Annotated in this window: 58 protein-coding genes (2 of these 58 cut by a window edge); 6 read left to right on the top strand and 52 right to left on the bottom strand. The window is 51.8% G+C overall.

Translation table 11 applies throughout. The annotated features are described in order from the left end of the window. The 10 genes from V3851_RS16720 to V3851_RS16675 form a co-directional block, all read right to left on the bottom strand. Window positions 1–121: the start of a baseplate J/gp47 family protein gene (locus V3851_RS16720; protein ID WP_331847692.1), read on the bottom strand. 950 nt of this gene lie to the left of the window's left edge; only the first 121 of its 1,071 coding nucleotides appear in the window; its start codon is at window positions 119–121; the stop codon falls past the left edge of the window. A gap of 1 nt (window position 122) precedes the next feature. Then, entirely contained in the window at window positions 123–536 is a 414-nt protein-coding gene (locus tag V3851_RS16715; protein WP_331847691.1) for a DUF2634 domain-containing protein, read from the bottom strand. Next, entirely contained in the window at window positions 536–985 is a 450-nt protein-coding gene (locus V3851_RS16710) for a DUF2577 family protein (protein ID WP_331847690.1), read from the bottom strand. Before V3851_RS16710 ends, V3851_RS16715 begins: the two co-directional genes overlap by 1 nt. Beyond that, on the bottom strand, window positions 985–1,998 hold the full coding sequence (locus tag V3851_RS16705; protein WP_331847689.1) for an XkdQ/YqbQ family protein: 1,014 nt from the start codon (window positions 1,996–1,998) through the stop codon (window positions 985–987). The genes V3851_RS16710 and V3851_RS16705 overlap by 1 nt, the downstream gene beginning before the upstream one ends. After that, window positions 1,995–2,654, bottom strand: coding sequence for a LysM peptidoglycan-binding domain-containing protein (locus tag V3851_RS16700; RefSeq protein ID WP_331847688.1), 660 nt, complete (start codon window positions 2,652–2,654; stop codon window positions 1,995–1,997). Before V3851_RS16700 ends, V3851_RS16705 begins: the two co-directional genes overlap by 4 nt. Continuing rightward, complete coding sequence (locus V3851_RS16695) at window positions 2,654–4,534, bottom strand: phage tail tape measure protein (RefSeq protein WP_331847687.1); 1,881 nt, start codon at window positions 4,532–4,534, stop codon at window positions 2,654–2,656. Before V3851_RS16695 ends, V3851_RS16700 begins: the two co-directional genes overlap by 1 nt. A 274-nt stretch (window positions 4,535–4,808) precedes the next feature. Then, window positions 4,809–5,207, bottom strand: coding sequence for a phage tail assembly chaperone (locus V3851_RS16690; RefSeq protein ID WP_331847686.1), 399 nt, complete (start codon window positions 5,205–5,207; stop codon window positions 4,809–4,811). 116 nt (window positions 5,208–5,323) lie between these two features. After that, window positions 5,324–5,758: a phage tail tube protein gene (locus tag V3851_RS16685; protein WP_331847685.1), complete on the bottom strand. Its 435-nt coding sequence runs from the start codon at window positions 5,756–5,758 to the stop codon at window positions 5,324–5,326. 39 nt (window positions 5,759–5,797) lie between these two features. Further along, window positions 5,798–6,850: a phage tail sheath subtilisin-like domain-containing protein gene (locus tag V3851_RS16680; RefSeq protein ID WP_331847684.1), complete on the bottom strand. Its 1,053-nt coding sequence runs from the start codon at window positions 6,848–6,850 to the stop codon at window positions 5,798–5,800. Further along, entirely contained in the window at window positions 6,850–7,314 is a 465-nt protein-coding gene (locus V3851_RS16675) for a hypothetical protein (RefSeq protein ID WP_331847683.1), read from the bottom strand. The genes V3851_RS16680 and V3851_RS16675 overlap by 1 nt, the downstream gene beginning before the upstream one ends. A gap of 211 nt (window positions 7,315–7,525) precedes the next feature. Here V3851_RS16675 and V3851_RS16670 point away from each other — a divergent pair, with 211 nt between their 5' ends. Beyond that, window positions 7,526–8,113, top strand: coding sequence for a response regulator transcription factor (locus tag V3851_RS16670; RefSeq protein ID WP_331847682.1), 588 nt, complete (start codon window positions 7,526–7,528; stop codon window positions 8,111–8,113). On the opposite strand, the gene V3851_RS16665 is transcribed toward V3851_RS16670, so the two are convergent. From V3851_RS16665 to V3851_RS16650, 4 genes are all read right to left on the bottom strand, one after another. After that, window positions 8,100–9,575, bottom strand: a complete 1,476-nt coding sequence (locus V3851_RS16665; protein ID WP_331847681.1) for a sensor histidine kinase — start codon at window positions 9,573–9,575, stop codon at window positions 8,100–8,102. The genes V3851_RS16670 and V3851_RS16665 overlap by 14 nt on opposite strands. A gap of 100 nt (window positions 9,576–9,675) precedes the next feature. Next, entirely contained in the window at window positions 9,676–11,022 is a 1,347-nt protein-coding gene (locus tag V3851_RS16660) for an MFS transporter (protein ID WP_331847680.1), read from the bottom strand. A gap of 72 nt (window positions 11,023–11,094) precedes the next feature. Beyond that, complete coding sequence (locus tag V3851_RS16655) at window positions 11,095–12,255, bottom strand: winged helix-turn-helix domain-containing protein (RefSeq protein WP_331847679.1); 1,161 nt, start codon at window positions 12,253–12,255, stop codon at window positions 11,095–11,097. 83 nt (window positions 12,256–12,338) lie between these two features. Then, window positions 12,339–12,533 (bottom strand): hypothetical protein, encoded by a 195-nt coding sequence (locus tag V3851_RS16650; protein WP_331847678.1) that lies wholly within the window; start codon window positions 12,531–12,533, stop codon window positions 12,339–12,341. A 153-nt stretch (window positions 12,534–12,686) separates the two neighbouring features. Here V3851_RS16650 and V3851_RS16645 point away from each other — a divergent pair, with 153 nt between their 5' ends. Continuing rightward, window positions 12,687–13,271: a Uma2 family endonuclease gene (locus V3851_RS16645; protein WP_331847677.1), complete on the top strand. Its 585-nt coding sequence runs from the start codon at window positions 12,687–12,689 to the stop codon at window positions 13,269–13,271. A 352-nt stretch (window positions 13,272–13,623) separates the two neighbouring features. Here V3851_RS16645 and V3851_RS16640 read toward each other — a convergent pair whose 3' ends face one another. From V3851_RS16640 to V3851_RS16510, 27 genes are all read right to left on the bottom strand, one after another. Beyond that, complete coding sequence (locus tag V3851_RS16640) at window positions 13,624–15,396, bottom strand: glycoside hydrolase family 13 protein (protein WP_331847676.1); 1,773 nt, start codon at window positions 15,394–15,396, stop codon at window positions 13,624–13,626. 158 nt (window positions 15,397–15,554) lie between these two features. After that, complete coding sequence (locus V3851_RS16635) at window positions 15,555–17,726, bottom strand: ATP-dependent helicase (protein WP_331847675.1); 2,172 nt, start codon at window positions 17,724–17,726, stop codon at window positions 15,555–15,557. A gap of 58 nt (window positions 17,727–17,784) precedes the next feature. Further along, window positions 17,785–18,114: a YnfA family protein gene (locus V3851_RS16630; protein WP_331847674.1), complete on the bottom strand. Its 330-nt coding sequence runs from the start codon at window positions 18,112–18,114 to the stop codon at window positions 17,785–17,787. A gap of 132 nt (window positions 18,115–18,246) precedes the next feature. Beyond that, the gene (locus V3851_RS16625) at window positions 18,247–18,420 is read right to left on the bottom strand and encodes a hypothetical protein (RefSeq protein ID WP_331847673.1); all 174 of its coding nucleotides are present in this window, start codon (window positions 18,418–18,420) and stop codon (window positions 18,247–18,249) included. Between the two features lie 71 nt (window positions 18,421–18,491). Beyond that, window positions 18,492–19,313 carry a class I SAM-dependent methyltransferase gene (locus V3851_RS16620; RefSeq protein ID WP_331847672.1) on the bottom strand — a complete coding sequence of 274 codons (822 nt, stop codon included), beginning with the start codon at window positions 19,311–19,313 and terminating at the stop codon, window positions 18,492–18,494. 19 nt (window positions 19,314–19,332) lie between these two features. Beyond that, window positions 19,333–20,256, bottom strand: coding sequence for a ketopantoate reductase family protein (locus V3851_RS16615; RefSeq protein ID WP_331847671.1), 924 nt, complete (start codon window positions 20,254–20,256; stop codon window positions 19,333–19,335). 185 nt (window positions 20,257–20,441) lie between these two features. Continuing rightward, window positions 20,442–21,647, bottom strand: a complete 1,206-nt coding sequence (gene rsiV / locus V3851_RS16610) for an anti-sigma-V factor RsiV (RefSeq protein ID WP_331847670.1) — start codon at window positions 21,645–21,647, stop codon at window positions 20,442–20,444. 200 nt (window positions 21,648–21,847) lie between these two features. Next, window positions 21,848–22,765, bottom strand: a complete 918-nt coding sequence (gene rbsB / locus V3851_RS16605; protein ID WP_331847669.1) for a ribose ABC transporter substrate-binding protein RbsB — start codon at window positions 22,763–22,765, stop codon at window positions 21,848–21,850. Window positions 22,766–22,779: 14 nt separating this feature from the next. Continuing rightward, complete coding sequence (rbsC, locus tag V3851_RS16600; RefSeq protein ID WP_331847668.1) at window positions 22,780–23,748, bottom strand: ribose ABC transporter permease RbsC; 969 nt, start codon at window positions 23,746–23,748, stop codon at window positions 22,780–22,782. Between the two features lies 1 nt (window position 23,749). Further along, window positions 23,750–25,231, bottom strand: coding sequence for a sugar ABC transporter ATP-binding protein (locus V3851_RS16595; protein ID WP_331847667.1), 1,482 nt, complete (start codon window positions 25,229–25,231; stop codon window positions 23,750–23,752). Window positions 25,232–25,249: 18 nt separating this feature from the next. After that, window positions 25,250–25,645, bottom strand: coding sequence for a D-ribose pyranase (gene rbsD, locus V3851_RS16590; RefSeq protein WP_331847666.1), 396 nt, complete (start codon window positions 25,643–25,645; stop codon window positions 25,250–25,252). A gap of 1 nt (window position 25,646) precedes the next feature. Continuing rightward, the gene (gene rbsK, locus V3851_RS16585; protein ID WP_331847665.1) at window positions 25,647–26,525 is read right to left on the bottom strand and encodes a ribokinase; all 879 of its coding nucleotides are present in this window, start codon (window positions 26,523–26,525) and stop codon (window positions 25,647–25,649) included. After that, the gene (locus tag V3851_RS16580; protein WP_331847664.1) at window positions 26,518–27,510 is read right to left on the bottom strand and encodes a LacI family DNA-binding transcriptional regulator; all 993 of its coding nucleotides are present in this window, start codon (window positions 27,508–27,510) and stop codon (window positions 26,518–26,520) included. The genes rbsK and V3851_RS16580 overlap by 8 nt, the downstream gene beginning before the upstream one ends. A gap of 364 nt (window positions 27,511–27,874) precedes the next feature. Next, complete coding sequence (locus V3851_RS16575) at window positions 27,875–28,255, bottom strand: MmcQ/YjbR family DNA-binding protein (protein ID WP_331847663.1); 381 nt, start codon at window positions 28,253–28,255, stop codon at window positions 27,875–27,877. 102 nt (window positions 28,256–28,357) lie between these two features. Next, window positions 28,358–28,573 (bottom strand): hypothetical protein, encoded by a 216-nt coding sequence (locus V3851_RS16570; protein WP_331847662.1) that lies wholly within the window; start codon window positions 28,571–28,573, stop codon window positions 28,358–28,360. Window positions 28,574–28,682: 109 nt separating this feature from the next. Further along, window positions 28,683–29,207, bottom strand: coding sequence for a YfiT family bacillithiol transferase (locus V3851_RS16565; RefSeq protein WP_331847661.1), 525 nt, complete (start codon window positions 29,205–29,207; stop codon window positions 28,683–28,685). Window positions 29,208–29,321: 114 nt separating this feature from the next. Then, window positions 29,322–30,509: an amidohydrolase gene (locus tag V3851_RS16560; RefSeq protein ID WP_331847660.1), complete on the bottom strand. Its 1,188-nt coding sequence runs from the start codon at window positions 30,507–30,509 to the stop codon at window positions 29,322–29,324. 76 nt (window positions 30,510–30,585) lie between these two features. Continuing rightward, on the bottom strand, window positions 30,586–31,797 hold the full coding sequence (locus V3851_RS16555) for a sugar efflux transporter (RefSeq protein ID WP_331847659.1): 1,212 nt from the start codon (window positions 31,795–31,797) through the stop codon (window positions 30,586–30,588). A 10-nt stretch (window positions 31,798–31,807) separates the two neighbouring features. Beyond that, window positions 31,808–32,950 (bottom strand): glycosyltransferase family 2 protein, encoded by a 1,143-nt coding sequence (locus tag V3851_RS16550; protein WP_331847658.1) that lies wholly within the window; start codon window positions 32,948–32,950, stop codon window positions 31,808–31,810. Next, window positions 32,947–34,563, bottom strand: a complete 1,617-nt coding sequence (locus V3851_RS16545) for a thiamine pyrophosphate-binding protein (protein WP_331847657.1) — start codon at window positions 34,561–34,563, stop codon at window positions 32,947–32,949. The genes V3851_RS16550 and V3851_RS16545 overlap by 4 nt, the downstream gene beginning before the upstream one ends. 11 nt (window positions 34,564–34,574) lie before the next feature. Then, window positions 34,575–35,954: an aldehyde dehydrogenase family protein gene (locus V3851_RS16540; protein ID WP_331847656.1), complete on the bottom strand. Its 1,380-nt coding sequence runs from the start codon at window positions 35,952–35,954 to the stop codon at window positions 34,575–34,577. Further along, window positions 35,951–37,255, bottom strand: a complete 1,305-nt coding sequence (locus V3851_RS16535; protein WP_331847655.1) for a DUF6271 family protein — start codon at window positions 37,253–37,255, stop codon at window positions 35,951–35,953. The genes V3851_RS16540 and V3851_RS16535 overlap by 4 nt, the downstream gene beginning before the upstream one ends. A gap of 2 nt (window positions 37,256–37,257) precedes the next feature. Beyond that, a complete protein-coding gene (locus tag V3851_RS16530; protein WP_331847654.1) occupies window positions 37,258–38,397 on the bottom strand; it encodes a U32 family peptidase in 1,140 nt (379 codons plus the stop codon). 24 nt (window positions 38,398–38,421) lie between these two features. After that, on the bottom strand, window positions 38,422–40,062 hold the full coding sequence (locus V3851_RS16525; protein ID WP_331847653.1) for a chorismate-binding protein: 1,641 nt from the start codon (window positions 40,060–40,062) through the stop codon (window positions 38,422–38,424). A 16-nt stretch (window positions 40,063–40,078) separates the two neighbouring features. Then, a complete protein-coding gene (locus V3851_RS16520) occupies window positions 40,079–40,651 on the bottom strand; it encodes an anthranilate synthase component II (RefSeq protein ID WP_331847652.1) in 573 nt (190 codons plus the stop codon). 308 nt (window positions 40,652–40,959) lie between these two features. Next, complete coding sequence (locus tag V3851_RS16515) at window positions 40,960–41,481, bottom strand: zinc ribbon domain-containing protein (RefSeq protein ID WP_331847651.1); 522 nt, start codon at window positions 41,479–41,481, stop codon at window positions 40,960–40,962. Between the two features lie 43 nt (window positions 41,482–41,524). After that, the gene (locus tag V3851_RS16510) at window positions 41,525–41,938 is read right to left on the bottom strand and encodes a hypothetical protein (RefSeq protein ID WP_331847650.1); all 414 of its coding nucleotides are present in this window, start codon (window positions 41,936–41,938) and stop codon (window positions 41,525–41,527) included. Between the two features lie 113 nt (window positions 41,939–42,051). Between V3851_RS16510 and V3851_RS16505 the strand changes: the two genes are divergently transcribed. From V3851_RS16505 to V3851_RS16490, 4 genes are all read left to right on the top strand, one after another. Then, window positions 42,052–42,261 carry a hypothetical protein gene (locus V3851_RS16505; RefSeq protein ID WP_331847649.1) on the top strand — a complete coding sequence of 70 codons (210 nt, stop codon included), beginning with the start codon at window positions 42,052–42,054 and terminating at the stop codon, window positions 42,259–42,261. A 78-nt stretch (window positions 42,262–42,339) separates the two neighbouring features. Next, the gene (locus V3851_RS16500) at window positions 42,340–42,717 is read left to right on the top strand and encodes a hypothetical protein (RefSeq protein ID WP_331847648.1); all 378 of its coding nucleotides are present in this window, start codon (window positions 42,340–42,342) and stop codon (window positions 42,715–42,717) included. After that, window positions 42,717–43,793 carry a radical SAM/SPASM domain-containing protein gene (locus V3851_RS16495; protein WP_331847647.1) on the top strand — a complete coding sequence of 359 codons (1,077 nt, stop codon included), beginning with the start codon at window positions 42,717–42,719 and terminating at the stop codon, window positions 43,791–43,793. The genes V3851_RS16500 and V3851_RS16495 overlap by 1 nt, the downstream gene beginning before the upstream one ends. 27 nt (window positions 43,794–43,820) lie before the next feature. Beyond that, on the top strand, window positions 43,821–44,933 hold the full coding sequence (locus tag V3851_RS16490) for a radical SAM protein (RefSeq protein ID WP_331847646.1): 1,113 nt from the start codon (window positions 43,821–43,823) through the stop codon (window positions 44,931–44,933). Between the two features lie 106 nt (window positions 44,934–45,039). Here the strand turns inward: V3851_RS16490 and V3851_RS16485 are convergent, their stop codons facing one another. From V3851_RS16485 to pdxA, 11 genes are all read right to left on the bottom strand, one after another. Then, window positions 45,040–46,155 (bottom strand): PRK06851 family protein, encoded by a 1,116-nt coding sequence (locus tag V3851_RS16485; RefSeq protein WP_331847645.1) that lies wholly within the window; start codon window positions 46,153–46,155, stop codon window positions 45,040–45,042. 243 nt (window positions 46,156–46,398) lie between these two features. Continuing rightward, the gene (gene gtfA, locus V3851_RS16480; protein ID WP_331847644.1) at window positions 46,399–47,868 is read right to left on the bottom strand and encodes a sucrose phosphorylase; all 1,470 of its coding nucleotides are present in this window, start codon (window positions 47,866–47,868) and stop codon (window positions 46,399–46,401) included. Window positions 47,869–47,881: 13 nt separating this feature from the next. Beyond that, window positions 47,882–48,838, bottom strand: a complete 957-nt coding sequence (locus tag V3851_RS16475) for a carbohydrate kinase family protein (protein WP_331847643.1) — start codon at window positions 48,836–48,838, stop codon at window positions 47,882–47,884. Window positions 48,839–48,976: 138 nt separating this feature from the next. Then, the gene (locus tag V3851_RS16470) at window positions 48,977–49,954 is read right to left on the bottom strand and encodes a LacI family DNA-binding transcriptional regulator (RefSeq protein ID WP_331847642.1); all 978 of its coding nucleotides are present in this window, start codon (window positions 49,952–49,954) and stop codon (window positions 48,977–48,979) included. A gap of 65 nt (window positions 49,955–50,019) precedes the next feature. After that, window positions 50,020–50,868: an AraC family transcriptional regulator gene (locus tag V3851_RS16465; RefSeq protein WP_331847641.1), complete on the bottom strand. Its 849-nt coding sequence runs from the start codon at window positions 50,866–50,868 to the stop codon at window positions 50,020–50,022. A gap of 121 nt (window positions 50,869–50,989) precedes the next feature. After that, window positions 50,990–52,117: a sialidase family protein gene (locus V3851_RS16460; RefSeq protein ID WP_331847640.1), complete on the bottom strand. Its 1,128-nt coding sequence runs from the start codon at window positions 52,115–52,117 to the stop codon at window positions 50,990–50,992. A 64-nt stretch (window positions 52,118–52,181) separates the two neighbouring features. Then, on the bottom strand, window positions 52,182–53,054 hold the full coding sequence (locus V3851_RS16455; RefSeq protein WP_331847639.1) for a carbohydrate ABC transporter permease: 873 nt from the start codon (window positions 53,052–53,054) through the stop codon (window positions 52,182–52,184). A 15-nt stretch (window positions 53,055–53,069) separates the two neighbouring features. Continuing rightward, window positions 53,070–54,029 carry an ABC transporter permease gene (locus V3851_RS16450; protein ID WP_331847638.1) on the bottom strand — a complete coding sequence of 320 codons (960 nt, stop codon included), beginning with the start codon at window positions 54,027–54,029 and terminating at the stop codon, window positions 53,070–53,072. A gap of 87 nt (window positions 54,030–54,116) precedes the next feature. Next, window positions 54,117–55,691 carry a type 2 periplasmic-binding domain-containing protein gene (locus V3851_RS16445; RefSeq protein ID WP_331847637.1) on the bottom strand — a complete coding sequence of 525 codons (1,575 nt, stop codon included), beginning with the start codon at window positions 55,689–55,691 and terminating at the stop codon, window positions 54,117–54,119. A 181-nt stretch (window positions 55,692–55,872) separates the two neighbouring features. Beyond that, window positions 55,873–56,763 (bottom strand): 4-hydroxy-tetrahydrodipicolinate synthase, encoded by an 891-nt coding sequence (dapA, locus tag V3851_RS16440; protein WP_331847636.1) that lies wholly within the window; start codon window positions 56,761–56,763, stop codon window positions 55,873–55,875. A 33-nt stretch (window positions 56,764–56,796) separates the two neighbouring features. Next, on the bottom strand, window positions 56,797–57,671 hold the 3' portion of the coding sequence (gene pdxA, locus V3851_RS16435; RefSeq protein ID WP_331847635.1) for a 4-hydroxythreonine-4-phosphate dehydrogenase PdxA. It continues 130 nt past the right edge of the window; the window shows 875 of its 1,005 coding nt (coding positions 131–1,005); its start codon lies off the right edge, out of view; the stop codon is at window positions 56,797–56,799.

The following is a 57,671-nucleotide window of genomic DNA, read 5'->3' as shown; positions in this document are numbered from 1 at the left end:
ACTCAATCGCGGCGGGCGAGAGCAAATCGTAGGTGACGGAGCCCTGCCGCGTATCAATCCCCTCCGGCGAGGCCTGCCGCATCCGCTCCAGGATGGCTTCTTTGGTCTGATTTTCGTACACGTTAAATACTCACCTCCTGTTCTATAACTCCCTCGGCCGTTAAAACCGTAAACGTAACGAACAGCCTGTCGTTCTCCCTGACGATCTGGAACTGTTCCACGGCTTGAATCCGGTCATCCTCCATAAGCGCTTCCTTGATGACTCGCTTAATCTCGCTGTGGAGCAATTGAGGCGATATGTCCTGGCCGAGCAAGCTTTCGATTTCACAGCCGTATTGACTGTTATATATGAGATACCGGTACCGCGCGGTTAAAACCGCCTTGCGAATGGATTGAACGATCGCGGCTTTGCCGTCGATCCTCTTCTCTTCGACTTGACCCGTTTCAAAATCGAGGAAATAGGTCCGCGAGGGGAGCGGGACCGGCTTCACTTCTACGAACCGCTCTTCCCTGTTTTGCAGTGGAGATAACGTCATCAATACATCACCGCCCGATCGAAAATAATGTAAGTTTGCCCCTGGTTGATGCCGGCAACGATGACGCGGTCGCCTTCCTTGAGTTCGTCGGTGAATTCAAGTTCGGTCTCTTTAGCCGTAAAGGTTGAGGAAGACATGCCGAAGGAAAAAAATTTGGTTATGCTTCCCTCTCCGGACGATATGGTCAATTCGGATGTTTGACTAATGGATTTTGAAGAAATCTCCGCCTTGCTGCTAGTCAAATTCACCGTCCGCGTATGCTTCGCCAACGACTGGGCCACGATCAGGTCATCAGCCTCCAGCTCCACATTCATGTGATCCACCTTGATCCTCAGTCCGGGCGGCGCGGCAGTTACCGTGGCCAGCTCGAAAGTAATGTCCGAATTGTATCCGATGGCCCGGATCAGCTGCACGAGCTGACTGGCACCGGAGCCTTCAATGCGCTCCATTACTTGGCCCCCTTCGCTTCCTTATATTCCATCTTCGGAATGTCGTCCGTCGCCGATAATGTCAACGACATCGTGTGGCTTCCGTTCTCGAAACGATGCTCGTCGGACGAAATGTAATACCCGCCGAGAATACCCGTTACCGCTTCCCTGACGTACACGCAAGAGCCGGAAACCACATCGGAAATGCCAAGACATTCGATCCGCGCCTCATCCTCGATGGTGGCCAAGTCTTTTAACAATTGCTTCGCCCTTTGCTCCATTTGGGAGCGTGTCATATCTTTATCCGGCTTCTCCAGATGCTGCATGATCCCAAATCGTTTGATCAGTTCACCGTCTTTGGCGGTAGCGGATATTTCCTTCTTTTCGCCATCTCCGCCAATGACCTTGGTCTGCGTCCGGGTCTCTTCGATCGACTGGGAGTAACTGGCGTCAAGCACATTGACTCCGTTCTCCAGTACCCATTTTCCTTTCTGCTCCTTCCGGGCCCGAAGCTCCAGCTTCCCTTCCCTTGAAGTGATCCAGAAATGCTGTCCGTTCTGCTTTTGGGTTTCGGTAAGCGCCGTCACCATCATTTCAAAAAGCGTTTTCTCGCGAAAAACGAGCTTCGGAATGACGTAACCGGTATCCTGAATTTCGCCTGTAGGAATAGAAAACTCGCTGCACAGCTTACTAACAATGGCGGAAGCGGATTGGCCGCGGAAAATTTTCGTATCCGTGCTCTTGGTCAAATAAATATTTTCGTCGTAAGCCGTCAAAGTCATTTGGCCCTTGGCGTTGATCTGGTCCGCGAACAATACGCCGCGAAACAGTTCCTGTTTCCCGTTCAGAATCAGCCTCAGCTCCGCACCTTTTTCGAATGTCATGAATAATTTACGAAGGTCTCGCGTGTTGGATATTTCCACGACAAGCTTGCGGGCCGCCTGCTTGATATCCCCGGACCAGTTCACCGATTTGACGATCGGATCCAGCTGCACGTTCTGTTTCGGATCCTTGTACGCGACGCTCCAGCTCATGACGGAATCACCAGCTTTTGACCCGGGACGATCCGGTTCGGATTTTTTCCGATGGTCTTTTCGTTGGCCGCATAAATCTCCTTCCACCTGTCACCGTTCCCGAGTGTACGCTGGGCGATTTTCCACAATGTGTCTCCGCGAACGACGATATAGAAAGCGGGCGGGACCTTGGCGTCGGGTCGATGTTCCCCCGTAATGACCATCATCTTGCCCGATCCGGAGGTTTCTACCTGGCGGAATATGACTTCCTTGTACTCCTTCAGTTCCAGATCGAAATAAACGTCGCCCGGACTTCCCGCACGCTCGCTGTATTGAAAGGACCGGATGGTGACCGGGGTTTCAATGGGGGTGCCGGTAATGGTCAGGCGGACGGGTTTTTTCGCTTCCTTCCACTGTTCAATCTTGTCTACCATCTCCCACGGCTCCGGAAAATCCTCGTATTCGCAGTAGCCGGGATGATAATCGCGCGGGAAAAAGGAAGAAAGCGAATACTCTTTCAGCACCGCCTCCCCGATCACCGTGTACTCGCCGAGCTCGGTAACCTGAACGTCATCGTAGCCGTGGGAGCTTTTGACCGAAATTTGCTCCGGATTGACAGGCAGCCGCAGCCATTCCTTCTCATCCATCGTTTTGAGCCAAAATTGCAGGGATGCCATTATGCCATCAGTCCTCCCGCCGCTTTAATCTCGCGGGCCAACGCGCGGGCGATCGCATCGATATCGGATTCCTGGCGGACGTGGAACGTATTGCCCGTAATCGAGATCGGACCTCCCGCACCGCCACCGCCACCTTGGGAGAATTCCCGGTTCTCGCTGGCGGTCATGATACGCTCGCCTTTATGAAGACGGGCTACCATACCGTCATAAGGGACATAGTCCATGCCGTGATATTTACTTGTCGGCGGGCCGCCGTTATTTGTCGCCTGATTCACGGCTTTGCCCTGCACTTGAACCGTGGCGGTCTTGTCGTCGTCGAAAAAGCTGAACAGGGAGGAGAGTTCCTCCGTCACCGCATTGACGTAGCCCATAATCTCATCCATATGGTACTTGAACAAATAGGCGATCCCCGCCACCGCGGCCCCGATCAGGACGGCGATCAGGATGATCGGCCAGAACGCGGCCAGCGTGGCAGCGGCGGAAGCAAGCATGGCCGGTCCGTATACGCCAAGCAGAAAGATGGTTACCGCGCCGAGGGCAGCCAGGGCGATATCCGCGTTTCTGGTTAAAATTTCAATGGCGGAAGCGATCGCCAGACCTACCGGAAGCAGCAGCTCTCCAACCGGTGCCAAAGCGATCGCAATCCGGTTTTGCAGCATATCCCACTTGTCGCCGAAGGTCTGCACCTGGCCTGCTTGAGTTTGAATCGCACCTCGGGCTTTTCCCATCGCATCGACCACTCCGGTTAATTCGACCTTACCTTGCCATAAGGCTTTTACCATATCACCGCTCACCCGTTCGCCAAAAAATGCGGCAGCCTTTTTAGCCGCTTCGGTTTCGGTGGCGGCCTCTTTGATTTGTTTCGCGATCGCCGCAAAACCGATGCCTTCCCCTCTCAAGTCCTTTTGCATCGCATCCTGCAGCGGTGTCAGCCCTTCATTCTGCCACTTGGCCATCAGGGCCATCGATTGCTCAAAATTGAGCCCCATCTGCTGCATCGGCACGCCGAACTGTCCCATATTTTTCAGCAGATCACCCATTCCCGCTCCGCTTTGCCTGCTGGCGGCAAAGAACTGGTCCATCATAAGGATTCCGTCGCCGGCCTCCTTTTTCCAGGCGAGCATGACCTTGGCGGCGGATTCGGCGGCTTCAGCGCTGTTTGCTCCGCTCAGGCGCGAAGCGTCGAGCACCGTTTTGGACATATTTTTGAGGCCGTCCCCCGTGAGCTTCGCCTTCCCGTTCAGCGTGCCCATCACTTTGGCGACTTCATCCAGCTTCTGAGGCACCTGACCGCCGAGCTCGCGCAGCGATTGAATCATACCCTCCATCTGTCCCGGCGCCGCCATGGAAGAGGCGCGAAGCGTACCGATAGCCGTGCTGAATTCCTTGGCCGCCTCCAGCGACGTATCCTTGAGCGAACCGAGGACACTGCCCGCTGAGCTTACTGCCGAAGACAACTGCTTCTTGCGGTTTTCCGACAATTGCTGAACCGGTTTGACGCCGGCCCTTTCCCGCAGCTTTTTAATGCCCCTCGGCGGCTTATTTTGGGACTTCCCGGTCATGCCGTATGCGGCATTGGCGAACGCGACCCGCTTCGGTCCGTCTCTCCAGTTCGCGATCTTGGCGCCGGCCGCCTTTGCACCGTCCCCGACATTCTGGCCGGCCCACTTCAAAGCCTTTTTGAAGCCGGTGCCTACCGTGGCCGCAGCGGCGGCGGCCTTCTCTCTCATATCGGCCAGCTTCCGGTTCATCATGCCGCTGGCGCTGCCGGCTTCCCACATCTTTTTGCTCATCATGGCGATCCCGCTCAAGTCATAAACCGTGACCGTCTGTTTCCGCAGCTCCGTCATCGCCTGGTTATACCGCTTCAGATTTTTCATGCTTTCTTTTGTCACAAGATCGATTTTATTCTTCTGATTGTAATAATTGCTCAGCTAGCCCACCTCCCTGTAAGGCTGAACCGCCTTTACCGCTTCATCCTGCGGGCCGATCTCTCCTGCTCTTTGCGCACCTTCTCCTCTTCTTCCAATTGCAGCATCATGGAGGCGTACATGAACCGTTTCACGTTCTCGTCCTTGTTGTACATCTCATCCGGAGAAATATGATGCCGCTGAAAAATAAGATGCAGCAGAAAAGCCTCTCCGCCCGCTTGGATCAGTTTTTTATTTCGTCTTCGTCGCTGTCAAAACCGCTGATATCCAAAATTTCCGCGGACAGCTTGGCGATCTCGCCGGCCAGCAGCAGACCGAGAATCGCCTCCGTCGGAGTCCCGTATTTGTCGATCAGCTCTCTCGCCGACCAATCGGGAATCAGGCAGGCTTTCTGAATGACCAATGCGCCGAATTGTTCTTCGTCGAGCACCTTTTCCCGTTTCGGGCCCTTGCCCGTAAAATGCGTGCATTGCTCCTGAATTTTATTGATCGTCTTCCCGTCCAGAGCCTGAATTTGAAAATCGACGCCCAGCCGCTTCATCGGAATATCCTTCGTCGGTTTATTGTCGGCGCTGAGCAGTGCCCGAAGCACGCTGCTTTGTCTGTTCTCCGCAATTGCCATTTATGAATCATCCCTTCGTACTTGGATTGTTTCGAGTTTTCCGGTGATTGAGAAGAAACAAGAACCCGGACTCTAAGCCGGAGGCCGAGTTCATGTCTGCTTCAGATAGCCGGGATTTATTCGGCGACGAGTTTATCCATCAGCTCATACCCGGTAAAGTTAAACGGGAGCTCCTCTTCCACGATGGAGCCGACTTCAAAATTCATCAGCGGAATTTTATCGAACGTCACGCCTTTAAGCCGCACCCGATAAGCCCCGTACGATTCCGGATCTTCCAGCTTCAGAATCAGCTCGGTCGCAAAGGTACCTTGAGTATCGTCGGCGATTTGGCCGATCAGCTCGACGAATTCGGAGGTCACTTTATAGCCGGTGATCGTCCCCGTTCCGCTAAGCCCGGTTACCTTATGCGCCGTCCAGCGCGTGCCGGACCGCTTGATCTCCTCCTTGGTGACCTCCACGCTCGCTTCCGCCGATTTAATGTTGGTCAGCCATCTTCCGTCGTAATACACATATCCGTAAGTCCCATTGATAACGCGGGTTGAATCCAGCACAAGAACCCCTCCTAATTAAAAATGATCGACCCGTCAAATCTATACCTTGATCGTCAGTAAAATCCGCTCCATGCTGTCGATTTCCGTGAAGCCGATCAGCAGGAACACCGTATCTCCTTCGGACTTATGATCCGGGTCGAGCGTAACGACGATGTCCGTCAGCACATTGTTCAGCTCAAGACGCTCCAGATAGGCTTTCACGGCGGAAATTAGCGCGGCTTGCCCGTCGGCGTTATTGTCGAGCTTCCCTATGTAGGACTCGGCGGCCGCCTTGGGAATATCGGTCGAGATTGCCTGGCGCGCCCGCATGGCGCGGATTTTCTTCTTGCTTGTCACAAGCCCCTGTTCCACCTTGACTTTCTCCCCGTCATGCACAAGCACTAGGGAGCCCTTTTGCAGCGCAATATTAATCTCGCTGTTCTTCAACCGCTTAGCAACATCGTTCCCCCGCACCGGAGTATACGTAATCGATTTGTTGATCCCCGTTCCCGCGATCAAACCGGCGATATATGGAGCGTAGCGGGCCGAACTGTATACACTGCCGCCCAGATCGACGCCGGAAATCAGGTTGACGGCGTAGTCGTCCGCCAGGTCCACGCTGCGCTGGTTGCCGATCGCCGGGTCCAAATCGTCGGCCGCCGAACCTCCGAACACGGCGATAAAATGCTTCCCTTCATTTTCGCGGTTGTCTTTGCACCAAAGCTGGGTCGCCTTTTGTTCGTCCGCCGGCACTTCATCCGGATATACGAAAACATTGAACTGCCGGGAGCCGAACACATCCCGAATCGTCGTATACGTAGCCGATGTGACGGCCCCGGTTCCTGCAGGTACCGTATATACGAGCACTTCCTTGGCGCCGCCCTGCAGCACCAGACGAACCGGATCGACCGCGTCCGCACCGAACAATTCCACCGCTTCCACTTCTTTTTCGATCGTGTAAAACTTGCCCGCTTCCGCTCCCGCGTATTGAAATAGCGGCAGGCCAACCGTACCGCGCGCGCCGCCCTTGATTTGCGCCGCAGCCGCCTCCACAAAATTGATATACAGACCCGGCCGGACCGGCAAACTAATCTGATCCCATGTTCCGCCCATTATTGCATGCCACCCTTCACAAGAATTGTCGTGCGCATTTCCACTTTTCCAATTTTTTCGTACTCCGCCAAAGCAACAGTTTCCCGCGAATGGATCAGTAGGGTTCCGCCGCATCTATACAGCCCGCTGTCCAGCCGTTCCAGGGAATCGATGGTGAACGACTCGGCCCGAACCGCTGCCGGGGAAGCCGGCCCCCCATCCATTGCTTCGTTCATGACGCCTCGGCTCAGCGTCTCCATCGCGAGAATGGCTTCTTCCGCGCCTCCCGCATAGCACAATACTCCGTACTGTCGCTCCACCAGCGTGTGGCTTCGCGCCTCTTTCCGCCGGGCTTCCTGTTTCAGCGTCACGGCAAATTCCCCCGCCGCCGGAACGGGCGGCTCCTGGAACCGGTGAACCGCCGCCCCCGGAAATTTGGCGGCAATTATCGCCGCAAGCCCTCCGACTTCTTCGGCCAACGACATGTGTCTTTCATCCCTCGCTTTCGTTTCCATAAACTCCGGCCGGCTCTCTTAGTTCGGCCGCAATTCGGATTATAGGCATACCGTAAAACGGCGAACAGGATGAACTTTATTCACCTGGGGGTGAAAGAGGTTCATCCTATTCCTTCGCCGAACAAATTGATATACTGGGAGTAACTGTAAGCACCTGCTAAAGAGATGGAGGGTCATAAACATGGAGCGGATTCGGGTGATGCTGGTGGAGGACGATCCCTTTTGGAGGGATCATATTAGCGCGGATTTGGCAGACGAGCCCGATATCGTCGTAGCCGGAGTCGCTGCTACCAAAGAAGAAGCCGTGGATTTGGCCTCGCGCCTGGAACTGAACGTGATTCTGATGGACATTAACTTAACCGGCAACAACCTGGACGGATTGGATGCGGCGGAACAAATCTTGCGTCAGGAGCGGAGCCGTTCCGTTAAAATCATTATGCTGACCTCGATCACGGACAGCGAAGTCATTATGAAATCGTTCCGGCTCGGTGCCATGAATTATATAAATAAATCCAGCTACCAGGATATTTTGCAGGCGGTCCGCGAAGCGAACAGCGGGCGGGCATCGATTCACCCCGATGCCGCCCGCACGATGAGAAGCGAGGTGCAGCTTATGGAGCTGTCGCCGACCGAGCGCGAAGTGTTCGAGCTTCGCCGCAACGGGCTCAGCAAGCGGGAAATTTCCGAACGGCTGCATAAGTCGACGAATACGATCAAGACCCAGCTCCGCAGCATCAAAAATAAGCTGACGCATTTCAATATGGATTGAACGGGTCCAGCGGACGCGGGTCCGTACGGAGCTTAATACTCTGGGACGAACTGACGGGTTTGAATTTGTATCTGGGGAAGTGCAGCATAATAGTGGTCCCTTTGCCCGGTTCGCTCCGGGCGATGGAGAGTCGGCCCCCGTGTTTGGACATGACGCTGCTGCAGTAGGAAAGCCCGAGCCCGTAGTTTAGCGCATTTTTCTTGGTCGTAAAGAACGGTTCGAAAATTTTGATCAAATACTCCTGCGGGATGCCTATTCCGTTGTCGGCGATGGCAATTCGGAATTCCCGACGTACCAGAGAGGTATGCAGTCTCACTGCCCCGACCCCGTCGCCAGGCATGGCGTCGATAGCGTTGCGTATCAGATTCGACAGCGTCTCTCTGAGATGTACCCCATCGCAGGTAAGCCGCCCTTCCGCCCCGTAAGTTGCCGCTATCTCCACACTTCCGCCCTCCGTAAGCGTCCGCGACGAGGCGATGACCTCCTCCAGCAGCTCGCGTACATCATGATCGCTTTGATCCAGCGTGACATCCTCCGCCTTTTCCTTGATCCGGTTGACCATTTGAAGCAGATGAGCCGTCAACCCGTGCACCTGCCCAATCGTTTGAACCGCCCTGTCCGCCTGGCCTGCGGAAATCAGAGTACGAGCTTTCTCGGCCAGATAGTCGATTTTCTGAATTTCATTCTTGATGGAATGGTTCAAGATCGACACGCCCATCGTCAGCGTACGGATGGAATAATCGATCCGTTCCCGCTCGATGCGCAGCTTGATGCCAAGAAATCCGTGACGGAGCGTGAAGAACAGCACGGCGGCCACCGTGGCGAGTATGACGATAAAGTTGGCGCGCCACATCTCGTTGCTGTGCAAATTGAACGACCACCATCCCAGTTCCAGCACATCGAAGCCGACATAATCGGACATAAAAGCCCACACCATGACAAGCGGAAACAACAGCGTCCTTCGTTGGCTTTGCCTCTTGGGCCCGTTTTTTTCCCGGAAATACGCCAGTCCGTAAAATATACAGCCGACCGCAATATAAAGTCCGTCCCACCAGCGGAACCTGCTCATCTCTAAGTAATTCCATCGCCCGCTCTGCAAATGATCGGCAATCAGCAGCACCGTTCCCGGGAAGAGCAGAGCGGACCAGATCCACTTTTGAAGCGAAGACAACTTCTCGTTCAGCCATAGTCCGCTCATGCTGAAAACGTAAGGCAAAATGAAAAAGTAAATATTCATGGCAACCACGGTTGACAGATAGAGCAAGCGGCTTAGAAAAACAGGCATCCACCCGGCGTCCGCAAACAACGGCATAATCGACAGATGCATACTGAACGCGTAACTGGCCGATCCGCCAAGCAGGATTGCTAAACCGATCCAAATGTTGGACCTTGTTCTGTGAAATAAAATAAACAAGCCCAGCGACCACATCGACAGGAACATTAGAATATAAATAATCCGCACTTTAGCTGCTCCTTTAGAATTGCGAGATTCATTATTATTTTCTAATTATTCTCTGTGGTCTTCATAAATTCCTAATTTGTATGACGATATAAAACACGCCCTAATATATCGAATCCCGGACCGCGATTCCGGGGTCAGCCGATGAAGCTGTTTCTCCGGAGTTTGCGTTCGTGCTGGGGGCTGCCCAGAGCTTTCTCCCGAACAGAATGCCCAGTATACCGATGACCGTCATGGCGATGCCGATGATCAGGAATGCCGTACCGGCGGATACGGCCCGGATCAGCAGCCCGCCGGCCAGCGGCGCCGCCAGCATGACCAGGCTGGACATCGTATTTTGGATGCCGAATACCCGCCCGACGACCTCGGGTGAGGTTTCTTTTTGCAAAATATAATTCTGGCTAAGAATCGACGCTCCGTTGCCGAGGCCGATGAGAAAGCCGAACCCCAGCAAAAGCACGGTATGACTGCCCGGAGGACATAGTCCAAGCAGCGCGATGCCGAGGCCGATCAATCCGCCGCCACCGCCAAGCCCCCAGCGATAGCTGATTCGGCCCAGCCGGTTCAGAAGCGCAAGCATAATCACGGCACCCGCGCCGATCGCGGCGACAACTTGGCCCGTCAGGGCCTCATCGCCGGGAGATATGGATTTAAGCAGGGTAGTAAACTGGTAATCGATCATCAAAATGACCGTCAAACCGACAAACGCGAAAATGATCGTATTGAACACCCGTTTGTGCCGCCAGAGATAGGACCAGCCTTCCTTCCATTCGTTCCAGAAGCCTTGTTTTCCGATGTTTTCACTCTGAGGATGAACAGCCTCGTTATGTGAAACTACCTTTTTGGGGAGACGCCATAACGGGAGTAACAGCAGGGCGGACAACAGCCTTGCACCCATGTTGATCATGATGCAGGCTTGCGGAGACAGGGCGGCCAGCGTGACTGCGCCCAGCAGCGGTCCGGCTATTTTGGAGCCCTGATTCACCAGACCGTTGTATGAAGTTGCTTGCAGCAGCAAATCGGCCGGTACGACCCGCCGGGTCAACGCCTGTTGGGCGGGTACGTGGAACACGCTCGCCAAAGCCCGCAGCGCGAGCAACGGCAGCAGCCAAGCCATATTAGGGGCAAACAGAATCGCGCCCGACAATATCAAGGTGAGGAGATCGCAGATCGTCATCAATTTGGCCTGCTGCACACGGTCCGCAAGCGTGCCCGCAAAGGAGCTGAACAGTACAGACGGCAGCGCCATGACTACGGGAATCATTGCGATCATAAAGGGATCGAGACCCCAGCGGTAGACGACCAGTACCTGAATCGCAATGGCGTCGAACCAATCGCCGAACGAAGCCAGCGCATAAGCCGAGAACATGCTGCGAAAGCCGCGGATCGACCACAGCGTGGAGCGGGGTGCCGTCGAGGCTGAGGTTGAGGGTGAAGATGAGGATGACATTTGGGTTCCCTCCGTAAAAGAATCGTTTTTTTGCAGCATAACCGATCTTTATCAGAGGAATATCAGACGGGATTATGAATAATGTGCCGCCAGGAGTTCTTCGATAAACCGTTCGACTTCCGGCCGATACCGCGATAGCCGATATTCTTTGTCGACTGTTTCGGACAGGGAATCATATTTGCGTTGCAAGGGGCCTCCGGGGCAGAACTGATCCATAAACAAGCAGATCTGTTTGATCGCCGCCAAATAGAGCGGCATATGCAAGGACATGCCGAGCACCTCGAGCCCTTCGTCCAGGCTCTCCTCCGCTTCCCGTTCCCGGCCTTCGGCGAGAAGCCGCAGTCCTTTAAAAATGTTGTGCCTTCCTATTTCTCTCATATAGGGTTCTTTATGAAGAAGACGTTCCAATCTCGCCGAGGTCTGGTCAGCCTCCTTCCAGTTTCCCGCAATCAAATGAACGTACATCTCCATTAACGCAACCGGCATAACAAAACCGGTCAGTCCTTCGTTCTCGACCACGCGGCGGGTATAGTCAAACCGCTCGATGGCCTTCTGCGACCGCCCAGCATAGGCGTATGCCTCCATAATGTTCAAAATTTCCATCTCTCTATGCTGTACCGGAGTCATCAAACCCTGCCTCATCAGCGCTGCCTCGCAATATTCGACCAGCCGCTCCGGTTCGGAAGCAAATCCAAAGTAAAGAATGAGGAGCCAGTACAATCGCTCCCGCCGAGGAGTCTCTTCCGTCTCCAGAAACCACTTTATATCCGCCTGAATAAACCGGGTGTACGTCCGGTAAAAATCATCGACCTCGAATCCCAAAATTTCGTGTTGCCCAGCCAGAGCCACGATCGATCTGCCCTGACCAAGCAAATGGTACTTTTCAAACAGCCCCCGTATTGCCGACTGGATTTCACTGTCACGGACCGACGGATTATCCAAGTCTCTCTTCTCTTTCAAGGTCAGGCTGTATCCGTACCCCCGGACTGTATTGATTTGCACATGGCGTAGGGGCTGGAGTTTTTTCCGCAAGCGGTATATATGATCGTCCACGGTCCGCTCTACTGGGTACTCCAGCACCCATACGCGGTCCAGCAATTGCTCGCGCGTAAACGCCTGGCCCCGATGCTCATATAAAAATTGCAGCAGGGCGAATTCCTTGGCCAATAGCTCCACTTTCTCATTGCCGCTAATTACCGCATATCCTGCCGGATCAAAAATCAGCTCGGCCATGACGAATCTTCCTTCCGTTAAATCATATATGCAGCATTATACAGCATTTTTAAGAGGATTCAGAAGAATATCGTTTTAAAGTTTTACACCGCAAGACCGTTATACAATTGTTGGTAAAGCCCGCCCGAAGCCAGCAGTTCTTCATGCGTTCCCTGGGCGGCGATTTGCCCGTCGTCGATGACGATAATGCAAACCGCATGACGGATCGTCGACAGACGGTGAGCAATTGCGATGATTGTCCGTTCTCCCCTGAGACGCTCCATCGCTTCCTGAATCAATCGCTCTGACTCGTTGTCGAGCGCGGCGGTCGCTTCATCGAGCAGTAAAATCGGCCTCCGAAACCCCGCATAACAGCGGGAACGGAGGCTTTCTTTGCGAACAAATGTTGGTTATAATTTGACATATCATCTTTATCGAAGGAGGCTTTTGCGATGAAGTCCCGCGATGACAAACCGATCATCAAGGAGCAGCCTGCCACCTACGAAGATTATGCCCGGCTCGACGACGGCAACCGGTATGAGTTGGCCGACGGCGTGCTGGAGCTTATGACTCCAGCTCCGACTCCGAAGCATCAGGTAGTCAGCTCTACTATTCAGAATTTGCTGATGAATAGCTGCCAGTCCGAGTATATTATTCTGGCATCGCCCATTGACCTGATCTTATCGAACAAGGAAGTGCGCCAGCCGGATCTTGTCATGATCCACCGCAATAAGATCGACATTATTACTCAGCGGGGGATTGAGGGCATCCCCGATCTAGTCGCTGAAATATTGTCGCCTCATTCCGCCAAACGGGATAAGCTGATCAAGCGTAAAGTTTACGCCGATTACGGGATTCCCGAATACTGGATAGTCGATCCGCCTCACGAAACCTTGGATCAGTACGTCTTAGCCAACGGCCGGTACGAGCTGCTCAATGTATTCGACCGGGATGAGCCTGTCCGCTCGGACCGCCTCCCTTGCGTCTCCTTCACGATGGGCGAAATTGTGGATGCCGCAGCCGGGTTGCCGGGATAATCATATAGAAAGAAGCGAGTAAAGGCGGGACTTCAGTGGAAATATCCAATGAAATCCCGCCTTTTTTACACGTTCTCCCCGCTTAATTGGAAAATTCCAATGAATAACGGCCTGCCCCGAGTCGAAAGAGTGAATCCGTTGCTTCATATTGGATTTCTCCAATTGACGTTCACATCGAGGCCGGAAATCCACAATTCTATTGGATAAATCCAATTTGGAGGCTAGCAACCTGATTCCCGGCCTGTTCCCCCACATTATCCACAAAGTTATCCAGAAGTTATTCTAAGTTATCCAGTTATTCTTAAGTTACACACAACCCACCCTGTGAATAATGTGGATATAATAATGATGTTTATTTGAGAATTCCTATAATTCTGAACTGTTTAGGCTCCAAAGTAATGGACTTTATCCCCAACTCCGACAGCAGTTCCCGTTCTGTCCACAGGTCGATTGCCTTTCTTCCTTGCCATGCGGAAGGCAAAGCGAAATCGGCGGATTGATCTCCGTTATTTAGTACAACCACGATTTCGTGCGCCCCTCTTCCGCCATCGCCGCTTCTCGAAAAGGCGAATACGCCGGAAGCATCGTCGGCCTTCAGCACCCGCAGCCGCGAGTTCCCGGTCAGCGCCGAATGCGACTTGCGGATCGCGATCAGCCGCTGAACAAATCCGAGCAGCTCCCGGTCCTGCTTCGCGGGATCCCATTCCATGCACGGACGGTAATAGGCGAAGTCATCGCCGTCGCCCGTCAAACCGACTTCATCCCCGTAATAAATGCATGGGCTGCCAGGATAAGTGAACAGCAGCAGAAACGCCAGCCGCAGCTTCGCGCGGTCGTTCCCGCACTGCGTCAAAATCCGCGCCGTATCATGACTGCCAAGCAGATTGAACAGCACTTCGCTGACGTTCTCCGGGTACAGCTGCAAATGGCTCGTAAGCAAGTTGCCATAGCGGACAGGACCGATTTTCCCCTTCGCGATAAAATCGATGGTCGCTTCGGTGAACGGGTAATTCATCACCGCGTCGAACTGGTCGCCCTGCAGCCATGGCATCGCATCGTTCCAAATCTCGGCCACGATGTAAACATCGTCCTTGACGGCCCGCACGGTATTCCTGAATTCCCGCCAGAATTTATGGTCGACCTCGTTGGCCACGTCCAAACGCCAGCCGTCGATGTCGAATTCTTCGATCCAGTATTTCGCAACACCGAGCAAGTATTCCTTGACTTCCGGGTTGCTCGTCTTCCATTTGGGCATGTTGTCGGTAAAAGCAAACGACTCATAGCTTGGAAATTCTCCTTCTTCCTCGCCGAAGCTCAACATATGGAACCAGTCCGCATACCGGGACTTGGAGCCATGCTTAAGCACGTCCTGGAACGGAGCGAACATGTAGCCGGCATGGTTGAACACGGCGTCCAGCATTACGCGGATTCCCCGTTCATGGCACGCTTTAACCAGCTGCCGGAACGTCTCCTTGTCCCCAAATTGGGGGTCGATCTCCATATAATCCGTCGTATCGTATTTATGGTTGGTCGGCGATGTGAAGATCGGCGTCATATAAATGCCGGTGATCCCGAGCTCGGCCAAATAATCCAGATGCTGCATAATCCCCTCAAAATCGCCGCCAAAAAAACTGTCCGGCCCCGGCGTGTCGCCCCATTCGCCGTTCGTGTTCGTCTTCCGCCCCGGATTACCGTTGGCGAACCGCTCCGGGAAAATTTGATACCACACCGTATCCTTCACCCAGGCCGGCGCGTCAAACACATCGATGGCGTTCAAATACGGAAACCGGAAAAACCGGTTCTCCTCCACATCCTTCGTGAAGCCCATTTCCCCCAAAATCCACGTTTCGGCCCCGTCGGTGACCTCGAATTGATACACGAAGCGGTTATTTTCCGGCGAGATCGCAATAAACCAGTAGTCGAACAATTCGTCGGACGCCTGCTTTTGCATCGGCGTTTTATCGGACAGCATATGCCCTTCCGCCCAAGCATAAGGGTCCCCGTGAATCAGTTCCACCCCCGTCAAATCGTTCTTTTTCGCTCTCAGCCGGATATGCAGCGTATGAGCATCATACGCATAGGCATAACTGTTCTTCGGACGATGGTAAATCGCCTCTTTCATCATGTGCCGTCTCCTCCTTAAATTTCGGATAAAAAAAGAGCACAACTCCCATTAACTTAACGGGGTTGTGCTCGTCATTCCTTGAATGAACAAGTCAGGCATTGCCCTTATGTTTTTGAGTGTTGTGCTTACTTGGAGTATAAATCGGCCCGTTCCGGGTGTCAATCCCCAGTCAGCAACCCCATCTCCAGACAGGTATGCAGCGATAGCGTCTTGATTCCGGCGGAAAAAGAAATCTCGATCAGATCCCCGTGCAGACCGCGGACCTCCCCGCGTCCAAACACCCGGTGGCGGACCGCATCCCCCGGGGAGAAGCTTGCCCCGGCCGCCACGGGCAGTGCTTCCTCTTCCGGTGCAACGATCGAGCGAATGTGGGAAACAAAGCGCGATTCGGCGGTCTTTTCCCCGTTTCGCTCCCGGTAAGCCACAAGCTCAAGATGCCGCTTCGCCCGGGTCATGCCGACGTAAAACAGACGGACGGCCTCCTCCATCGGCGCCTCTTCCCCTGCGGCGTGCTTCTTGATGTCTTCGGAGGAAGGAATGATTCCGTCGATCAGGTCGATCATATACACCTTCTCAAATTCCAGCCCTTTCGCGCTATGGAATGTCGATAAAGTGACGGCATGCTCGCCTCTTCTCTTTTTCGAAGTTTTAAGCGCCGATTCCAGCGTTTTCAGCCGGTCCGCAAATTCCTCCATCGTCGCCAGACCGTCCGCGATTTCCTCCAACGTATTTAAAATGCCGAGCAAAAACTCCTTGCGCAGCCCGAGCCATTCGCTCGTTTTGTCCAGCGCCCTCTCATAGCCCAGCCTGCCGCGAATTACGGAAATCGCCTGAAAAGGCGGCATCCCGCGCATTTCCCGGAAGGTATCCCGCGCTTCCTCAATCAGTTTATATTGATAATCCTGCAGTTTAACGTTGTTCAACAGATTGTCGAACACGGATTCGTTATTGTTGATCGCCTTAAGCTCCGCCATCTGCTGTTTGCTGATATAACCGCTCATCTTCAAATGGATTTTCTCCAAAATATCGGGACGCCTGTCGGTAAAGGTCATCCGCATGAAGTTCAATATATCCTCCACCACCCAATGGGAGAAAAAGCGATTGTCGGCATCCTTCATGTAAAACGGAATCCCCGCCCGGTCAAGCGCGTTGATCAGCGCGACCGAGGACGAATTATTGCGGTACAATACCGCGACCTCGGAGAGCCTGTCCGACTTCCCCAGCTCCTGCACGATGTATTTCGTCTGCTGCCGGTTATCGTCCAAGCTGTGAATCGCGATTTCCTCGCGCTCCGTCCGGGCCGTAAACATGTTCTTGTCATAACGGTGCTTATTGCGCCGGATGAACAGGTTCGCCGCGTTGACAATATCGGGCGTCGAGCGATAATTTTGCTCCATAAACAGAAGCTCCGCCGCCGGATAAGTCTGACGAAAATTCAGCAAATACCCGGGTTCGGCCCCTCGCCAGCTATAGATGGACTGGTCGTCGTCGGCCACGACGCACAGATTGCCGTGTCCCCGGACCAGCTTCTCGATGATCGCATGCTGGACCAGCGAGGTATCCTGGCTTTCATCCGTGAGCACATAGTCATACCGCCGCTGATATTTTGCGAGCAGATTGCCGTCCCGCTCCAAAATCTCATTGCCCAGCGTCAGCATATCGTCAAAATCTAGCAGCAGTTGATTACTCCCCTGCCCTGCCCGTTTGAACGCTTCATACTCGCGCAAAACCGTCTCCGCTTCCCGGACTCCGGGCTTGACTGCGCCCCATTGCTCCGGGGAAAGCATTTTATTTTTGACATAACTGATATACGTCGTCAGCTCGTCCATTTGGTCGTCCGTTATATTTTCTCCGGTCAGCGATTTATAAATTTGACGCAAAATAGCCTGTTTGTGAAGCGGAATCTTTCCTTGTCCGTGGATCGGCCCGCCGGCAGTGTCCTCCGGGTCCGGCTCGCCGCCTCCCTCGATCATCTGATAGCGGATTCCGGCTTTGCGGAAATGCTCCCTGACAATCTCATAGGCAAGGCTATGGATGGTAGAGAAATCGGCCGCCGGGAGTCCGGGGAAAAACCGCTTGTAGCGCTCTCTCATATCGTTCGCGGCCGCCCGGCTGAAAGTCACCGCCTTGATCCGGGAAGGCTGCGCGCCCCGCCCTTCGATCAAATAGCCGATCCGCATAATGATCGTCGTCGTCTTCCCCGACCCCGGAGATGCAAGAAGCAGGACGGGCCCTTCGGTCTGGAGCACCGCCTGCTTCTGGATCTCGTTCAAGGCTATGCCTAGCTCTTGATGTTTATGTGTAAAAAACTCAGTATGTTCTATAATCATTGCTCACTATTACCCTTTCATGAAATGCCGTATTTCCGCTGAACCATCACCGGGAATCTCAGGACTGCCGCGGCCACCACAGCATCACGGAAACGCCGATCAGGCAGATGGCGGCCCCGATCCAATCGTAAGTATCCGGCGTCTTCTTGTCCACACCCCAGCCCCACAGCACCGAGAGGAGGACAAAGACGCCGCCGTATGCGGCATACACTCTCCCGAAGTTGGGGAATTTCTGCAAGGTCGGAATAATCCCGTACAGCACCAGAACCAAAGCGCCGATGATGCCGAACCAGTATGGCCGGCCCTCTCGCAGCCAGAGCCAGATCATATACCCCCCGCCGATTTCGGCGAGCCCGGCCAAAACAAATAAAATGATCGATTGGAGCATAAATCACCTTTTATCGATGGAATAAGTACCGTTGACCATATTTGAATTATACCTTTGGTTGTCCGGCAAGCAAAGAAAAAAACCGCCAACCGTCGGGAGGACCCGGCTTGTGGCGGCATATATGTTGAAATTTTAAATATTCTCGGCGTTCTTCAAAGCGTGCTCCCAGCTTGGAAAATAAAACAACGCGCTGCGCATCAATTGAGGATCGCTTTGCTTTACATGCTTTTTGCTGACGGAAACCCCGCTTTGTTGCAGTTGTCTGATCCGGTTGATCACCTGATCAGCATCGAGTGTAATATCCATTGGATCACCCCCTTTTTCCCATGTTTGCCATGATGGGGATGATCTATGCGCCCTATTGTGACAACTTTTCGCTATTTTATACCTAGTCGCAGCCTGTAACTGAACAGAATCTCCTTTGTTCCTCCCCGGAACAACTCCCGGGCGTGCGTACGGAACCGTTCGATGTCCGGTTCCAATTCTCCCAGCCCCAGCTTAAATACCGTTTGAAGTCCGCCCTGGCTTAACAGCAGGCCGACATAGCGCTCGGCATCGCAAATCTCTTTGTTGTGGAACACGATTTCGCGCGTATACCTGAAGACTCCGCTGTTTCGCAGGTTTTGCAGATGCTCGTTTTTATTCCGCTTGACCGCTTGTTCCTCTTGCTCCGTCTCCCGTGCGATCAAGGCATCCGCCTTCTCGCTCAGCAGGTTATATTCCTGTTCCAGGCGCCAGTCCAACACGGGCGGCCAATCACAGTCATAGGCGGCAAAAATCCCGCCCGGCTTCAACACCCGCCGCGCCTCCTCCAGCGTACTGACCGGCTCCATCCAATGAAACGACTGGGAGCAGGTGATGATATCCACCGATTCATCCGCCGCGTTCAATTGGTTGGAGTAACCGGGGACGAATGAAGTATGTCCGCTGCCGGGGAGCGCCCGAAGCTTCGCCTCGGCGATGCTTCGCATATCGTCGTTCGGCTCGACCCCGATCACACGCTCCGCCCGGTCCCGCCAGACCAGGGTGGACAAGCCCGTCCCGCAACCCAGGTCCATAACCAGGTCCGGCTTCCGCTCCAAATAATTCGACAACAGCTCCACTACCAGCTTGGGCGCCTCGGGCCGGTACCGGTCATACACATCCGCAAATCCGGAAAACCGCTCCACATTGCTCCGCAAATTCCCTTCAGGTATCACGCTTCATCCCGCCTTTTAATTAAGATAGCCTTCCGGTTATGCCGTAAACTCGCAAATTTTGATAAATCGCACGCACGAGCGGCGCTTCAATACCGTGATCCTTGGCGATCCGCAGCAGGTAGCCGTGCAGGTGGTCCGCTTCAACGGATAGGCCCTTTTCCATATCCCGCTGCATCGAGGATTTCATGCCGTACGACATATTCCCCATCGTCTGCATGTGCTTGTCCACGATGTCCGGGTCCAGCGGTGCGCCGTCGGCGAGCATGATCCGCTCGATTTCCCGGAAGAGGGACCGGATGAACTCCTCGCCGCCTTCCGCTTCGCGAATCGGGCCGATCGGCGCGCGCATCAGCGTCGTAACCCCGGCGATGGTCGCGATAAACAAATACTTATGCCATATATCCCGCTCAATATGCCCGCTGCGGATAAAAGCGGCCTGCGTCCCGCTCAAGGCGGACTCGATCCGGCGAATCCGTTCCGTCTCCTTCTGTCCGAACTCGCCGAACCGTACATAATGGTCTTTGCTCGTCTGCAGCACATGCCCTTCCCGGTCCAAGGTCGCCTCGATGAAGCACAATCCGCCGATCACCCGATCGGCTCCGAACGCCTCTCTTAGCAAAGGATAATGGGCCACTCCGTTCAACAGCGGAAGGATAACCGTTCCGTCGCCGACAAAAGGTTTCAAATCAGATAGAGCCCCTTGCAAATGATAGGCTTTGGTTGAAAACAGCACCAAGTCGTAGGGCCCGTCCGGGTCCGACGCCGTAACCGTCCGCGGATGAAGCGTCACATCCCCATTGATGCTGCGGATGATCAGGCCATCCTTGTCCAATTGTTGTTTACGTCCCTCGCGGACCAGAAAGGTGACGTCGGCCCCTTTCTCCGCCAATCGTCCGCCAAAATAACCGCCCACCCCGCCGGCACCGAGTACTAGTATACGCATACTGCTTCCTCCCGCTCTTCGAATAGTTATGGAATGCCTCGTTCCAGCCGCGGCATGATCTCTCTGTTTATTTTACATAGTTTCCGTTAAAGCGGGCAACCGGTTTGCGTATGGGCTAGCGAAGGTGCGAAGAAGACGCCGGCTCCTCCCTTTCGGAATGAACAGCGCCTTCCTCACATAGCCTTTTATTTGAGATAAGCATGACCGGCCAGTACGGATTCCAGCACCTCGGTCGGAATGACGAATTCCACGATACCCATATAACCGGGGGCGACCTCATATTCATCAAACGAAATGACGAGCCGGTTCGATGAATTAATGTAGAAGTTCTGATCCTTGGCTATTTCGGTAAAAGCGTCCGGCATATCCTCCGACGGTTCGGCCCAGTAAATGTTGTTCGGATCGTCCGTCATTCGTTGTTTCATCTGGGCCTTAATGTTATCGCTAATGATTCCGATATAACGGTCATCCGTAAACAAGCTGGGCAGCGTCAGCAAAACATGGTTTTGCTTATCCACCGTGTCATACCGGATGCTGGTCGCGGAGGAGCCCGCCGTTTCTTCCACATAGCGGCCTACGGACAACAGCAGCTCGGTATCCGTCTTGATGACGACGCCGCTGTCCACACGGAAACGACCGTCCTCGCCAACCGTTTTTTGGGCCTCCATTTCGGCCATGAACTTGTCATAAAGCGCCTTCCCTTCGTCAAGATACTTTTGATTCAGACTGCTCTCCAGCGACGGGTCGCCCAAATCGCCGACCGCTGGAACTTTAATATCCGCTTCATAATTTCCGTGATCGTCTTTATACTCCCGGATGGTCAGTACCTGAACCAGATTCCCCAGCACCGGAACTTCGGACAAGGTGCGGGCAAAGGCCGGGCTGGTGTTCAGGGCGGTCACGAAGATGACCGCCGCCGCGGCTCCGGACGCCCAGGTCCGCCGGGCCCGGATTCGGGAGCGTGAACGGGAAGCTTGGCCCGCCTCTTCCCGGGAATTACCTCCCGAATCGCTTTGGCGTTCTCTCTGTAGAGCCGATTTCACGACCTGATCCAATTCCGCGGGAATCGGGATGGATGCGTATTTCCTCTTCAATTCGTTCATATCACGCCCGGAATCCATGAACTCCAGTTCCGCATCGCTGGCTACGGCAACCCTTTTTCTCCGCCGCAAGAAATCCAGCGCCGAATGCACGACGATTTTGTAAAACCAGCTTTTGATCGCGGTCTCGTCTTTCAGCGTATCCGACCGGATCGCCTTGTGAATGGAGTCCTGGACGATATCGAGCGCATCCTCCTGATTTAAATCATAGCTGTACGCCAGCCGGTAAAAGTTTTCTTTGTTATGCATAACAAAATCAGCGATAAGTTCGTACTGCCTAGGCTTGTTCATCTTGCACCACCTGATTTCCTCTCGTTAGCTAACGTTGTAATTCAGACAATAGACGCACGGGGGAAGAGAAAAAGTTTGCGGGCCTATTTCAAATATCGCCTATAATCGTCAGGATCAAGCAATGAAAGCCTCCGCCAAACGCAAAAACTCCCGGACAGGCTTGGGATTAAGCCTTGTCCGGGAGCCGGAGGTTCGTGCGTTTATTCTTTTGTGACCAGCTTCAGCGGCGCGGCGATGTTTTGCTCAACCGCTTTGCCTTGCAGCACATCATATGCGGCTTGCACCGCCAATTGCCCGATTAGCTCCGGCTGCTGCGCCACGGTGGCGGTCAGCTTGCCGGCCTCGATCGATTTCAGCGCGTCCTCATTGCCGTCGAAGCCGATGACAGGAACATCCTTGCCGGAGCTTTGGATCGCTTCGATCGCCCCGAGCGCCATTTCGTCATTATGGGCGAATACGGCTTGTACGTCGGGATTGGCTTGCATCAGGTTCTCCATGACGTTTAGACCCTTGGTCCGGTCAAAGTCCGCGGTTTGTTTCGCGACGACATTCAAGCTTTCGTCCGCGACTTCATGGAAGCCTTGTCCCCGTTCCCGGGTGGCCGAGGCCCCCGCCGTGCCTTCAAGCTCGATGACTTTGGCGTCTTTGCCCAGCAGCTGCTCAATATATTCCGCCGCCATTCTGCCACCTTTGACGTTATCCGAAGCGACCAGCGCCTCCACCTTGCCCTGGTCCGCGGAGCGGTCCAGTGTAATCACGGGGATGCCCAGCGTGTTCGCCGATTGTACGACCGTCGAGATCGCCGCCGAATCGGCCGGGTTGATGAGCAGCACGTCCACGCCTTTTTGCATCAGATCGTCGACGTCATTGCTTTGCTTGGCCGAATCGTTCTGCGCGTCGACGACGATCGTTTCCATATTGTGCTTATTGGCTTCGGCAACCACGCCGTCCTTCAGCGACACGAAGAACGGGTTGTTCAGCGTCGAGATCGACAGGCCGATGGTAATGTCATTCAGATCGCCGCCCGTTTTGGGCTTGGCCCAGCTTGGCGGCTCCAGGGAACATCCCGTGGTCAGAACAAGCAGGAAGGCCGCCAACAACAGCGTTAATTTTTTCATATGATAGTCCCCCTTTATGCGGATTTCTTCCGGTCGATGAGTACGGCGATAACAATGACGATCCCTTTGACTACCATTTGGTAGAAGGAAGATACGCCGAGCAAGTTCAGACCGTTATTGAGCGTCCCGATAATCAGCGCGCCGATCAGCGTGCCGACGATGCGGCCGCGGCCCCCGGAAAGGCTCGTCCCGCCGAGAACGACCGCCGCGATCGCGTCCAATTCGTAGGAAGTACCGGCCGTTGGCTGGGCGGAGTTCAGACGCGAGGTCAGGATCGCGCCCGCCAAAGCGGACAACAGGCCCGCCAGCGAGTAAATCATGATTTTCACGCGGGATACTTTGATCCCGGAGACGATCGCCGCTTTCTCGTTACCGCCGATGGCATAGGTTTTACGGCCGAACGAGGTTTTGTGCAAAATCACCCACAGTATTGCAAAGGTCACGATCATCGTAATCGCCGGAACCGGAATGCCGAATTGATAGCCGCGCCCGAACAATTGGAAGGTCATGCTATCCCCGAGTCCGGTAATCGGATTCCCGTTCGTATATACCAGCGTCAATCCCCGGAAAATCGTCATCGTCGCCAGCGTCGCGATAAACGGCGCCATTTTCCCCTGCGTAATCATGAGGCCGTTGACCATCCCCATTACGCCGCCGAGCAAGCAGCCGATAATGATGGCTAAAATCGGATCAAAGCCGGATACCATCATATTGGCGACGAAGGCGCTGGACAGCGCCAGGATCGAGCCGACGGACAAGTCGATCCCGCCGGTCAGAATGACAAAGGTCATGCCGAAGGCAATCAGGGCGTTGATCGATACCTGCCGCAGCAGATTCAAAATATTAAGCGGTTCGAGGAAACTCGGATTCAGAACCGAGACGATGATGATCAGGATGATAAGGCCGAGCAAGGGTCCCAATTTGGACGTGATTTGCGAAAGCTGAAAGCCTTTGGCTGTCTTTGTATCGTTCATTGCTGTCATATTACTGACCTCCTGTCGCGAGCTTCATAATTTTTTCTTGCGTCGCTTCTTCTTTGCTTAGTTCCCCCGTAATCCGGCCTTCGTGCACGACGACGATGCGGTCGCTCATCCCGAGTACCTCCGGTAGCTCGGAGGATACCATGATGATGGCCACGCCATGGCCCGTCAGTTCGTTCATCAGTTGATAAATCTCGCGCTTGGCCCCGACATCGACGCCCCGGGTCGGTTCGTCCAGAATCAAGAGCTTCGGACCGATCCCTACCCATTTGGCGATAACCACCTTCTGCTGATTCCCGCCGGACAGATTGCCCGCCGCCGTTTCGGAGGAATGCGTTTTGATGTGCAGCCGTTTGATCAGCGCATCCACAAAGGCATTTTCCGCCTTGCTTGAAATCAATCCTTTGGAAGTGAAGCTCTTGAGACTGGGCAGGACCATATTGTCGCGGACCGAAAAGTCCAGAACCAGGCCTTCATCCTTGCGGTCCTCTGTGATGAAGCCAATGCCAAGCTTCACCGCGTCGGCAGGCTTCTTGATCACGGCCTTTTTGCCGAACACGTTAATCTCGCCTTTCTCCAAAGGGTCAAGCCCAAAGAGCGCCCGCATGATCTCCGTACGTCCGGAGCCCATCAGCCCCGAGAAACCCACGATTTCGCCGGAGCGGACCTGGAAGCTCACATCCTCGAACAATCCCTTGCGCGATGCGTGTTTTACTTCAAGCACGACTTCCCCCGGCTGCGGATCTCTCGCCGGATACCGTTCCGTCAACTCCCGGCCGACCATTTTTCTGACGACCTCGTCAAAATCGGTTTGCGGGATTTCCTTCGTATCCACAGTGCGTCCGTCCCGCATGACGGTGATCCGGTCGCAAATTTCGAAGATCTCTTCCATCCGGTGCGAAATATAGACGATGGACACGCCTTCCCGCTTCAAGGATTCGATCACCTCGAACAGCTTGCGGATTTCCCGCTCCGTCAGCGCCGACGTTGGCTCGTCCATAATGATTACCTTGGTGTCCGTCAGCAGCACCTTGGCGATCTCGATCATCTGCTGTTGACCTACCGAACATTGTCCGGCTTCCGCGTTCAGCGGAATGTCGACGGACAGCTTTTTGAACTGCTCTTTTGCAAGCGTTCTCATTTCCTTGGCTTTTAGAAGCCCCCAGCGGGACGACATTTCCCGCCCGATAAACAAATTTTCCAATACGGTCATATCCGGCCATACGTTGAGCTCCTGATGAATGAAGGCGATGCCCGCCCGTTCCGCTTCTTTGGGATTGGCAAAATAAGTTTCCTTGCCGTCGATGAGAATGGTGCCTTCATCCCGAGCATGCAGCCCGGTCAGAATATTCATCAATGTGGATTTGCCGGCCCCGTTCTCCCCCATCAGGGCGTGAACCTCGCCTTCGCGAAGATCGAAATCGACGCCGGCGAGTACCCGGTTCGTCCCGAAGGCTTTGTGGATTCCCTTCATTTGAATCTGCATAACGGCTCCTCCTTTTTGTCAGAAATAGACGCCCGCCTGTAAAATAACGTTGGCATACGGTTTGGCTTCACCCGTGCGGATCACGGCTTTGGCCTTCCGGGTCAGCTGTTTGAACTCTTCATGCGAACACTGCTTGATATCGGTTTCGGCGAATTGATGTCCGATATATTCAAAGGCCTGCGGATTGTCTTTCTTCATTTCCTTCGCAATTACGACCTGCTCAATCTCCATATCCGCCGCAATGGCTTCCACTGTATCTTCGAAGCTCGGAGAACCGAGCGTTAATGCCAGATCGATCTTCGGTACTCCCTCCGGAACCGGCAGCCCGACGTCCGCGATGACAATCGTGTCGGTATGGCCGAGATCGGCCAGCACCTTGGAAATATGACTGTTCAATATCCCCTGCTTCTTCATGTCACATCCGCTCCTCTACTTCCCGGCGCTTCGGCATACCGCCTTGCGCCCCGAATTTCGTCACCGACAGGGAAGCGGCCCGATTGGCAAAGCGTACACTGTCATAGATCGGCTTCCCTTCGGCCAGCGCAACGGCGAACGCGGCGTTGAACGTATCGCCCGCACCCGTCGTATCCACGACCTCCACCTTGTAGGAAGGAACAAGCACTTCCTTGTCGCCGTCAAAATACCGGACGCCCCTGCTTCCTTCCGTAATAAACAGTTTGTTCGGATATTTGCGCAGCGCTTCGGAAATATTTAAATCCGAGAACAAAATCTCCGCCTCATGCTCGTTCGGCGTAATGTAAGCCGCATTCTCGATGACTTCGTCCGGCAACGGCCGGGCCGGGGCGGGATTCAGCAGCAAAGGAATTCCGAGCTTCTTGCAAACTCCGCTGACATAGGTCACCGTTTCCTCCGGAATTTCCTGCTGAATCATCACCATGTCCGCTCCGTCAAAAGCATTCATGGACCGCTCGATATATTCAGGCGTTACCTCATTATTCGCCGCTTTGACGAACACGATACTGTTGTCGCCTTCGGCCAATATGATGTGCGCCGTACCGCTCTCCATATGTGTAACCGGTTCCACATAATCGATGGAAACACCGTTACTTTTAAAATTGTCCAAAATCTCGCGGGCGAAAAAGTCGTCCCCCACGCGTCCGATCATCGTCACCTCGGCGCCGAGCCGGGCCGCGGCCACCGCCTGATTGGCGCCTTTGCCGCCGGGAACGGTCTTAAAGCTTTCCCCGAGTACCGTTTCACCGGCCGCGGGACGCTTGGAGGACGTCACGACAAGATCGATCGACGAGCTTCCTACTACTGCGATTTTAGCCATGCTGCTGCTCCACCTTTCTGGTCGTATCCCGCTCCGTAAACGTCACGGGCATTTGAATCGTTTTTTGATCTACTTTCTTATTTTCTATAAGCTGTATCAGCAAACGGGCCGCCGCTCTTCCCATATCGTACGCCGGCTGCCGGATCGTCGTCAGCGACGGCGTCAGCAGGCTGGAGAGCGAAATATCGTCAAAGCCGATGATTTGCACATCGTCCGGCACTTTTTTGCCCAACCGCTGGGCTTCATGCAGCACCGCCGTCGCGACGATATCGTTGCTGGCGATGACTCCATCGGTGTCCGGATACCGTTCGAACAGCTCTTTGGCCCAGGTCCCCGCCTCCGTAAATGCAAAAGACGAGGTATGGATCACGTTATATGCAATTCCTTGATCTTTCAGTTTCTCAATCGCGCCTTGAAAGCGGTCCTGAGCCGGACGGATATGCTCCGGCCCCCGCATCACCGTAATCCGGCGGCTTCCGCGGGCAAGAATCTCACGGGCGGCCATTCGGCCACCCTCCCGTCCGTCCGAATACACGGAGGGGCGGTTGTCCGCCGTGCGGTCCAGAAACACCACCGGGATGCCCAGATTCCGGTAGGTATCGGTATCCGGGTAATTGGTCGAGGCGATCAGGCCGACGACGTTATTTTGCACAAAGGTCTGGATATATTCTTGCTCCTTGTCCAGCTTCTCGTCGCTGTTGCCGAAGATGATCCGGAAATCATTCTCCTGCATCTCATCCTCCGCGCCCCGGGCTAGCTCGGGGAAGAAGGGGTTGGTGATATCCGGCAGCACGAGGCCGATAAGCCTCGATTTGCGTTTATACAAAGATCTTGCGACCTCATTCGGCGTATATTGCAGCTCTGTGATAGCGGTTTCAACTTTCTTGCGCGTATCTTCATGTACATAGCCTATCCCGTTGATCACACGCGAAACCGTCGCTACCGATACGCCAGCCTGCTTTGCTACATCCTTGATGGTCGCCATCTTCACTTGCTCCTTTCATTGTGGAACCGGTTACACATATAAAATATCACACCGTATATAGTTTGGCAAGCCTCCAATTATAGGCAGGAAGAAGAGGACGGTTGGCGGTGCCAGGTAGCTTGTCCAAGCACCGCCATTTTGCGTTTTTATCGGTTGGGAGGTTTTTATGCTTAAGGACACCGGAGACGTTATTCGTCTTTAAATAGCCATTTTTGCTTCTTTACGGACACCCCGGACCTTATTCCGACAATTTGTCCGAAAAAACCAAGCTTATTTGCTAATTAAAGCCCCTGATGTCCGCTAATATCTAAAATTCACTGATCCGGGCAAAATAGCGGTTCTCATGCCCGTAAGGATCGATACCTTAGCTATTCCCGCCTATTCTAAGAGAGATCGCCTCGCGAGCCGCTTTCGTCAGGCTGGCAAACACGAGATCATAAGAATGGTCGATCATCATTTGCACATCGGATAGCTCGAGGCTGCCGTCGGCGATGACGGTGTTCCAGTGTGTTTTGTTCAAATGATAGCCCGGCTGGACGCACGCATGCTGTTCTCTTAAATTCGCCGCAATAAGCGGATCGCATTTTAAAGAGATACTTACCTGCCCCTGTCCACCGGATACAGGGATCAATGCAAACATTTTGCCGCCCACCTTCATGACCGTCGCGTCCGGTCCGAACGGATATTCCTGAACTGCGCCTTTCTTGGATAGGCAATAGTTAATTAATTCCGCCTCACTATACATAGGTCTGGTCTCCTTTCGCGTTGTCTTCTGAAATCATTAGCCGGAAAATTCTCTTCCGTAAAATATCCGGCCCGCAACTCGTTATACCACATATTCCACCTTTTATCGATCTCCTCGTACAATCCCTTCTTCGTCAACTAGAAGAACAGGTGAGCGATCTGTTGCGCTTTTTATGAAAAAAATGAAAGCAGCTATGGAAATTAGAATACCTGCCACCCCTGCCCCGCCGATCTCCCAACTCTCGACACCTATAAAAGCCTGCTGTATCGCCCATGCTGAAACAACAATAAGAAGATCATGCACAGTAGTAAAAGCCATGTTCTCTTCTTTGAAGCATACACTTCAAATTTCCCGCAATTCATATCCATCCTCTATCCTCCCGACAATTTGATACTCTAAGCTTAATCCCTTACAAAATAAATAATGGTTACCATCCCATTCGCTCTTTGAGCGCGGCAATTTGCGCTGTATGATGACGTCCGTGCCAGGCAAATCTTTGGGTTGCGACGTCCAGGCTCATCGCGCCGCGAGTCGGGCTTGTGAATGTCCTTTGAAAGCCGGATAAAGGCAGGGATCGCAGTAATGCAACGAACCTGTCGCGAAGCGCCTCGATCAGAACCAACGAGGTTTCGATCGGAACCTCCCGGTAATCGCTCAGTTCGGCCCATAAATCCTCTCTGTAGGAGCCGGCCGTAGGGTTTTCTTCGGTTAGTGCTTTTTTGAACCGGAGATAGGCGTTCATGTCATTATCGGCCAAATGATGAACGACTTGTTGAACCGTCCACCCGCCGGGGCGGTACGGCGTCGATAATTGTTCGGCCGAAAGGCCTTGCAAAGTCTCGCGAAGCACTTTCGGCAGTTCGGCGATTTCTTCTATCCATGCGCTGCGCTGTTCTAGTGTCGGAGCCTCCACCGCGATAAACTGACCTATCGGATAACGAAAAGAGTCCATGTACTTGTCCCCAATTTGATTTTGTCGTTTGTCACCCCGAATATATCCTAATATTACCCACTTGGCAATAAAAAAGGCCGCCCGGAGGCAGCCCATAAATAGTTGTTACAATCGTTAGTCCAACCCGTAATACCCGCAAACGACATATCCAACCGCTTTGGCCGCCACGAGAAGGGCGTCTTCGTCAATATCGAATTTGGGATGATGGTTAAAGTAAGGATCCTTTACTCCTTTGGGAGTGCAGGCAATATAAAAGAAGCAGGAAGGGAATTTTTCCGCATAGTAAGCAAAGTCCTCGGATGGAGCCAACTGCGGATATTCCTTAACTTCCTTGATGTCTTTATCGTTGGCGTTTTTGAGATACTCGGCAACCTTTTCGGTTACCTCGGGATCATTATATACCGGCGGATAATCATTCTCATAAGTGAGATCGCAGGTTACGCCGAATTCCTCCTCCAGCCCTTTTACCAGCCGCCGAATTTCTTTCTCGATCTTTTGTTTGGTGTCCAGCGTCATGTACCGAATGTCGCCTTCCAGGACCACGCTGTCCTTGATGACATTGAATGTCCCCTTGCCGTCAAAAGAGCCGATCGTGATCACGCCGATATCGAACGGGCTTAGCCGCCGGCTAATGATCGTTTGCGCGGCGGTGACGAAATGAGCGCCGGCCACGATGGCGTCATTGGCCAGGTGTGGCGAGGAACCGTGGCCGCCTCTGCCTTGAATTTTCAGCTTCATATACGCTCTACCGGTAAAGGAAAATCCCGCGTGATATCCCACGACGCCCGCAGGGTCCATCGGCAGCAGGTGAATGCCGAAAATATGGTCCAAATCGTCAAGCACGCCGGATTCCACGATGCTCTTGGCCCCGCCCGGAGGGACTTCCTCCGCGTGCTGGTGAATGATTTTGATCGTGCCCGGAATTTCATCCTTCAGTTGAATCAAGCAACCGGCCAAGACCAGCATATAGGCCGTATGGCCATCATGACCGCACGCGTGCATGACGCCTTCGTTTTTGGATTTAAACGGAACATCCGTTTGTTCCGTAATGGGCAGTGCGTCGAAATCGGCGCGCAGGCCGATGTTTTTACCGGGCTTCCCGCCTTTGATGGTGACGATGATACCGTGCCCGTTGCCGACCTCCGTCTGAACTTCCACATCCTTGCCTTTATAAAAGTTGGCTATATATTGAGCGGTCTTGTCTTCTTTAAAAGACAGCTCCGGGTTTTCGTGAAGATGCCGGCGAATCGCAATGATTTCATCCTTACGGGATTCCAGCATTTCCATTAGTTTGCTTCTCATCTTGTCTCAACCTTTCATATAGAAAACGCGCACATCTCATGGTGTTTCCTTCTATTCCCGGGCAGTTCCGGTCAGCCTACATGGAGTTGCTTTCATTTTGTTTCAAAGCCGCGGAATTTATATTGGAAATAAATAGAAAAACCAAAGAACATATAGCCATGATCCCGCAAACCAAAAAGGTGACCCGATAATTATACCACTGGTACAAATAACCTGTCAGAAATCCTGCGGTGACGGAGCCCAAGCGATTTGTGGTCGTATACAAGGCGGTGGTGGTCCCCGGCTGATCGCTGATCAGATCCTGGAAATAACTGATTCCCAGGCCCATGATTAACGATATCGCGATGCCGCTGAGAATTTGCAAACAAAACAATTGCCACATCTGCGACGCGAGCATCATACCGAAGTAATAGAGGAGCGCTGCCGCTATTCCGGCGGCAACGAGCCGGCTTTTGTTTACCTTGCCCGCCACGTACCCGAAGAACATCATACAAGGAATTTCCGTGAAAGAAGCGGCGCTGTAAAGAACCCCAATATATGCTTTCGAGATATGAAGTTCCTCCGTTATTAAGAGCGGCAAACTGATCATACTAATGCCGGAAGCCGTAAATATGAAAATGAAAGAGACCACGCTTAAGAAAATTTTGCGGCTCATCACCACCGCCTTTTTCTTGGGCCTGGCCTTATTGTCGTTCTCATGGAGTTTTCCCGATTTTAAAATGACCATCAACATCAAAAACAATACAGCTACAAACAAATACAACCAGGTGAAACCGTAGTATAAAAAAACCAGCGATCCGAGGAGCGGGCCGATTACCCATCCTATGGAGTAGAACGATCGTAACGTACCGATTACTGATGTATTCGTTTCTTGGCTGTCATGGCCCAGCGTTTCCTTCGCAAACGCGAACAGCTGGGGGAAGGCAGCATTGGATAAGGCAACGAATAAGCAGGAGGATATTAATACGACGGAATAATTCCGGCTGAAGGCGAGAATCGCATAACCGACGGCGCCGGACAATAGAACCGCGAATATGATTAATTTGCGGCTCCGGACAACATCCGATAACCGGCCCAAAGCGAGATTGAGCACAATTCCAAAAATCGTCGACAGCGAGTAATAGAGGCTAAATAACGCCGGCGTCATCTGCATTTCCTGAAGACCGAAGATAGAAATATACGGACCGTAGACGGAAGCGGTTACGCCAAGAAAAAAAATGGTGACCATAAACTGTTTGAAATCAGGAATTTGGACCATATTTTTTAGAGATAATATCAATTTATTCATAGCGTTCCCTCTAAAAGAATTTATTTATCCTTGCTCCTTCGACACGGAACCGGATCAATTCCTGATAAAAATCTCCGTCCACCGTTTCGTTCATTCTCCATAACTGCATATACTCGGAGAATTCATGCTTCTGAATTTCGATCTCCAGAGCCGGATCGTCCGTATAATCGAGGATGCAATACATTTTGTCCCCGCCGCTTATGGCTCTAATCATTTCGATACAAGACAATACATCTTTGCTATCCTTTACAAGGATAATCTCCTTCGGGATACTCTTGAAACATTCATTGTTGTGAAGCAGTTCGCATATGAGCTCCAGACGCAAGTAGCAATCATTCCACGTTACCGTGTTTCTTGTGTCAGGGTGAAAGCGGTCAATAAATACACGCTGGGCAAGCACTTCCGGAGCAGGATGCTTCTTGCAAAACAGGTCGAGATTTTTCTGCCATTGCTCGAATCGCTTTAAATCGAAGTTGGCCGGATGCGGCATATGATGCACGAAGGCCCGTGGATTAAGCGCGATCTTCAGACCTTTTTTCCAAAGACGGTAAGCAAATTCGCAGTCCTCCAGCCCCCAGCCCATAAATTCCTCATCAAATAATGCCCCTTCTCCTTGCAAATGCTCCCGCCTTACGGACAGATTATTGGTGAAGCATAAATGCCAGCCCGCTTTCAGTCGGCTCCAATTATTGGACACCATGGCGGAGACTTTATGCCTGACATCGTAGCGTTCGATTTCCAAATCCTCCAGGTTATCCGGGAGCGCATCGGGGATATTCTTCAGATGGGTTCGATAGCTGGAAACCAGAAAATTATCATATGACTCATGGTACAATAGATGCTCTCTTAAAAAATCCGAAGGAGCGATCTGATCCCCGTCCAAAAAAACGATCACCGCCCCTTCACTGCGCAAGATCCCTTCATTTCTGGCCCTGCTGGCGGAATGATGCTTCTCCAGCCGGATATATTTATAGTCATAATCGACGTTCAGCCCTTTCATCACTGTACCGATCTCATCATTCGAGCCGTCGTCGACAATAACCACTTCATATTCGCTCTTCGGGAGAGTCTGGTTATTCAGAGATTGGAGGCTTATTTTCAGCAGATGACTTCTATTGTACACGGGTATGACTACGGAACACTTTAAGGTCATGCCGATGCGCTTCCCCCTTTCTTCACCAATTCGATCAGGAACGGTCCATCCTCTCTTTGAACCGCCTCCGACAACACCTCCGCAAAGCGTTCAACCTCTTCGACCGTTACCGCCGCGCAGCGATAAGCTCCGGCAAACCTGCGAAAATCCGGATTGGCGAGATCGGCACAAGTGAAATCCCAACAATCCCGCTCCTGTCTGCGCCGAATCGTTCCATAGGCATGATCGTTTACAATGACAACGACAATGTTCAAACGGTAACGCATCAACGTCGAAAACTCCGGACTCGACAACAAGAAGCCGCCGTCGCCGCAAAAAACGATTACTTTTTTGTCGGGGTGGGCGAATTTGGCGCCGATTGCCGCAGGAAGAGCATATCCGATGCCGACCGAAATCGGAGAATGAATATATCCGTATCGTTCATGTACGCGATAATCATAATGCAGCGGATAGCCTTCTACATGGACATCATTGACCAAAATAAGTTCAGGACCCGCCGAACCGTTCAATGCGTCAATTATCGCTGCAGAAAAGTCGTTATGCTGCCCGTCGTATACCGGCTTATTCTCTAACAATTGCTGGACATCCCATGGATCCGGAGTAAATTCGCTTTTGTCGAGCCGAAGCAGAAGTTCGCCTAAAATATCGGCTATGCCGCCCAAAATAGCGGTTGTGCTGGAATACACCTGACCCAACTCCATAGGGTCCTTTTCAATTTGAATGCTTTTCTCGGGCAGGCTGATTTGCCAATGCCGCATATCCACTTGGTTATAAAGCGGTGCTATGGAAATAAGTAAATCCGCCTGTTCGATGATCCCTTTTCCGTAATTGGAATTGATCAAACCGGCGGCATGTGGATGAAACTCCGAAACGACCCCTTTGGATAATATCGTGGTGATAATAGGCGCTTGGATTTTCTCGGCTAATTGCGTGACAAGATCTCCGGCCTCCTCATCACCCACGCCTTTTCCGGCCAGAATCGCCGGTCTTTTCGCCGCTTTAATTAAAGCAACGGCACGCTCCAGCGCTTCCTCATCCCGCTCGCTCCCGGCGGACTGCAAAGACAGCACATCCTCCTCCGGGCTCTCTAACCCTACCGTTGACTGTCCGAGAATTTCCTCCTTAATCTCAATCAAAACGGGGCCGGGCGTCTGGTTTCTTATCCTATGAAAAGCCTCGAAAACCGCAGACGGTAAAGCTTCAAGCTCGCTGACTACGATCGTTTGTTTCGTAACCGAGGCAAAAGCCTCCGCATGATCAAGTCCATGAAACAATCGCCGGGCTGAATAACCTTGCTCATGATCATTATTTTGCACGGTGATCAGGAGGAGAGGGGTACAGGACGTGAATGCCTCAAGAACGGCCGTATAGGCGTTAGCCGCGCCGGGGCCCGGGCTAACCAGGCAAACACCCGGCTTGCCGGAAGCCTTCGCATAGCCTTCCGCCATCAATCCGGCACCGCCTTCATGCCGGGCCAGAATATGCGCAATCGCCTCTCTATGCTTTGCTAGCGCTTTATATACCGGAGTCAGTTGATTTCCGGGCACGCCAAAAATATGGGTAACGCCATATTGGATCAGAAGCTCAACTAATATTTCTCCGCCGGTTCTCATGACATCCTCCTTTAGGATCTGGTCATAATATGCTTGATTTGCGTCAATTCTTCAAAGACCCATTTGCCGTGCTGACGGCCCTTTCCCGACTTCTTCATGCCGCCCATCGGACAGTTCAGGCCCGCGAACCGGGGCATATTTACGGCTACGCGGCCTGTTTGCAGCGCTCCCGTAAAATAGTCGATTATGGCCTCATTATTGCAGTAAATCTCGGCCGCCAGTCCGTACAGCGAATCATTCGCCAATTCCACCGCCTCCGCGGGATCGTTAAAAGCCATGACAGGCAGTACGGGACCGAAAACCTCTTCATTCATAATGCGCATGCCATGATGGACACCGGTCAACACGGTCGGCAGATAATAGCTGCCTTGCGGAAAATCAGCGCTGCGTCTCCCTCCACAGGCTACGCCCGCACCTTTCGCGACAGCATCCGCAACCTGTTCTTCCAGCAGCAACAGCTGCCGCTCGGAAACCAGCGGTCCGATTTCAGTCGAAGGATTGGCAGGATCACCAACCTTCAGTGCTTGGGCGCGATGAGCCAATTTGGCAACGAGCTCCTCGTACTTGCTTTGATGAACATACAGTCTCTTAATAGCACTGCAGACTTGTCCGCAATTTTGAAAGCGCCCCTGAATGAGATTAGAAATTAAGTCATCCGAAATTTCAACATCTTCGCAAATAATGGTCGGGTTATTCCCTCCCAGCTCCATTAAACTGGAAATGAACCGCTTGCCCGCCACCTCGAAGATGTGGGTTCCCGTCGAAGTGCTGCCCGTAAACCAGATGAAATCAACCGCTTCATGGATCAGCCGTTCGCCGACCTTCCCATCGCCCTGAAGCAAGTGAAAGGTTCCCGGCGGCAGCCCCAATTCGAGGATAAGTTTAGAGAAATATTCTCCAACCAACGGCGTGTATTCGGATGGTTTGTAGATCACGGTGTTACCGCATAACAGGTTGGGGATAATTCCCCACTCCGAAATGTTCAAGGGCACATTAAACGGGGAAATGACCGCGGATACGCCCCACGGTACTCTCCGCAAGGTGTGCGTCACCCCGCGGTCTTCCAGGAAGGTCTGATCGGCCAGATATTCCCGGGCATGAACCAAATGAACACGCATGTTGTCCATCGCTCCCCGGACTTCTCCCTCTGCTTCCAAGATGGGCCGGCCGACCTCCGTGACAAGCAATTCGGCCAATTCGCCCCGATGCTCTTCCAGCTTATGAATCAGGGGCTCCAGCAAAGAAATCCTTTCCTCCAAACCGGTCCCGCCCCATATGGAACAGGCCTTCTTGGCCCGAATGACGGCCTCGTGAACCTCATCTATGGAGGACTCCTTAACCCTGCCGATCACTAGTGCATTGAACGGGTTCACCGACTCGATCAAATTCATTGCCGGCTTGCCTCCTTACTGCCTTCATACGGAAACGGAAGCGAAGGTGCCGCTGCAATTAAGGCATCCCATGCATCCAGCAGCGTAATAAAGTCCCGTATCCCCTCTTCGATCTCCAGAAGCAGTTCTTCCGTGCTATCCCGCAAAATGCTTGATAAGCCGACGTATGCGGGAATTTCCGAATCTTCAAAAATACTGCCTAATTCAGCAAGTACTTCTCTGCCTTCCGCGATAAATTCATGTCTTGAATGTTCATACACATCATTCATCAATGCGGCGAGCTTCTTCGCCTTGGGTAAAGTTCTTTCCGCGCCAATGCCGTTCAACTCGCCAAAGAACCGGTTCATAAACCGGTTGTACACTTTATACCGGGCGGATCTCAAATGATAGGAATGAAACCATTCGTCATTCTTGCGCTCATCCGTATGCCCGTGAAAAACTCTGGAAGAATGATAAACATTGGGCAGCCGGAGAGCGAACAGCAGGTCATGAATGAAATAATCGGTGGCCAGCATTTCCTTTGCCGGCGATACAGGGTAATACTTGAAAACCTCGGAAAACGCGCAGTTTCCGAGTTCGATCATCCGGTCCATCACCAGCGCAACCTTATCCTCGTCTGCCGTCTGCGGGCCCGAGTTTACCTTTCCGTATCTTTTGTCCACCAGCGCCTTGACAGCTTCAAAATCCCTGCCGGGATAATTCAGGCCGACATGGCGATAGAGCAGATTCGGGTCTTTGTCATACAGCTCGCCGAAATCGCCCGCCCACGCTCCGGTGTAGTTGCCGCCGACAAAATAAATCGGCTCTTCGATACCGCTATGCAGCTCTTCGAAGTCGCGGTAGCTCTTCCCCAAAAAGTTGATCTCGTATTCCAGCGGGAACGGCTTGCTCCGGTCGGAGATCAATTGAGTATCGCTGTCCCGCCGGTGAATAGATTCCGCTTCGAGCGAGGCGCCGATAAGAAACGACTTGTTCAGCACCGCTCCATAGCAAATCACGTTCTCGGAACTCAAGATTTCCAGCAAGGCTTCCCCGTCTGCGCAATTCGCTCTTTTGATCAGTTGCTCCAGCCACTCCCGTTGAACGGCTTTAGTAAGATAATGAATTTTTGTTCCTCCGGCTTGCTCATTGTAAGCTTTGAAGTAGGTGCCGTTTACTTTCTCCACTTGGTTGCTTCCGTTTTCCAAAACAAGAAATTCAATAGTTTCGCCGCTGTTGTTCTTGACCTCTTCAATCTCTTCGACATAGCTTACCGCCTGTTCATAGCAAACCCGGTTGGTGGGGATGGTATAAAGTCTCATCCTCAAATCACTCCTCCCATCGTTTCCGGAATCGCCGACAGACGACTAATTTCCCCCACCTGTTCTTCATATTCATGGTTCTTCTTCTCGATCATCCGCTGTCTCCACTCTTCATTGATGGTGATGGCTTGCGAGGCATGGTCAAAGCATTTCGTACAATCGACATTGCAATTGAGATGACTGCATTCGGCCCGGAAGAAGCTTTTCTCGAAGAAGCCGTCCAGTTTCTTATTATCGATGTAGATATTGTTTAAGTATTCCTGCGGGGAAATCGTATCGTTATAGCCGTAATGAAGTATGAGGTCCAAAAGATTGCCGTCGTAGCTTCTGTTGGCATAGGCTTGCACCCGATTGAGCAACACGTCGGCCGGTGTACAACGGTCTATCAGCTTGATCCGGTCGTAGCCGATTTCTTCATAGGCATGCATATCCTCCGGTCTGATCCAATCCGCTTTGATCCAATACCCCGGATCGAGTACCCGGATTCTGGAACAGGTCGTGTAGCAGAAGTCGAACGGCGTATGGTTTTCTTCATTTACGGTTCTGGAATTAAAGCTGAGATAGCTTTGGTGATAGCTTAAGTACGGGCATTGGTGAAAACAATTGTTATTTACGATCAGCTCCAATTCGCAGCTTACCGCTCTGCGGATCGCTTTGAGCATTTTGAGGTTGCGATTGACGAGGATGGGATCGAGCACGATAATCTTGGCACCCAGGCTTTCAAAATGCCGCGCTTTCTCTACCGTATCCACCATCAGGTTGGAAGAGATTTTGATCGGCAAATGGGGGAAGTTTTTGCGGATGTAGTGGATAAGATAAACGTTGCTGACCGTGACGGATTCGAGGTTCTTGGAGTCCAGGAAAGCGAGCAGCTCATGCAATTTTTTGATTCCGCTTTGCGTATATTCGTCGTTGTTCATCACCGTGCCGTTAATGACATAACTGAAGGTGATCCCCAAGCTGTTGGTTTTGGCGATGTAGGATTCAAGCTTATCCACCGAAATATCGGGCAGTCTTGACGTCTCATAACCCCCGCCGACAAAATCCGAAGGGAGCTTGCCGTAAACATTTATAACTTCCTTATGCTTGGACAATTCCTCCAAATATCCCTCTTCAAAACTGGCCGGAACAGAAATTTTCACGATTGCTTACCTCCCATAATATATTTAATTGGCCGAAGCGGCGGAATCCGTTTCTTCTTCCTTCATCGCGAATTCGATAATCAGCGTGAACAATTCGGGAATGAGTCCGGGCGGGACATCCCCCAGCTCTTGGCCGTATTTGGTCCTTTTGTCCAAAACCTCATCTATTCGCTTCGATTGAGTGACCGGAATGCCATATTGCTCTTTGACCGCCCCCACTTGCTTTACAATATGGAAGCGTTCGTTCAAGAGCTGCAGCAATTTCCCGTCAATCACATCGATCTGGGCACGGTAATCCTTTAAAATGTTAAATTCCCGGCATGTCTCCGAGATGGATCTCACTTTATTGTTGAGTTCCTCATATTCACTCCGCGCCTCGGAATCTACCACGATTCCTCCTCCCGCATGGAAGTATAGATTCGAGCCGTTAAAATAAATGCTCCGGATGGCAATGTTGGAGTCGATGTACCCCGATTCGCCGAAAAAACCGATCATCCCCGTATAAGGGCCTCTTTGCGTAAGCTCCAGTTCCTCGATAATGTCGACCGCCCTGATTTTGGGAGCCCCTGTAATGGATCCGCCAGGGAAGGTAGCCTGCAGGATGTCGGACATCTTCAGGTTGGGGCGCAGGGTTCCCTCTACGATCGATTCCAAATGATACAGATTATTAAACTTCTTGACTCCGCATAAAATCGGGACATTTACCGATCCCTGTTCGCTTACACGACCGATATCATTTCGCAGCAAATCGGTAATCATCGTATTTTCGGCTCTGTTCTTTTCGCTGTTGCGGAGTTCTTCTTTCTGATCGATGCCGTCTATTTGACAAAGCGAGGTTCCTTTAATGGGGTAGGAGGAAATGCTCCGGCCGGAAACTTTAAGGAACCGTTCCGGCGAGGTTGACAGCAGCGGCATGTCAAAATCGAGATAACCGAAAAACGGATTCGGGGTTGTTTCCCGCATGCGTAAATAAAGGATGAACGGATCGCCGTCATAGCGGCAATGAAAGCGCATCGTTATATTGGCTTGAAAAATATCGCCCGCGCGAATATATTCCTTTGTTCTTTCGATAATCTCCAGATACTCGTCTTCCGAAAAATCGGAAGTGATGTCGCCCATGACATAAAAGTGTTGTTCTGCGTGAATTAAACACGGAGCATTCTCAAATTCGGCTATGGCCTTTCTGTGTTCATCGTCGTTCAACAGCCAATAAGCTTGCCCCGCATAATGATCCGTGACATGCATGAGCGAATACCGGACCAAATAAGCGTCGGGAATGCCGGTATCGTTCGTTAGCCGCTGATCATAACGCTCGAACAGACTTTTCATCTCGTAGCCCAAATAGCCGATTGCCCCCAATTGCAGCGGGGTTTCCCTCCTTCCGCCGAGTTTGACCCAATGATTCATCACACTCAGAAATTCGGCCTGGTCATCCGTGCTATTCGAAGTTAAGTCGGTGTAGCTGGTTTGCCCGTCGCGGCACACCAGTTTCTCTGCAGCGATAACGCCAATTATTGTGTATCTTGCGGTATCTTCATTTACCGGACCAAGGCTTTCCAGAATGGAAGTGTCTTTATACTTGCTTCGTACAAGAGAGTATAGGGCAATCGGGTTATCAATCCGGGACGATACGGTTTCCGTCTTCAAACCTTCCAATATTTTCATATACATCCTCCAATACTTAAACGGCGTATAAAAAATTGTTCAAAATGACTTGTCCGTACTCGCCTGTCAATATGGATTCGGGGTGAAACTGTACACCGAACAAAGGATACGATTTGTGCTGGACGGCCATAATCGTTCCATCCTCCGTCTCCGAAATAATATCGAGTTCACGTTCATTAAAATCTTCCTTCGAAATCTGCAGGGAATGATAGCGGCCGACGGGTATGTCGCCGGGCAAATGGTTAAAAAGCGGGGAGTTTCCAAGTGTCACTGTACTTTTCTTGCCGTGCATCGGATTGGCGGACCGTGTGATGCTACAACCCAATGCATGTCCGATGCACTGGTGCCCCAAGCATATTCCCAGAATTGGGAGCTTGTCCATATAAGCCGTAATCAGATCATTGGAGATGCCGGCTTCGAGCGGTGACATCGGACCGGGGGAAATAATGATTTTGCTGACTTTCCATGAAACAATGTCGTCCAATCCGAATTCGTCGTTTCTTTTTACAATGATTTCGTTCTCGGGGTAATGAATCGTGTGGTAGATATTGTACACAAACGAGTCGTAATTATCGACCAACAACAACACCGGCCCTCATCCTCTCTAAATTTCTTTGAAACCGCCAGAAATGTGCTTCGGGTTATCGTAATGCTTGAGAGTAGAAAAGGAAGTATTGAGTAAGCGGATTTTGGAACGCTTCATGGGGTAGGCGATAAATTGGCTATTTGTCGGGTAGACGATGGAGGAAGTATGGAATAAGGTCGAAGTAAAGCAAAATATCGGATGATTCGGGGATAATATACAACAAATAGAATAATATGTAAATACTATTTTTCACGTACTTTTACATATAAATAGCCGGGCTTAGATTGGCCCGGCTTCAAATCGGAACGGCTTTATTCCAGCGTTGCCCCGCATGATGCACAAAAATGCGCATGCTCATCAAGCGGCGACTGGCAATTGGGGCAGGTCCTTGTAGTCAACGCTGTATGATCAGGTGCCTCTTCCGCAGCTAAGACAGGCGTCTCCAATTCAATTACCGTATCTTTATCCTGCGGTGTTTCGCTATCCTGAAGCATCCGGCCGCAACTGTTGCAGAATTTGGAGTCGAAGGCGACAACCGCTCCACAGGCGCAGGTTTTCTCGCCTTTGATTTTTTGCATTTGCTGTTCCAGTTGTTTAATCTCTTCATCGACCTGTAGGATCGCTTGGGAAAACTCATCGATCCGCTCTATCTTCTCACTTAACTCTCCCGCACGAAAGGCCAGATGGACAACCTCGCCCAGCTCCGCATACTTGGCGTTCTTTTCTTTTCGCTTGGCTGAAATTTGCGCGCTTAGCCTTGTCGTCTCCACCGTTTGCTGAGCGATATCTTTAGCTTGGTTAAGGCCGCTCTTCACTTTGTTAAAGAAACTCATGCATATCCCCTCCGCTTCTTATTGTAACAGCATTCCCGGGCGGTTATTTGGCCGAATACGGAGAAACCGTAAATTTAAACAGGATGTATCCGAGAAAGACATACACGGCCGCGGAAATCAGCGTGCCCAGCGAAATTCCGACAAACGGAAACAGAATAAGGAAAGCTTTAAACCATAGTCCGTAAGGTACGTATTTCACATTGCCGGACACCAAGGACGACCATGCCCCGATTAGAAACGCGTAGGAAGCGAGAGTCGATAAAGGTATGGTATGGAAAATGGTCGACAGAAAGTAGAAGCTTTGATAGGGAAGAACGGCGAAAAGCAATTCCTCAAGGAAAAGCACGCCAAGCCCCCCAAAGAGCAGTTGCAGCTCGAACCTCCGGATGAATCCGAACCATCTCAGCGATTCGAACCACTTCCGCAGCTCCAGTAAAACTATCGAGAATTGTTGCATTCCAAAACCTCCAATTGGATTAAAATCGAAAAATCTCATCGTTTTTTTCATAAATTCGACATTTTTGGTGTTTTTCCTGTCTTCCGGCTATAAATCTATTTGCATAACTTCCATTGCTTGGCGTCATGGCCGGCGTTTATTTACTGCCAGCCCTGCTGGAAACGGTTCTCATCCGGTACGGCATTGTCCATCTGCCGGTCATTCTGAACTGGGACGGGATTCTGGCCGTCGCCTGCATCGGCGTCATCTCCGCCGCCCTGGGCTCATGGGCCTCGTCCGATGTCATTCGCAAAACATCGCCCCGCATACTGGTCGTCGAATAAAAGGCGGGTATAAGCGATTCTATTCTGGGCGATAAATGAAAAAAGAAGAATTATTGTTTGGTTGAGGAGGAGTTTCCTATGTATTTCAAAGCTACGGTGATCAATTCATTGAAGATTGAAGAGCTGTCCAATACAAAATTCAAGTTGATTGCGGAATCGAGTTTACCAACAAAACAGTGGAGCGATTTAAGACTCATCCCGTACAGCTATAACCGCTTTCCCCAAGACGGATTCTATGAGTTTGATCTGATCGCAGAATTTAACCTCAAGGAAGAAGAAAAAATGGATACGCAATCCCTGATAGCCGAATACATACTTGAAGACTTCAGCCCGAAGCTTAGGGGGGCACGCGTTTTTTCCTCCAATAATTTTCTTTCCGTAAAATTAGAAAATATAATCACAAATGACAGTGCCAGTGTTAATAAGGGACATATGGCCGATTGCGGGTATGCGTGATGAATCGGATAGAATCAGCTCATTTGGAACCAACCTCCTTATGTAACCTTAGATGCAGATATTGCTATTACCCGGATGTAGTTGATAGCGGGAAAAGCAATTTGTCGTTAAACCAATGGTTTGATGTTATAACAAACCTGTACAATAACGGATGCAGAGACTTCTCCCTTTCTGGTGGGGAGTTTCTTTTATATCCTTTTAAAAACGAGATGTTGGATCATTTGTTTAAATTTAATCTGAACAGAATTGCTATTTTTACAAATGGAACTATACAAGCGACCGAAATTGATAAATATATGAAAAAAGACTTAAAGATCGAATTTAGAGTCAGTCTCGATGGATTACTGAGCCATTCCTCCGTTCGTAAGGGGTCGAATTATCAAAGAATCTTATCGTTTATCAAATGGGTAAAATCATACGGCTGTCCGGTAGTTATAAACACGATCGTCACCAATGAGAACAAGCACGAATTGATGAAGTTGTATGATTTGTTGAAAGGAATGAACATTGATAAATGGTTCATCGATCAACCCTTTTTTCTGGGAGAAATGAAGAATAATAAAGATTTGGAGATAGCTGCCGAGGATTATGTACTTACGGTCAAAAATATTTTAGTCCGTTATCTTAACGAGAAACAAACTCCATTTGCGCTTGATATATACAGCCTCTTTAACTCCAACCAATTAGGATCTGGATATTACGTCTTCGGTGAAAACTCCCACCCTTGTAATTACCAAAAAAAGGCGATGACCATCAGATCAAATGGAGAGGTTTATTTCTGCCCTTCCTTAAACATCCCCTTCGGTAATGTCGGTTACGACGGGATAGCAGAAACTAGGGATAAAATCCGACTTTCTGAATTCTCGAAGATCCTAATAAGCAAGATAAACGGTTGTGATTGCTGCCGATACATTAAAATATGCGGCTCTGGATGCAGGGCGGATGCACTTTATGATCAGCTTTCCATCTATGAAAAGGACATCCGTTCATGTACCATCATGAAACTGTATGAGGAACTCATCGTCCCGATCTTGCCGTTCACGCTTCAAAATCAATTTTACAATCTAGCTCAATAAATTAAATTGCCTAAAAAGGAGTGCGGAATGTTTATCTTAAGACAAGAGGCATTTGGCGGATTATTATACTCCCCTGAAACCGGAGAAATCTATGAATTGAATAAGAGGGATTTTTTGGCGTGCGATTTTCTTGCAAGTCAGACAGATGATGATATTCAAGCTGTCAAATCCAAAGATGAACAACTCTATTCGAGAATAGCTTTTTTTGAAAAGCTGACGAGAAAACAACAAATTAGTGTCATCAATATATCGCGTGGTTTGTTCTCCCCAACCAGATTGCAAGCACCGGAAAATCTGGTTATCAAGATTACGAACCGATGCAATTATAAATGCAGCTATTGCTATGATAACAAAGAGCAGGTAACCGACATGAGTTTAGCTACGTTTAAAAAAATTATAGACGAAGCTGCAAATGAACATGTTATACGGGTCGATATTGGCGGCGGCGAACCATTGCTTCATGAACATTTATTGGAAATGGTCCATTATGCCAGTCAAAAAAAATTGGTCATCAGCTTGACAACAAATGGTCATTTTCTGACGGAGCAAAACCTGGAATCACTCGTATGCAATGGATTATCTCATATTCAAATGAGTGTGCACGATTCTGCAGATTTACTTACATGGGAGAAGATAGCAGCCACTTTAATACGCTTGAACCTCCCGTTTGGCTTCAATCTGTTGATTACGGAACAAAACCAGTCCCAGTTTATGAATATTTCTAGATATTTGTCCAGCCTAAATCCCGGTAATATCAAAATATTAATTCCCAAAGGATCCCCAAGTAATCAAGAATGGTTTGCGTCCGGCAGCTCCTTGCCGCTTGCGTCCATTATCAGAATGTACTTGATTCTTGAGAAGAATTTCAAGGCGGTTACCGCGGACTGCCTCCTTAATCATTACCTGAATCCTGATATTTATAAAACCGGAGCCTGTTATGCAGGCAGAAGGAGTCTGTGCCTTGGAACCGATGGAGAAATGTATCTATGCCCTTTTATAAGAAAAGGTGAGCAATCCTTAGGCAATATCAGTGATATATCATTGCACGAGGCTTGGAATACCGCATCCTCCCCCGTTTTTGAACACAGGGAATTAGGTCCAAGTCTCTTTCCACTATGTCATTCTGACTCTTTGTATTAAGCTCACTGCTTTCCAACCCATTATTAATGACCGCTGCAAAAAAAGAGAGGACAACCCTCTATACAAGGGGCTGTCCTTTTAGGCTTTCTGAATCCGTAGTCAATTCCTAACGGGTCATACTCTCCCGCAGATTTGCCGACAACTCGATGAGTTCGGCACGGATTTGATTTCTCAGGTCATCCACAATGCCGAAATCCATGGCCGCCACATAGATTTTCTCCAATTCGTCACGATGCCGCTTGGCCTCTGCCAAACAAGCGATCGCGTCCTTCATCTTGGCTTTATATTGTTCGCTTACTTCCTTGATCGGCCCGGCGAAGCGCTCGTCTGTCCCCGGCGCTACGGCGAATTCATAAGTATCGATGATTTCGTCCCCTTCACGTTCCGGGAAATATTCGTGGGGACTGGTGCTGTCGAAGATCGCGAAATCAAGCTCCCGCACAATTACCATATCCAGACTATGGGGATCGAATCCGCAGTGATATATTTCAACATCAAAGCCCCGGCTTTCCGCCTCCGAGGCGATTCGTTTCAGCATCGTCGATTTGCCCGTACCGGCCCGGCCCTTGATAAAATACCGCTGCGACAGCCCATCTGTTAAATTAGGCACAAAGTCAACCGCCCCTGTCGGCGTGGCCGCGCCCAAAAAACGATGCTTGACGGTGGCGCTCTTAGACTGCCCGGCATCTCCGAACAGCCGCTCCAGCAATCGGCCGGTCAATTGATCCGCCTTCGCGAAGTCCATCTGCCCAAAGTAGATTTCTTCCCATTGATCATGAATCTTCAAAGCCTCTGCGAACTTGCTATAGGCCGCTTTATAGGATTCCGCGACATTGCGATTGACCCGGTCAATTTGCTCCCTCTGGCCGGCAAGCGCCTTGGAATCCCAGGCTTCTCCAAGATTCACGTACTCCTCGACCGCCCCCGGAGCTTTGGGCTCAATGACATGGGGAGCCGTTCCGTCGACAATGCCGGCTTTCAGAGCCGGAATCAAAACCCCGTCGATCGAATCCTTATCCGACGAGCAATGAAGATACTCTATATCGTATCCCTGTTCCGACCACTCCGAGCCAATCGCTTTCATTAAAGAAGACTTACCGGTGCCGGGGCCGCCTTTCAATATGAATAAACGATGGAGCCCCTGCAGGTTGGACTCGAATAGATTATGGAAACCAAGAGCCGTATTCCCGCCGGCAAAATACCGTAAGATCTTTGCAGCCACACATCCACTCCCTTTCCCGTTATTCGCCTAGTCGGCTGTTACCTTACAATATGCGTCATGTATAGGCGAGGTGCCTAGAGCCGAGCGTCAGTACGCGGCCCGCTATAAAATCTTCTCATTCAAGAAAAAAGCCCGGATGATCCAAAAAGGATCATCCGGGCTGGTGGTATGCATTATTCATTTTATATGATTCTTGCTTCCGCCACTTCCATGGAGAGCTTGGGAGCGGCGGGCAGCTCTTCACTACACCTCGAACTGAACAATCCTCCCTTCCGCCTCCACATAATCAATGACCGTCCGGTTCGTGTTCAGATCAATATGCAGCGTGCAGCGCAGATCGCCCTTGGTCCACTCCAGCCGGACCTCATGACTGGCCGATTCCAGCACGCGGAATTCGCCGTTAAAGGCGCCGTATTCGTTGCGGAACCGGATCAGCGCAAGCAGACGCCGGACTGCGCTTTTGCCAAGCGCCTGCTCAATCTCGTCTAGGCTGAAATTATGCCGGTTGATCTCCCGCCCTTCTCCTGTGCGGCGAACCTCTTCTTCATCGTTCTCTCCGGCCAAAAGTCCGACGTAATACACCTGCGGGATGCCCGGAGCGAAGAACTGGATGGCGCGGGCCGCCAAATAAGCGTCATCATCGCTGTTCAGCATGGAATAGTAGGAGCAGCGGATCTGGTGCACATCGAACCCGTCCTCGGCCTTATGCTCGTCGGAGACGATCAGGCTCAGATTGGCGCCGCGCTCAAGACAAGTATCGACCAGCTTGCGCGCTTCCTTCGTGTCGATCAGTCCGTCGAGATCGGGCTTGACGGGAATACCGTCATGGCAGTCCAGCATCGTGAACTGCTTCGCGGGACGCGTGGTCAGGTATTCCTTCAGCGCTTCCGCATTTTTATTGACGAGCGTATCGAGGATGCGATAAGGCAGGATGAAATCATAAATCCAGAAACCGTGCTCCGCCAATTTATATTGAATGCTGTAATGGGAATGAACCTCCGGCAGCAGCTCGATATCCAGCGAATCGGCCAGCTCCTTGATCCAGTCCAGAAAGCCGTAAATTTCAGGCTCCACGAAGAAGCAGCTTGTGCCAAGTTTCTTGATGATGTAGCCCACGGCATCCAGCCGCACAATCTTGACGTTGTTGTTGCGGAAGTTCTCAAAGATATCGGTCAGCAGACGTTTGACCTGATCCGAATGAATGTCGAGGTCGATCTGTTCCGAAGGATAGGTTTTGCCGAAAGTCGTCCACACCTTCTCCTCTTTCCCCGTCTCTTCAATAATGAACACGGAATACGGCAAGGGACGGCGGAGAAACATTTTGTCGATATCGGCCTGAACGGGCTGACCATCCGCCCAGATTTTATCGAGGGTCAGGAACAAATCCGCATAGGGCGAGCGTCTTCCCCGCCTCAGGAAATCTTGAAAATACTCAGACTGCCGGGAAATATGATTGACCATCACATCCAGCAGCACGTCATATTTCGCCCCGATCGCCCTAATGTCTTCCCAAGTACCGAAGGCAGGCTCAATCTCAAAATACGTAAGCGGAGCGAATCCCCGGTCTCCCGAGGAAGGAAATGGAGGAAGGATATGAATGCCGCCCTTGAAAATATCACGAAAATGCTCATCCAGCACACGGTTTAAGGCTTTCAGGTTCCCGCCCAGCGAGTCGGGATACGTAATCAGTTGTACTTGATTGTGAATGGCCATTACTCTCGCCCTCCTAGAATCGGTACTTTGTTTTAAATGTCTCAAGTGCCGGCAGTTCTACGACCGCCCCCGTAAATTGCAGCTTGTACGCGCTGACCGCCAGCCCGAATTCCAACGCTTTGCGAACCGGATACCCCTTGACGAGCGCCGCATAAAAGCCGGACCAGAAGGCATCCCCCGCTCCCGTCGTATCCGTCACCTGCGTAGCCAGCGTATCGAGCTTCACGGTTTCCCGCCCGTTTGAGACGAGCGCGCCGTCCTTGCCCAAGGTCAAAATGACCAGCTTCACGCCCAAATCCAGAAACTTCCGAATCTGATTCTCCGGGGTGTCTTTCCCGAACAACCGCTCGGCATCGTCTTCCGACGGCTTGGCGATATCGACAAGGGGAAGGATGGATTGTATATACTTCACCCCGTCCTCCCCCTTCTCCCATAGCGCCGGATGGTAATTGGGATCGAAGCAGACGAGAATCCCGTTCCTGCGGGCGTCCCTGATCACTTGCTCCACCGCCGATCTGACCGGCTGCCTGGACAAAGGCCAGCAGGAGAAATGGACGATCTTCGTCCGAAGCAGGGCGGTGCGCAATTCCTCGGTGTAGGTGAGCCGGTAATCGGCTCCCCGGTAGAAGATCGGAACCGGCGTGGACTTGCTCTTGGTCACGACCACCAGGCTGGTCGCTTCGCCCACACGCTGTACGCAGCTTGTATCCATCTCGGCTCTTCTCAAATGTTCCACCAGAAACTGGCCAAGCCCATCCGTGCCCACAGCGGAGGCGACAAGCGGGCGGATGCCCAGCCGCTTTGTATTCATGGCGATATTGGCCGGCGAGCCTCCGAAATAGCGGCGGTACGTGCCGTTCTCAAAGGAATCGCCGTAATCCCCCGATATCATGTCAACCAGCAGTTCCCCGATCGTTAAGAGATCCAGGTCTTTCTCTTCAAATTCCACGCTATTCTCAAAATCAAACATGGGTATTCCCCCCATTCATCTTCGATCTTCCGGTATTGCCATAACTTTATGTCAATCCTTTGACATGTCAAACGTTTGACATAAAGGAATAAACAATATTAGCATAAGCTCATATTCCCCCTCAAAGGCTATCAGCACTCAGGTAGTTCCGCGCTCCACGAGCTCCACAGCAAGCTCATTTTGGTTGCTTACAGGCCGGCCTTCGATCTGCATTCGCAGCAGTCTGACCGCCTCGCGTCCGAACCCGTCAATCGGCTGACGGATCGTTGTCAGTTCCGGGGTAGCCCACCGGGCCGCGCTTACATCGTCATAGCCCACAATCCGCACATCCTCCGGCACGCTTCTTCCCGTCCGGATGCATTCCTTCAGGGCATAAGCCGCTATGACATCGCTTGTGGCAAAGATCCCGTCAATATCGGGATGAGCTTCCAGCAAGGATTGCAGAAGCCCGCGGTACCGCGCCTCGTCAAGCCCATTCATCTCCGTCTGAACTATGAGATATTCCACTCCCGCTTTCCGGACAGCGTCAAGGAAGGCGTCCGTTCTGCGCTGGGAGAGCATATCCAGCTCCAGATTGCCGCAGATATGCGCGATTTTGCGGCATCCTTTGGATAGAAGCAGTTCCGTCGCCAATTTGCCGCCCCGGTAATTATCCGAGCTGAGATAAGGGATATCCTCACCGATTTTACGATCAAACGTTACAAGCCTGGAATGCAGATTCCGGTACTCCCCGATATCCAGCGTATGGCTGCCCATAATGATTCCGTCCACCCGGCTGCGCTTGAGCATATCGATGTAATCCCGCTCTTTGGCAGGATTCATCTGGGAATTGCAGAGCAGGATCTTGTACCCCTCCTGGTCCGCATAATATTCAATCCGCTCGGCGAGCTTGGCAAAGAAAGGATGCGAAACGTCCGGTATGATCAGGCCAAGCAGGTTGGACTGCTTGCGCAGCAGCGAACGGGCAAGCTCGTTGGGCTGGTAGTTCAGCTCGCTCATGGCGCCGTACACTTTGCCGCGCGTCGTTTCGCTGATATATCCCCTGTTGTTCAACACCCGGGAGACGGTTGTGACGGAGACGCCGGCCTTCAGCGCCACATCATGAATCGTAGCCATCGTTCACACTCGTTTCACTGGCAGAATAGTAATATGTTCTTGCAAATATAAATGCCCGATTTGATTCAGCGCCCCTGGTTGTGCTTCTTGTAGGACATGGGGGAGATTCCCGTTACATTTTTAAACAGCTTGGAGAAATAAAGGGAATCCGCTATACCGACGGAAGCCGAAATTTCCTGAATGTTGAGGTCCGTCTCCTGCAGCAGCACTTTGGCATTCTGAATGCGGATTTTGCTGATATATTCCGGGATGGACATACCGGTAATCCGCTTAAAGTAACGGGAAAGGTAGGAACGGCTATAGTTGACATGCTTGCACAGCATATCCACATCAATATGCATGTAGTAATTTTGCTCGATAAAAAGAACGGCCTGCTGCACCACACTTTCGGAGCCTGTCCGCATGCCGGCCTCGCCGTAATGTTTGGCTCCCTGCTCAACCAGGTGAAAAATATGCAGCAGATAGCTGATGCACAGCAGTTGCCCGTCCTTCACTTCCGGGAGCTCCTGGATCAGCAGCAGCATTTTATTAATGATGGTATTCGTCGTAATTCCCGCCAGGCAGCAGTGATTAATATCCAGCCCCATCAGGCTCAAATAGTAGGGAACATGCTGGCCGTTGAAGGAGACCCACATGATTTCCCACGGATCCTCGGGGTCGGCATAGTAAAAATGCTTCTCCCTGGGAAACAGGATAAACATATCCCCTTGTTTCAATAATTTGTTGACATGATCGCCCTGGGTTAAATAACCTTTGCCGCCGAGGACGAACACCATTTTATAATTCTCAAGGACGCGCGGGCCTACGACATGGTCTTTGCCGCACTTCCGGTGACCAGCCCAGGTAATGTAAGGGGACTGATCCATTTGTGTCTTTGTCGGTGAGTGAAAATGCTGTACGATGTGATCTTCCATATCTGCATCACCCCAAACAAGTTGCCGTAAATTTGATTCTCCCAATGTAACGCACCGCTTTTTCTTTGTCAATTGATTAAAAAAAGCCCCAAAAAAAGGGGCTGAACCGGGCAGCACCCGGTTATTCGGCGCCGGTCACCCACTGCTCCGTAAAGGAGACAAACTTCATCGTGCGGCGGTTGCCGAAGGAATAGGCCGCATGCAGACTTCCGTCCGCAGCCTGCATGATGCATGGATACTCGTAGCGGCGGTTGCGGATTAAGTTACTGTGGCCGCTGAAGCCTTCGCCTGTCTCTACATGGCGGCGGTAGGGCCACGTTCTGCCCTCATCCTCCGAAATGGCTACTGTAACGGGGCAGCGCTCAAACGGCCAGACGGTAATATCCGGCTTGTCGTTGAAGCGCAAATCATTGTAGATGATGGCGAGTTTGCCGCTCGCAAGCTTAATGGCGGAAATGCTGGAGTTGTTGTTCGGCAGTTCGGTTCGCACCGGTTCCGTCCACGTATCTCCGTTGTCGTCCGACTTCGCAAAATAAATATTGTCCGCTGCGCGGCTGCGGAAGAGCCCGATCAGCTTCCCGGGCGCCATCTCGATCACGTTGCAGTGCACGCGGCCGCGGCTGCCGGGAACCTCGACGCTGCGCCACGTGGCGCCTTCATCGTCGGAGATGTTCATGACCGTAATATCGCTGCCGTTGCGGGTGTCGTCATTGAAGCAGATCCAGTTCTCAAAGATCCATCTTCCGCTGGAGAGAATCTGGATCTTCTGACGGCAGAACGAGCCTTCACGCGGAAACATCAACTCCGCTTCTCCCCAGGTGTACCCGTTGTCCCTGGATACTTTGCGGTAAATTTTGGAGGTGTACTGCAGGTTGAACTCCGGCGGCTCGGTGGCCGTACGGGCCCGCTGGGCCGTGTACATGACCCACAACTCACCGTTCGGATGAAGAAACAACGACGGATTTTGCTCACTGAAGCCGTTATCGTCGGAAATTCTCACCGCGGGCGTCCAGGCGTCCGACCCCGCGTTCAGACGGGACATCACGATGCTGACATCCGAGTTGCCTTCATCCGAGCCGGCAAACCAGACGCAGAGCAAATCGCCGTTAGGCAGCTCCTGCAGGTCGCAGGCATGGCTTGTTTCAAAATCGCAGGGCAAAAGCGATTCCACCAGTCCGAGGCGGCGGTTGAAATACAGTTTTCCGTCTTCGGTAAGGTCGTTCAATTCGATCATCGGATTGTTTAACATAACGCGCTCCTTCTATTAGCAAATTGTAGGGTTTGGCCGATTGGCTCCCGGCAGGCAAGCGAGCTTACTTCACGGAACCGATCAGAATCCCCTTCTTGAAGTATTTCTGCACAAACGGATAGATCAGCACGATCGGCACCATCGCCACGAAGATCGCGGCAGCCTTCAGGTTGCCGGGATTCAGCATAATCCCGTTCTGGATAATCGTCCGGAAAGCCGTATTGGAATCGCCCGAACTGATGACCAGCCTTTTCAGCATAACCTGAATCGTCTGCAAGTCGGGGCTTTGCAAATAAATGAGCGGCATCAGGTACTGGTTCCAGATAAACACGGCGTAGAAGACGCCGATGGTGGCCAGAATCGGTTTGGAAATGGCGAGATAGACACGGTTCATAATCTGGAAATCGTTGGCGCCGTCGATTTTGGCCGCTTCCTCAAGCTCAGGCGGCAGGCCGTCCAGGAATGTCTTTGTAATAATCAGAAACTGCACATTGATCGCATTGGGGAGAATCATCACCAGCCAGTTATCGACAAAGCCAAGCTTGTTCAGGACGATATAGGCCGGAATAATTCCCGCTTCAAATACCCAGGTAAACACGAACAGGCTCATGATCAGAAAGCGGCCTTTAATCTGTTTGCGGGACAATACATATGCCGTCATATACGTCAGCAGAAGCGCAACAATCGTGCCGACCACCGTATAGATGCTCGAATTCAGCAGCCCCCGGAAAATGCCGAGGCTCGAATTCGTCATAATATATTGGTAGGCTTCAAAGTTGGGGTTCTTCGGAAAGAACACGACGTCCCCCGAGGCGATGCTTCTTCCGTCACTGATGGAAAGAAAGAATATATACAGGAAAGGATACGTGCAGACAAGAGCGATCAATAGCAGAAAAATATTGTTGCAGATGTCGAACAGGCTGATCTTCGTTCTCATCATCCTACTCCTTTCTCAGAATAGTCGCGTATCGGAATATTTAGTGGACAGCTTGTTGGTGCCGACAACCAGAATGTAGGCGATAACGGATTTCAGCAGATTGACCGCCGTGCCGTAGCTGTATTCCGGGAATCCCGTGCTGGCGAAGGCCAGGCGGTATACATAAGTCTGAATAACGTCGGCCGTCTCATAGACGCTTTGATTGTACATAAGCAAAATCCGGTCCAGATCGACCGTAAAAATGTTGCCCACGCTGATAATCAGCATGATGGCAATCGTCGGCTTAAGGGAAGGCAGCGTGATGTGAAGCATTTGCTGAAAGCGGCTGGCGCCGTCCAGCGAAGCCGATTCATAGACGGATGGATCAATCGCCGCCATTGCGGCAATATACACGATGGCCGAATAGCCGAAGGTCTGCCATACCTGAAGCAGCACATAGTTGCTGCGGAACCACCCCGGTTCGGCCATGAAATAGATCGTGTCCAGGCCAAAGCGGGCCAGAATATCGTTGACAAGGCCGGTCGAAGGCGACAGCAGCGTGTACAGAATGCTGACCATGACGGCCGAAGAAATGAAATACGGCAAAAAGCTCAGCGATTGCACGCTTCCTTTTATCCAGCGGACCCGCACCTCGTTCAGCAGCAAGGCGAACAGAATCGGGATGGGAAACGTGAATACAAGGGAATAGAAGGCGAGAATGACCGTGTTCTTGACAAGGGTCCAAATATAAGGGTCCTCAAAGATACGCTGAAAATGTTGCAGACCGACAAAGGGACTGCCGAGCACCCCGCGGAAGGCGCTGAAATCCTGAAAGGCGATAATCATGCCGCCCAGCGGAGCCAGCTTGAACAGCACCAGGCTGATTAAACCGGGCAACAGCATAAGCAGCAGCAGCTTGTTCGTATTCATATAGGTGAGAAAACGGCGCATCCTTGTTTTCCGGGGAAGGGTCGTCATTCTATCACTTGTTATCATTTCTCCACCACCAATTTATCTGTATTTGTACCCTGCATTTAGGAGCCGCGCCGTCCCTTGGAAGGATGGCGCGGCCGGTACTGCTGCTTATTTATACATTGCGTCGTAAGCTTCTTGCTGGAGGGCTACGATATCCTTGTACCCAGCCGCTTCCATTTCGCCGAGGAAGGCGTCCCATTCAGTCATGGGGCGTTTGCCGGTGACGAATTGCGTCACGCCTGCGGTAACCGCCTCATTGACCTTCGCGGAAAGGTCGGCCAATTGCTTGGCCTGATCAGCCGTGTACGTCACCTGTACGCCGGTTTTCAAATTTTCGTCCGTGAACAGTTGATGTGCGGCTTTGCGTACAAGATCGGTATTCCAGGAGTAGAACGCGTCGTTATCAATCGGCTTGACGAAGGTGAGACGGTCGTTGAGGAAAGACCAGCGCGGTTCGCCGGCAGGCGTTGCTTCCTGCTCCGAGAAGTCCACGATGTACTGCTTCTCTGCGCCCACTTTTCTGTAGCTTTCGCCTTCAACGCCCCACGATACGAGCGTTTGGCCTTCGTCGGAATAGAGGTAATCCAGGAATTTGATAATCGTTTCTGCTTTGTCTTCACTGTCTTTGTTAACAACCATCGCTCTCAGGATGTTGTACTGGGTTTCCGTCGTCTGTACGGAAGGATTACCGTTCAGGTCTTTCAGATAAGGCAGGATGGCAATCGTATAATCCGGGTCGTTCTCCGGTCCTCCGTTATCCAGGAACCACGATGGACGGGTCAGATAGTCATAGCTGATAGAGCCTTGTCCTGTCAGCATTTTCGATTCCCAGCTTTCCTCCGTACCGGAACCCGCTACCCATTCAGGGTCGATCAAACCTTCATCATAAAGAGTTTTGTACCATTCCACCATTTTCTTATACCCTTCGGAATACAGGTCGGTGCCTGTTTTGCCGTTGCCATACACACCCTTGGATACGCCGTCATCGTAATTGGCGGCTGCATTGAACGCGCTCTGGAAGCGGATGTAGCCTTCCCGTCCGACCATCGGATAGTAGTTCTTGTCATCCTTGCCGTAATACGCTTTCAATTTGCGCATCGCATCGGTCAGCTCGTCAATCGTCTGCGGCACCTCGGTAATGCCGGCCTTATTAAAATGATCGGCGCGATAGAAGATGAAGTCCGCAAAACGCGGAGCCTCGGCAACCAGTCCGAAGATTTGCCCGTCTTCATTGGTAATCAGTTTTTGATAGGTTGGGTTCGCTTCAATATATTTCTTGATATTGGGCCCGAATTTATCGATGTAAGGAGCCAGATCGACAAATGCGCCTTGGGCGCCGTATACGGTAGCCTGCGAAACCGAAACGATGCCGGAATCAGGGAAGGTGCGGCTAATAATTTTCTGGTCGACGGAAGCGTAATACTCATCGTCGTTGGATGCGCCGGGAACAAATTCGACGGTCGTGCCGGTTGCCTCTTCGACGTAAGGATACCATTTGTCTTCATGCAGCCAGTTAATAAATTTATCATGCATCAAGTAAGAAAAGCTGCCGCCTGCTTTCGCATTCCCGCTCCCGCCGTTAGCCGTGTTCGTGTTGGCATTTTGTGAACATCCGGCCAGCACGCTCCCTGCGGTAAGCAGGGCTGCAAAGACCAAGTAAAACGCTTTCTTTTTTCTCAACATTAGTTCCCCCTCATAGCTCAATTTGAAATATTAGAAGTGTTTCTATGACTAGTATCGCATGACCCGTGTATTATATTAATGCAAAAATAGCTATACCTCATGGAAAATTGCGCACAAAATCATTTTTGTGCTACTCATTTTAAAAATAAGTTGCAATTTGCAATATAATAAGTAAAAAATATTATAATAAGCCTCTCTCTGCGTAACCGGCTACCATACGGCGCACTTCCTCCAGCGCCTGAGGCGTCAACGGAGCCACGGGCCGCCGGGCCGGACCCGCAGACAAGCCGATCTCGTCCAGTACGGCTTTCAACACGGAAGGCAGGGTGCCGAGCGCGAAAGCTGCCCGCAAATCTCGAAGGACGCGCTGCGCCTGCTCTGCCTGCTCATATTCGCCGCAGCGAAAGTGCTCGTAAATCGCCACCACCGTGGACGGGAAAATATTGGCCGTTGCCGCAATCGCCCCTGTGCCCCCTGCCATGAGCGTGGACAAAATGAGCGAATCCGTTCCGGCAAGCACGGAGAAGGATTCCGGTGTGCGGTCGATCAATTGCAATATGTTATCGAAGCTGCCGCTGCTGTCCTTGATGCCAACCACATTCGGCAATTCCGCCAGCTTGGCCACCGTCTGCACGCTGAGCGTGTTACCCGTACGGGCCGGAATCGTGTACAGCACGATCGGCAGCGATGTTTCTCCCGCCACGGCTTCAAAGTGGTATTGCAGCTCCGGCTGCGTGTAGGTCAGAAAATAGGGCGTAATCACCGATAGCGCATCCGCTCCCGCCTGCTCCAGTCTTTGTGCAAGGCGGCGGGTCTCGCACGTTCCGGCACAGCCCGCCCCGGCATACACGGGCACGCGGCTGCGCGTCTCATCGATGACGATTTGCGCTACCGCCAGCTTTTCCTCAAATGAAAGATTAAAGAATTCGCCGTTGGTCCCCAGGCAAAAAAGTCCGTGTACTCCTGCGTCAATATAGCGGTTCACCATCTTCCGCAGCGCCTTCTCGTCGATTTCCTCCCGCTGATCCAGCGGGGTGACCATCGCAGGTATAATTCCCTTTACTTCCAGCATTATCCTCAGCCCTTTCCCGTTATTTCATGTAATTTAAACCGCCTGCTTCGGGGCCAGCTCGACGGCGGAGCGGATCGCCTCCAGCATGCTTCTTTCATCCGCTATGCCCTTTCCGGCAATATCAAAGGCCGTGCCGTGATCCACGGAGGTACGGATGATGCCGCCCTTCAGGCCAACGGTGATATTGACGCCGTCCTCAATGCCAAGCACCTTGATCGGCGCATGCCCCTGGTCGTGGTAGCAGGCGACGACGATATCAAAGTCCCCCCGCATGGCCCTGTAAAAAAGGGTGTCTGCCGGAGCCGGACCATATACATCCATCCCTTCCGCACGCGCTTTCTCTACGGCGGGAACCAGCTTCTCTTCCTCTTCCCCGTTTCCGAACAAGCCGTTCTCTCCTGCATGGGGATTGATGCCGCACAGAGCGATGCGCGGGTGCTCATTGCCCGCTGTTCGCAACACCTGATCCGCGAGCTTCAGCACATTGTACGTCCGCTCCGGTGTAATCATCTCCACGGCCTTGACCAGTCCGACATGGGTCGTCAGGTGAATCACCTTGAGGCGGCCGGTTGACAGCATCATCGAGAAATCTTCCGTTTCCGTCAGCTTGGCCAAAATTTCGGTATGTCCGGGATAGAGATGCCCTCCCTTATGGAGTGCTTCTTTATTCAACGGCGCGGTACAGATTGCACTGACTTCACCGTCCTTTGCCAGCTCAACAGCCTTGGCAATATAATGAAACGCCGCATTTCCCGCCGCGGCGGACAATTGCCCGAAAGGCACAGTATCCGGCAGAAGATTCAGGTCGATGCAATCAATGATGCCTTGCTGAAACTGCGCCTCCGCGACCTCCGCGACCGGACGAATTTCTATTTCATCCCGTCCGGAGACGGCGGCTGCCCGCTCCA

Origin of the sequence: Paenibacillus haidiansis (genome assembly GCF_036553665.1) — a bacterium.
GTDB lineage: Bacteria > Bacillota > Bacilli > Paenibacillales > Paenibacillaceae > Fontibacillus > Fontibacillus haidiansis.
The sequence above is the reverse complement of the archived record's forward strand: the minus strand, read 5'-3'. Positions and strand labels throughout refer to the sequence as shown.

Bases quoted from the DNA above. Each gene is read 5' to 3' on its own strand.
- V3851_RS16710 (WP_331847690.1), bottom strand. From the start codon at position 985: ATGGAGCGCATTGAAGGCTCCGGTGCCAGTCAGCTCGTGCAGCTGATC.
- V3851_RS16715 (WP_331847691.1), bottom strand. From the start codon at position 536: ATGACGTTATCTCCACTGCAAAACAGGGAAGAGCGGTTCGTAGAAGTG.
- V3851_RS16695 (WP_331847687.1), bottom strand. From the start codon at position 4,534: ATGAAAAATCTGAAGCGGTATAACCAGGCGATGACGGAGCTGCGGAAA.
- rbsB (WP_331847669.1), bottom strand. From the start codon at position 22,765: ATGAAAAAATTAACGCTGTTGTTGGCGGCCTTCCTGCTTGTTCTGACC.
- V3851_RS16510 (WP_331847650.1), bottom strand. From the start codon at position 41,938: ATGCAACAATTCTCGATAGTTTTACTGGAGCTGCGGAAGTGGTTCGAA.
- V3851_RS16545 (WP_331847657.1), bottom strand. From the start codon at position 34,563: ATGAGAACCGGCGGAGAAATATTAGTTGAGCTTCTGATCCAATATGGC.
- V3851_RS16550 (WP_331847658.1), bottom strand. From the start codon at position 32,950: ATGACCTTAAAGTGTTCCGTAGTCATACCCGTGTACAATAGAAGTCAT.
- V3851_RS16670 (WP_331847682.1), top strand. From the start codon at position 7,526: ATGGAGCGGATTCGGGTGATGCTGGTGGAGGACGATCCCTTTTGGAGG.
- V3851_RS16565 (WP_331847661.1), bottom strand. From the start codon at position 29,207: ATGGACTCTTTTCGTTATCCGATAGGTCAGTTTATCGCGGTGGAGGCT.
- V3851_RS16490 (WP_331847646.1), top strand. From the start codon at position 43,821: ATGTTTATCTTAAGACAAGAGGCATTTGGCGGATTATTATACTCCCCT.
- V3851_RS16475 (WP_331847643.1), bottom strand. From the start codon at position 48,838: ATGTTTGATTTTGAGAATAGCGTGGAATTTGAAGAGAAAGACCTGGAT.
- V3851_RS16675 (WP_331847683.1), bottom strand. From the start codon at position 7,314: ATGTCGTTGGCCGAAGAAGTCGGAGGGCTTGCGGCGATAATTGCCGCC.
- V3851_RS16615 (WP_331847671.1), bottom strand. From the start codon at position 20,256: ATGCGTATACTAGTACTCGGTGCCGGCGGGGTGGGCGGTTATTTTGGC.
- V3851_RS16635 (WP_331847675.1), bottom strand. From the start codon at position 17,726: ATGATTATAGAACATACTGAGTTTTTTACACATAAACATCAAGAGCTA.
- V3851_RS16445 (WP_331847637.1), bottom strand. From the start codon at position 55,691: ATGTTGAGAAAAAAGAAAGCGTTTTACTTGGTCTTTGCAGCCCTGCTT.
- rsiV (WP_331847670.1), bottom strand. From the start codon at position 21,647: ATGAACAAGCCTAGGCAGTACGAACTTATCGCTGATTTTGTTATGCAT.
- V3851_RS16580 (WP_331847664.1), bottom strand. From the start codon at position 27,510: ATGGCGACCATCAAGGATGTAGCAAAGCAGGCTGGCGTATCGGTAGCG.
- V3851_RS16630 (WP_331847674.1), bottom strand. From the start codon at position 18,114: ATGCTCCAATCGATCATTTTATTTGTTTTGGCCGGGCTCGCCGAAATC.
- V3851_RS16540 (WP_331847656.1), bottom strand. From the start codon at position 35,954: ATGAATTTGATCGAGTCGGTGAACCCGTTCAATGCACTAGTGATCGGC.
- gtfA (WP_331847644.1), bottom strand. From the start codon at position 47,868: ATGGCCATTCACAATCAAGTACAACTGATTACGTATCCCGACTCGCTG.
- rbsC (WP_331847668.1), bottom strand. From the start codon at position 23,748: ATGACAGCAATGAACGATACAAAGACAGCCAAAGGCTTTCAGCTTTCG.
- V3851_RS16500 (WP_331847648.1), top strand. From the start codon at position 42,340: ATGTATTTCAAAGCTACGGTGATCAATTCATTGAAGATTGAAGAGCTG.
- V3851_RS16690 (WP_331847686.1), bottom strand. From the start codon at position 5,207: ATGGCAATTGCGGAGAACAGACAAAGCAGCGTGCTTCGGGCACTGCTC.
- V3851_RS16570 (WP_331847662.1), bottom strand. From the start codon at position 28,573: ATGGCTTTTACTACTGTGCATGATCTTCTTATTGTTGTTTCAGCATGG.
- V3851_RS16560 (WP_331847660.1), bottom strand. From the start codon at position 30,509: ATGAGAAGCAAACTAATGGAAATGCTGGAATCCCGTAAGGATGAAATC.
- V3851_RS16515 (WP_331847651.1), bottom strand. From the start codon at position 41,481: ATGAGTTTCTTTAACAAAGTGAAGAGCGGCCTTAACCAAGCTAAAGAT.
- V3851_RS16645 (WP_331847677.1), top strand. From the start codon at position 12,687: ATGAAGTCCCGCGATGACAAACCGATCATCAAGGAGCAGCCTGCCACC.
- V3851_RS16625 (WP_331847673.1), bottom strand. From the start codon at position 18,420: ATGGATATTACACTCGATGCTGATCAGGTGATCAACCGGATCAGACAA.
- V3851_RS16660 (WP_331847680.1), bottom strand. From the start codon at position 11,022: ATGTCATCCTCATCTTCACCCTCAACCTCAGCCTCGACGGCACCCCGC.
- V3851_RS16655 (WP_331847679.1), bottom strand. From the start codon at position 12,255: ATGGCCGAGCTGATTTTTGATCCGGCAGGATATGCGGTAATTAGCGGC.
- V3851_RS16555 (WP_331847659.1), bottom strand. From the start codon at position 31,797: ATGAATAAATTGATATTATCTCTAAAAAATATGGTCCAAATTCCTGAT.
- rbsD (WP_331847666.1), bottom strand. From the start codon at position 25,645: ATGAAGAAGCAGGGGATATTGAACAGTCATATTTCCAAGGTGCTGGCC.
- V3851_RS16525 (WP_331847653.1), bottom strand. From the start codon at position 40,062: ATGAAAATATTGGAAGGTTTGAAGACGGAAACCGTATCGTCCCGGATT.
- V3851_RS16595 (WP_331847667.1), bottom strand. From the start codon at position 25,231: ATGCAGATTCAAATGAAGGGAATCCACAAAGCCTTCGGGACGAACCGG.
- V3851_RS16535 (WP_331847655.1), bottom strand. From the start codon at position 37,255: ATGAGACTTTATACCATCCCCACCAACCGGGTTTGCTATGAACAGGCG.
- V3851_RS16455 (WP_331847639.1), bottom strand. From the start codon at position 53,054: ATGAGAACGAAGATCAGCCTGTTCGACATCTGCAACAATATTTTTCTG.
- V3851_RS16465 (WP_331847641.1), bottom strand. From the start codon at position 50,868: ATGGAAGATCACATCGTACAGCATTTTCACTCACCGACAAAGACACAA.
- V3851_RS16640 (WP_331847676.1), bottom strand. From the start codon at position 15,396: ATGATGAAAGAGGCGATTTACCATCGTCCGAAGAACAGTTATGCCTAT.
- V3851_RS16700 (WP_331847688.1), bottom strand. From the start codon at position 2,654: ATGGCATCCCTGCAATTTTGGCTCAAAACGATGGATGAGAAGGAATGG.
- V3851_RS16470 (WP_331847642.1), bottom strand. From the start codon at position 49,954: ATGGCTACGATTCATGATGTGGCGCTGAAGGCCGGCGTCTCCGTCACA.
- V3851_RS16680 (WP_331847684.1), bottom strand. From the start codon at position 6,850: ATGGGCGGAACATGGGATCAGATTAGTTTGCCGGTCCGGCCGGGTCTG.
- V3851_RS16450 (WP_331847638.1), bottom strand. From the start codon at position 54,029: ATGATAACAAGTGATAGAATGACGACCCTTCCCCGGAAAACAAGGATG.
- V3851_RS16460 (WP_331847640.1), bottom strand. From the start codon at position 52,117: ATGTTAAACAATCCGATGATCGAATTGAACGACCTTACCGAAGACGGA.
- V3851_RS16705 (WP_331847689.1), bottom strand. From the start codon at position 1,998: ATGAGCTGGAGCGTCGCGTACAAGGATCCGAAACAGAACGTGCAGCTG.
- dapA (WP_331847636.1), bottom strand. From the start codon at position 56,763: ATGCTGGAAGTAAAGGGAATTATACCTGCGATGGTCACCCCGCTGGAT.
- V3851_RS16495 (WP_331847647.1), top strand. From the start codon at position 42,717: ATGAATCGGATAGAATCAGCTCATTTGGAACCAACCTCCTTATGTAAC.
- rbsK (WP_331847665.1), bottom strand. From the start codon at position 26,525: ATGGCTAAAATCGCAGTAGTAGGAAGCTCGTCGATCGATCTTGTCGTG.
- V3851_RS16575 (WP_331847663.1), bottom strand. From the start codon at position 28,255: ATGTATAGTGAGGCGGAATTAATTAACTATTGCCTATCCAAGAAAGGC.